General features: G+C 72.4%; 52 protein-coding genes, 5 tRNA genes and 1 pseudogene (2 of these 58 only partly in view). 39 read left to right on the forward strand and 19 right to left on the reverse strand.

Going from position 1 to position 55,676, the window contains the following annotated elements; all coding sequences use genetic code 11:
- The 5 genes from MTF69_RS13910 to MTF69_RS13930 all read left to right on the forward strand — a co-directional run.
- Positions 1-551: the final stretch of an ATP-binding protein gene (locus MTF69_RS13910; protein WP_243334091.1), read on the forward strand. It extends 748 nt beyond the left edge of the window; 551 of the gene's 1,299 nt are visible here — the last part of the coding sequence; its start codon lies beyond the left edge, outside the window; its stop codon occupies positions 549-551.
- A gap of 152 nt (positions 552-703) precedes the next feature.
- Positions 704-1,831, forward strand: a complete 1,128-nt coding sequence (gene pheS / locus MTF69_RS13915; protein ID WP_243334093.1) for a phenylalanine--tRNA ligase subunit alpha — start codon at positions 704-706, stop codon at positions 1,829-1,831.
- The gene (gene pheT / locus MTF69_RS13920; protein WP_243334095.1) at positions 1,831-4,359 is read left to right on the forward strand and encodes a phenylalanine--tRNA ligase subunit beta; all 2,529 of its coding nucleotides are present in this window, start codon (positions 1,831-1,833) and stop codon (positions 4,357-4,359) included. The genes pheS and pheT overlap by 1 nt, the downstream gene beginning before the upstream one ends.
- Positions 4,360-5,006: 647 nt before the next feature.
- A complete protein-coding gene (locus tag MTF69_RS13925; protein ID WP_243334097.1) occupies positions 5,007-6,356 on the forward strand; it encodes a transcriptional regulator in 1,350 nt (449 codons plus the stop codon).
- Positions 6,357-6,456: 100 nt separating this feature from the next.
- Entirely contained in the window at positions 6,457-6,987 is a 531-nt protein-coding gene (locus MTF69_RS13930) for an NUDIX hydrolase (protein WP_243334099.1), read from the forward strand.
- Between the two features lie 24 nt (positions 6,988-7,011).
- On the opposite strand, the gene MTF69_RS13935 is transcribed toward MTF69_RS13930, so the two are convergent.
- Positions 7,012-7,908, reverse strand: coding sequence for a 3-hydroxybutyryl-CoA dehydrogenase (locus MTF69_RS13935; protein WP_243334100.1), 897 nt, complete (start codon positions 7,906-7,908; stop codon positions 7,012-7,014).
- A 151-nt stretch (positions 7,909-8,059) separates the two neighbouring features.
- On the opposite strand from MTF69_RS13935, the gene MTF69_RS13940 reads away from it, so the two are divergent.
- A complete protein-coding gene (locus MTF69_RS13940; RefSeq protein WP_243334102.1) occupies positions 8,060-9,322 on the forward strand; it encodes a glycoside hydrolase family 10 protein in 1,263 nt (420 codons plus the stop codon).
- 72 nt (positions 9,323-9,394) lie between these two features.
- On the opposite strand, the gene MTF69_RS13945 is transcribed toward MTF69_RS13940, so the two are convergent.
- Both MTF69_RS13945 and MTF69_RS13950 read right to left on the reverse strand, forming a co-directional pair.
- Positions 9,395-9,592, reverse strand: coding sequence for a DUF1918 domain-containing protein (locus tag MTF69_RS13945; RefSeq protein ID WP_243334104.1), 198 nt, complete (start codon positions 9,590-9,592; stop codon positions 9,395-9,397).
- Between the two features lie 40 nt (positions 9,593-9,632).
- Positions 9,633-10,583 carry a DMT family transporter gene (locus tag MTF69_RS13950; protein WP_243334107.1) on the reverse strand — a complete coding sequence of 317 codons (951 nt, stop codon included), beginning with the start codon at positions 10,581-10,583 and terminating at the stop codon, positions 9,633-9,635.
- Here MTF69_RS13950 and MTF69_RS13955 point away from each other — a divergent pair.
- The 4 genes from MTF69_RS13955 to MTF69_RS13970 all read left to right on the forward strand — a co-directional run bounded on the left by MTF69_RS13955 (position 10,582) and on the right by MTF69_RS13970 (position 13,856).
- On the forward strand, positions 10,582-12,015 hold the full coding sequence (locus MTF69_RS13955) for a PLP-dependent aminotransferase family protein (protein ID WP_243334108.1): 1,434 nt from the start codon (positions 10,582-10,584) through the stop codon (positions 12,013-12,015). The two genes, MTF69_RS13950 and MTF69_RS13955, sit on opposite strands and share 2 nt — an antisense overlap.
- 31 nt (positions 12,016-12,046) lie before the next feature.
- Positions 12,047-12,622 carry a histidine phosphatase family protein gene (locus MTF69_RS13960; RefSeq protein WP_243334110.1) on the forward strand — a complete coding sequence of 192 codons (576 nt, stop codon included), beginning with the start codon at positions 12,047-12,049 and terminating at the stop codon, positions 12,620-12,622.
- 49 nt (positions 12,623-12,671) lie between these two features.
- A complete protein-coding gene (locus tag MTF69_RS13965; RefSeq protein WP_243334112.1) occupies positions 12,672-13,466 on the forward strand; it encodes an N-acetyltransferase in 795 nt (264 codons plus the stop codon).
- A gap of 87 nt (positions 13,467-13,553) precedes the next feature.
- A complete protein-coding gene (locus tag MTF69_RS13970) occupies positions 13,554-13,856 on the forward strand; it encodes a hypothetical protein (protein WP_243334114.1) in 303 nt (100 codons plus the stop codon).
- Between the two features lie 51 nt (positions 13,857-13,907).
- Here MTF69_RS13970 and MTF69_RS13975 read toward each other — a convergent pair whose 3' ends face one another.
- Positions 13,908-14,690, reverse strand: a complete 783-nt coding sequence (locus tag MTF69_RS13975) for a LysR family substrate-binding domain-containing protein (protein ID WP_243334116.1) — start codon at positions 14,688-14,690, stop codon at positions 13,908-13,910.
- Positions 14,691-14,727: 37 nt separating this feature from the next.
- On the opposite strand from MTF69_RS13975, the gene MTF69_RS13980 reads away from it, so the two are divergent.
- From MTF69_RS13980 to MTF69_RS13990, 3 genes are read left to right on the forward strand one after another with little or no spacing between them, the layout of a single operon-like run.
- Positions 14,728-15,153, forward strand: coding sequence for a DUF5997 family protein (locus MTF69_RS13980; RefSeq protein ID WP_243334117.1), 426 nt, complete (start codon positions 14,728-14,730; stop codon positions 15,151-15,153).
- A 43-nt stretch (positions 15,154-15,196) separates the two neighbouring features.
- Positions 15,197-15,628 carry a helix-turn-helix domain-containing protein gene (locus tag MTF69_RS13985; protein WP_243334119.1) on the forward strand — a complete coding sequence of 144 codons (432 nt, stop codon included), beginning with the start codon at positions 15,197-15,199 and terminating at the stop codon, positions 15,626-15,628.
- A 10-nt stretch (positions 15,629-15,638) separates the two neighbouring features.
- A complete protein-coding gene (locus MTF69_RS13990; protein WP_243334121.1) occupies positions 15,639-16,091 on the forward strand; it encodes a VOC family protein in 453 nt (150 codons plus the stop codon).
- A 6-nt stretch (positions 16,092-16,097) separates the two neighbouring features.
- On the opposite strand, the gene MTF69_RS13995 is transcribed toward MTF69_RS13990, so the two are convergent.
- A complete protein-coding gene (locus MTF69_RS13995) occupies positions 16,098-16,790 on the reverse strand; it encodes a DUF6215 domain-containing protein (protein ID WP_243334123.1) in 693 nt (230 codons plus the stop codon).
- Positions 16,791-16,948: 158 nt separating this feature from the next.
- Here MTF69_RS13995 and argC point away from each other — a divergent pair, with 158 nt between their 5' ends.
- From argC to MTF69_RS14020, 5 genes are read left to right on the forward strand one after another with little or no spacing between them, the layout of a single operon-like run.
- Entirely contained in the window at positions 16,949-17,977 is a 1,029-nt protein-coding gene (argC, locus tag MTF69_RS14000; protein ID WP_243334125.1) for an N-acetyl-gamma-glutamyl-phosphate reductase, read from the forward strand.
- A complete protein-coding gene (gene argJ / locus MTF69_RS14005) occupies positions 17,974-19,140 on the forward strand; it encodes a bifunctional glutamate N-acetyltransferase/amino-acid acetyltransferase ArgJ (RefSeq protein ID WP_243334127.1) in 1,167 nt (388 codons plus the stop codon). Before argC ends, argJ begins: the two co-directional genes overlap by 4 nt.
- A complete protein-coding gene (gene argB / locus MTF69_RS14010) occupies positions 19,137-20,060 on the forward strand; it encodes an acetylglutamate kinase (protein WP_243334128.1) in 924 nt (307 codons plus the stop codon). The genes argJ and argB overlap by 4 nt, the downstream gene beginning before the upstream one ends.
- Entirely contained in the window at positions 20,057-21,256 is a 1,200-nt protein-coding gene (locus MTF69_RS14015; protein WP_243334130.1) for an acetylornithine transaminase, read from the forward strand. Before argB ends, MTF69_RS14015 begins: the two co-directional genes overlap by 4 nt.
- Before the next feature lie 22 nt (positions 21,257-21,278).
- Complete coding sequence (locus tag MTF69_RS14020; protein WP_243334131.1) at positions 21,279-21,842, forward strand: arginine repressor; 564 nt, start codon at positions 21,279-21,281, stop codon at positions 21,840-21,842.
- Between the two features lie 25 nt (positions 21,843-21,867).
- Here MTF69_RS14020 and MTF69_RS14025 read toward each other — a convergent pair whose 3' ends face one another.
- The 3 genes from MTF69_RS14025 to MTF69_RS14035 are packed head-to-tail and all read right to left on the reverse strand — an operon-like array spanning position 21,868 to position 24,854.
- Complete coding sequence (locus MTF69_RS14025) at positions 21,868-22,566, reverse strand: L,D-transpeptidase (RefSeq protein WP_374323004.1); 699 nt, start codon at positions 22,564-22,566, stop codon at positions 21,868-21,870.
- Positions 22,567-22,569: 3 nt separating this feature from the next.
- The gene (locus MTF69_RS14030) at positions 22,570-23,151 is read right to left on the reverse strand and encodes a pyridoxamine 5'-phosphate oxidase family protein (protein ID WP_243334133.1); all 582 of its coding nucleotides are present in this window, start codon (positions 23,149-23,151) and stop codon (positions 22,570-22,572) included.
- A 32-nt stretch (positions 23,152-23,183) separates the two neighbouring features.
- Entirely contained in the window at positions 23,184-24,854 is a 1,671-nt protein-coding gene (locus MTF69_RS14035) for a HEAT repeat domain-containing protein (RefSeq protein ID WP_243334135.1), read from the reverse strand.
- A gap of 185 nt (positions 24,855-25,039) precedes the next feature.
- Between MTF69_RS14035 and MTF69_RS14040 the strand changes: the two genes are divergently transcribed.
- Both MTF69_RS14040 and argH read left to right on the forward strand, forming a co-directional pair.
- Positions 25,040-26,233, forward strand: a complete 1,194-nt coding sequence (locus MTF69_RS14040; RefSeq protein WP_243334137.1) for an argininosuccinate synthase — start codon at positions 25,040-25,042, stop codon at positions 26,231-26,233.
- Positions 26,234-26,357: 124 nt separating this feature from the next.
- Positions 26,358-27,788, forward strand: coding sequence for an argininosuccinate lyase (gene argH / locus MTF69_RS14045; protein WP_243334139.1), 1,431 nt, complete (start codon positions 26,358-26,360; stop codon positions 27,786-27,788).
- A 70-nt stretch (positions 27,789-27,858) separates the two neighbouring features.
- Here the strand turns inward: argH and MTF69_RS14050 are convergent, their stop codons facing one another.
- Both MTF69_RS14050 and MTF69_RS14055 read right to left on the reverse strand, forming a co-directional pair.
- A complete protein-coding gene (locus MTF69_RS14050) occupies positions 27,859-28,284 on the reverse strand; it encodes a hypothetical protein (RefSeq protein WP_243334141.1) in 426 nt (141 codons plus the stop codon).
- Positions 28,285-28,524: 240 nt separating this feature from the next.
- Complete coding sequence (locus MTF69_RS14055) at positions 28,525-29,043, reverse strand: HAD domain-containing protein (RefSeq protein ID WP_243334144.1); 519 nt, start codon at positions 29,041-29,043, stop codon at positions 28,525-28,527.
- A gap of 85 nt (positions 29,044-29,128) precedes the next feature.
- Here MTF69_RS14055 and MTF69_RS14060 point away from each other — a divergent pair, with 85 nt between their 5' ends.
- From MTF69_RS14060 to MTF69_RS14070, 3 genes are all read left to right on the forward strand, one after another.
- On the forward strand, positions 29,129-29,680 hold the full coding sequence (locus tag MTF69_RS14060) for a TetR/AcrR family transcriptional regulator (RefSeq protein ID WP_243334145.1): 552 nt from the start codon (positions 29,129-29,131) through the stop codon (positions 29,678-29,680).
- The gene (locus tag MTF69_RS14065) at positions 29,677-31,221 is read left to right on the forward strand and encodes an MFS transporter (RefSeq protein WP_243334147.1); all 1,545 of its coding nucleotides are present in this window, start codon (positions 29,677-29,679) and stop codon (positions 31,219-31,221) included. The genes MTF69_RS14060 and MTF69_RS14065 overlap by 4 nt, the downstream gene beginning before the upstream one ends.
- Before the next feature lie 79 nt (positions 31,222-31,300).
- A complete protein-coding gene (locus MTF69_RS14070) occupies positions 31,301-32,776 on the forward strand; it encodes a membrane-associated oxidoreductase (RefSeq protein ID WP_243334149.1) in 1,476 nt (491 codons plus the stop codon).
- Between the two features lie 15 nt (positions 32,777-32,791).
- Here the strand turns inward: MTF69_RS14070 and MTF69_RS14075 are convergent, their stop codons facing one another.
- A complete protein-coding gene (locus MTF69_RS14075; RefSeq protein ID WP_243334151.1) occupies positions 32,792-33,412 on the reverse strand; it encodes a 1-acyl-sn-glycerol-3-phosphate acyltransferase in 621 nt (206 codons plus the stop codon).
- 315 nt (positions 33,413-33,727) lie between these two features.
- On the opposite strand from MTF69_RS14075, the gene MTF69_RS14080 reads away from it, so the two are divergent.
- The 3 genes from MTF69_RS14080 (at position 33,728) to MTF69_RS14090 (ending at position 36,156) form a co-directional block, all read left to right on the forward strand.
- Positions 33,728-34,915 carry a glycerophosphodiester phosphodiesterase gene (locus MTF69_RS14080; protein WP_243334153.1) on the forward strand — a complete coding sequence of 396 codons (1,188 nt, stop codon included), beginning with the start codon at positions 33,728-33,730 and terminating at the stop codon, positions 34,913-34,915.
- A gap of 115 nt (positions 34,916-35,030) precedes the next feature.
- The gene (locus tag MTF69_RS14085; RefSeq protein WP_243334535.1) at positions 35,031-35,612 is read left to right on the forward strand and encodes an RNA polymerase sigma factor; all 582 of its coding nucleotides are present in this window, start codon (positions 35,031-35,033) and stop codon (positions 35,610-35,612) included.
- Positions 35,613-35,649: 37 nt separating this feature from the next.
- Positions 35,650-36,156 (forward strand): GNAT family N-acetyltransferase, encoded by a 507-nt coding sequence (locus tag MTF69_RS14090; RefSeq protein ID WP_243334155.1) that lies wholly within the window; start codon positions 35,650-35,652, stop codon positions 36,154-36,156.
- A gap of 17 nt (positions 36,157-36,173) precedes the next feature.
- Here the strand turns inward: MTF69_RS14090 and MTF69_RS14095 are convergent, their stop codons facing one another.
- Together MTF69_RS14095 and MTF69_RS14100 are read right to left on the reverse strand one after the other, a co-directional pair.
- Positions 36,174-36,611, reverse strand: a complete 438-nt coding sequence (locus MTF69_RS14095; RefSeq protein ID WP_243334165.1) for a hypothetical protein — start codon at positions 36,609-36,611, stop codon at positions 36,174-36,176.
- Entirely contained in the window at positions 36,604-36,972 is a 369-nt protein-coding gene (locus MTF69_RS14100) for a hypothetical protein (RefSeq protein ID WP_243334167.1), read from the reverse strand. Before MTF69_RS14100 ends, MTF69_RS14095 begins: the two co-directional genes overlap by 8 nt.
- 68 nt (positions 36,973-37,040) lie before the next feature.
- Between MTF69_RS14100 and MTF69_RS14105 the strand changes: the two genes are divergently transcribed.
- The 9 genes and pseudogenes from MTF69_RS14105 to MTF69_RS14145 all read left to right on the forward strand — a co-directional run bounded on the left by MTF69_RS14105 (position 37,041) and on the right by MTF69_RS14145 (position 49,292).
- Positions 37,041-37,730, forward strand: a complete 690-nt coding sequence (locus MTF69_RS14105; RefSeq protein WP_243334168.1) for an HAD-IA family hydrolase — start codon at positions 37,041-37,043, stop codon at positions 37,728-37,730.
- Positions 37,731-38,104: 374 nt separating this feature from the next.
- The gene (locus MTF69_RS14110; protein WP_243334170.1) at positions 38,105-39,184 is read left to right on the forward strand and encodes a methionine ABC transporter ATP-binding protein; all 1,080 of its coding nucleotides are present in this window, start codon (positions 38,105-38,107) and stop codon (positions 39,182-39,184) included.
- Positions 39,181-39,849 carry a methionine ABC transporter permease gene (locus MTF69_RS14115; RefSeq protein WP_243334173.1) on the forward strand — a complete coding sequence of 223 codons (669 nt, stop codon included), beginning with the start codon at positions 39,181-39,183 and terminating at the stop codon, positions 39,847-39,849. The genes MTF69_RS14110 and MTF69_RS14115 overlap by 4 nt, the downstream gene beginning before the upstream one ends.
- Positions 39,850-39,950: 101 nt before the next feature.
- Positions 39,951-40,814: a MetQ/NlpA family ABC transporter substrate-binding protein gene (locus MTF69_RS14120; RefSeq protein ID WP_243334175.1), complete on the forward strand. Its 864-nt coding sequence runs from the start codon at positions 39,951-39,953 to the stop codon at positions 40,812-40,814.
- Between the two features lie 242 nt (positions 40,815-41,056).
- Positions 41,057-41,668: pseudogene (locus MTF69_RS14125) on the forward strand (GNAT family N-acetyltransferase); the annotation flags it as partial.
- A gap of 280 nt (positions 41,669-41,948) precedes the next feature.
- On the forward strand, positions 41,949-43,166 hold the full coding sequence (gene cbiE, locus MTF69_RS14130) for a precorrin-6y C5,15-methyltransferase (decarboxylating) subunit CbiE (RefSeq protein WP_243334177.1): 1,218 nt from the start codon (positions 41,949-41,951) through the stop codon (positions 43,164-43,166).
- Positions 43,167-43,394: 228 nt separating this feature from the next.
- Entirely contained in the window at positions 43,395-46,631 is a 3,237-nt protein-coding gene (cobT, locus tag MTF69_RS14135; RefSeq protein ID WP_243334179.1) for a nicotinate-nucleotide--dimethylbenzimidazole phosphoribosyltransferase, read from the forward strand.
- Between the two features lie 561 nt (positions 46,632-47,192).
- Entirely contained in the window at positions 47,193-48,413 is a 1,221-nt protein-coding gene (cobA, locus tag MTF69_RS14140; protein ID WP_243334181.1) for a uroporphyrinogen-III C-methyltransferase, read from the forward strand.
- Between the two features lie 66 nt (positions 48,414-48,479).
- Positions 48,480-49,292, forward strand: coding sequence for an RNA methyltransferase (locus MTF69_RS14145; RefSeq protein ID WP_243334183.1), 813 nt, complete (start codon positions 48,480-48,482; stop codon positions 49,290-49,292).
- Positions 49,293-49,483: 191 nt separating this feature from the next.
- Here the strand turns inward: MTF69_RS14145 and MTF69_RS14150 are convergent, their stop codons facing one another.
- On the reverse strand, positions 49,484-50,731 hold the full coding sequence (locus tag MTF69_RS14150) for a serine/threonine-protein kinase (RefSeq protein ID WP_243334193.1): 1,248 nt from the start codon (positions 50,729-50,731) through the stop codon (positions 49,484-49,486).
- A gap of 859 nt (positions 50,732-51,590) precedes the next feature.
- Here MTF69_RS14150 and MTF69_RS14155 point away from each other — a divergent pair.
- The 3 genes from MTF69_RS14155 to MTF69_RS14165 all read left to right on the forward strand — a co-directional run bounded on the left by MTF69_RS14155 (position 51,591) and on the right by MTF69_RS14165 (position 53,895).
- A complete protein-coding gene (locus MTF69_RS14155; RefSeq protein ID WP_215034445.1) occupies positions 51,591-51,776 on the forward strand; it encodes a hypothetical protein in 186 nt (61 codons plus the stop codon).
- Between the two features lie 464 nt (positions 51,777-52,240).
- Entirely contained in the window at positions 52,241-53,521 is a 1,281-nt protein-coding gene (locus MTF69_RS14160; protein ID WP_374323014.1) for a phosphotransferase family protein, read from the forward strand.
- Positions 53,522-53,586: 65 nt separating this feature from the next.
- The gene (locus tag MTF69_RS14165; protein ID WP_243334203.1) at positions 53,587-53,895 is read left to right on the forward strand and encodes a zf-TFIIB domain-containing protein; all 309 of its coding nucleotides are present in this window, start codon (positions 53,587-53,589) and stop codon (positions 53,893-53,895) included.
- 60 nt (positions 53,896-53,955) lie between these two features.
- Here MTF69_RS14165 and MTF69_RS14170 read toward each other — a convergent pair.
- The 5 genes from MTF69_RS14170 to MTF69_RS14190 form a co-directional block, all read right to left on the reverse strand.
- Positions 53,956-54,030, reverse strand: a tRNA-Val gene (locus MTF69_RS14170).
- Positions 54,031-54,084: 54 nt separating this feature from the next.
- Positions 54,085-54,156 (reverse strand) — tRNA-Val (locus tag MTF69_RS14175).
- Between the two features lie 19 nt (positions 54,157-54,175).
- Positions 54,176-54,247 (reverse strand) — tRNA-Val (locus MTF69_RS14180).
- 1 nt (position 54,248) lies between these two features.
- Positions 54,249-54,322 (reverse strand) — tRNA-Cys (locus MTF69_RS14185).
- A gap of 45 nt (positions 54,323-54,367) precedes the next feature.
- Positions 54,368-54,440, reverse strand: a tRNA-Gly gene (locus MTF69_RS14190).
- A gap of 180 nt (positions 54,441-54,620) precedes the next feature.
- On the opposite strand from MTF69_RS14190, the gene MTF69_RS14195 reads away from it, so the two are divergent.
- Positions 54,621-55,676 carry the 5' portion of a chorismate-binding protein gene (locus MTF69_RS14195; protein ID WP_243334205.1) on the forward strand. It continues 84 nt past the right edge of the window, so only the first 1,056 of its 1,140 coding nucleotides appear in the window; its start codon is at positions 54,621-54,623; its stop codon lies off the right edge, out of view.

The raw sequence follows: 55,676 nt of genomic DNA on the forward strand, positions 1-55,676 counted from the left end.
GCGTCACCCGGCTCATCGCCGAGCTCCTGGACATCTCCCGCATCGACTCGGGCCGCCTGGAGGTGCGCCGCCAGCCGGTCGACATCTCCACCGCCGTGGGCCGCCACGTCCAGGCGCTCACCGCGAACGGGCAGGCCCCGGAGCGGTTCCTCGTCAGTGTGAGCCGGCCGCTGCCCGACTTGTGGGCGGACCCGGACAAAATTGACCAGATCCTCGGCAACCTGCTCGAAAATGCGGTGCGGCACGGCGAGGGAACCGTCACCATCGACGTGACGCCGACCAGCTTCGCGAACGCCGCGGGGAAGACCGAGAAGGGAACAGCCGTCACCGTGACCGATGAAGGCCCCGGTATCCCCGAGGAGTCGATGGGCCGCGTCTTCACCCGCTTCTGGCGGGGCAGCAAGCGCGGCGGCACCGGTCTGGGCCTCTACATCGTCAAGGGCATCGTGGAAGCCCACGGCGGCACCATCAAGGTCGGCCGCGGCCCCGGCGGCGGCGCCGAGTTCCGATTTATCCTGCCCGTCGGCGCCCCGGCGTACCTCACGCAGTAGCCCTGCGGAGCGTCTCGCCAGGCGGCCCACGGGCCCCTTCACCCCCAGCGACCTTTAGACTCGACCTTTGGCACCTTTGTGTCCTTGTGCCGAGCGCGTCCTGCGCGTCGCGCGGGGGACCCACCAGCCAGCCATCGGAAGTACGGGAAGAGATGTCGGCACCGAACAAGTCGTACGACCCTGTCGAGGTCGAGGCACTGAAACCGGAAGAGATCGAGCGCATGCGGGACGAGGCGCTCGCCGCCTTCGCCGCCGCCGGCGACCTCGACGAACTTCGCGAGGCGAAGACCGCGCACATGGGCGACCGCTCGCCCCTGGCGCTCGCCAACCGAGAGATCGGCGCGCTGCCCCCGCAGGCCAAGGCCACGGCGGGCAAGCTCGTGGGCCAGGCCCGGGGCGCCGTGAACAAGGCCTTCGGGGCCCGCACGGTCGCGCTCGAAGCCGAGCGCGACGAGCGGGTGCTGGTCGAGGAGGCGGTGGACGTCACGCTGCCCTACGACCGCGTGCCCGCCGGCGCCCGGCACCCCTTGACCACGCTGATGGACCGCATCGCGGACATCTTCGTGGCCATGGGGTACGAGGTCGCGGAGGGCCCCGAGGTCGAGGCGGAGTGGTTCAACTTCGACGCCCTCAACTTCACGCCCGACCACCCCGCGCGCCAGATGCAGGACACCTTCTTCGTCCGGGGGCCGGAAGGCACCGAGGGCGACGAGTCCGGGGTCGTGCTGCGTACTCACACCTCGCCGGTGCAAGCGCGCTCGCTGCTGGAGCGCAAGCCCCCCGTCTACATCGTGTGTCCGGGGCGGGTGTACCGCACCGACGAGCTCGACGCGACGCACACCCCGGTCTTCCACCAGGTCGAGCTGCTCGCCGTGGACGAGGGCCTGACCATGGCGGACCTCAAGGGCACCATGGACCACATGGTGCAGGAGCTGTTCGGCGAGGGCACCACCACGCGCCTGCGCCCGCACTTCTTCCCCTTCACCGAGCCGTCCGCCGAGATGGACATGCAGTGCTACGTGTGCCGCGGCGCCTCGGTGGGCAACCCCGACCGCCCGTGCCGTACCTGTTCCAGCGAGGGCTGGATCGAGCTCGGCGGCTGCGGCATGGTCAACCCGAAGGTGCTCATCGCCTGCGGTGTGGACCCGGAGAAGTACAGCGGGTTCGCCTTCGGCTTCGGCATCGAGCGGATGCTGATGTTCCGCCACAACGTAGAAGACATGCGAGACATGGTCGAGGGTGACGTTCGTTTCACCCGGCCGTTCGGGAGTGAGATCTGATGCGCGTCCCGCTTTCTTGGCTGCGGGAGTACGTCGACCTCCCCGCGGGTGAAACAGGTCGCGACGTGGCCCACAAGCTCGTCGACGCCGGCCTCGAGGTCGAGACCGTCGAGCAGCTCGGCGGTGGGCTGGGGGGCCCGCTCGTCGTCGGCCAGGTGCTGACCATCGAGGAGCTCGAAGGCTTCCGCAAGCCGATCCGCTTCTGCACGGTGGACGTCGGCGCAGCCAACGGCACCGGCCTGCCGCAGGAGATCGTCTGCGGCGCCCGGAACTTCTCCGTCGGCGACAAGGTCGTCGTGGTCCTGCCCGGCGCGGTGCTGCCCGGCGACTTCGCGATCGCCGCCCGCGAGACGTACGGCCGCACCTCGCACGGCATGATCTGCTCCGGCGACGAGCTGGGCATGGGCGACGACGGCACGCACGGCATCATCGTGCTGCCGCACGAGCACGAGGTCGGCAGCGACGCGATCAAGCTCCTGGAGCTCGTCGACGAGGTCCTCGACATCGACATCACCCCGGACCGCGGCTACTGCATGTCCATGCGCGGTGTGGCCCGCGAGGCCGCCACCGCGTACGGCCTGCCGCTGCGCGACCCGGCGCTGCTCGACGTGCCCGCGCCGAACTCGTACGGCTACGCCGTCAAGATCGACGACCCGCAGGGCTGCGACCGCTTCACCGCCCGCACGGTGACCGGCCTCGACCCCGAGGCGCGCTCCCCGATCTGGCTCACGCGCCGCCTCCAGAAGGCGGGCATGCGCCCGATCTCGCTCGCCGTCGACATCACCAACTACGTGATGCTGGAACTCGGCCAGCCGCTGCACGCCTACGACCGCTCGCGGATCGACGGCACCATCGGCGTCCGCCGGGCCGAGCAGGGCGAGAAGTTCACCACCCTGGACGGGGTCAAGCGCACGCTCGACGCCGAGGACCTGGTGATCACCGACAACAGCGGCCCGATCGGGCTCGCCGGTGTCATGGGCGGCGCCAACACCGAGATCGCCGACTCGGTGACCGACCACGAGACCGGAGCCGTCACCGGCACCACGGACGTGGTCGTGGAGGCCGCGCACTTCGACTCCGTGTCGATCTCGCGCACCGCCCGCCGCCTCAAGCTGTCCTCCGAGGCCTCCAAGCGCTTCGAGCGCGGCGTCGACCCGCAGGCCGCCGCCGCTGCCGCGCAGCGCACCGTCGACCTGCTCGTGCTGCTCGCGGGCGGCACCGCCGAGGCCGGCGTCACCGAGCTCACCGCCCCGGGCGCCCCGCGCACCATCGCGATGAGCGCGGACCACCCCGACAAGGTCGCGGGCATGCAGTACGGCCGGGAGACCGTCGTACGCCGCCTGCAGGAGGTCGGCTGCGACGTCTACGGCCAGGACGAGCTCGTCGTCACGGCGCCCTCGTGGCGGCCCGACCTCGCCGAGCCCAACGACCTCGCCGAGGAAGTCATCCGGCTGGAGGGCTACGGGAACCTCCCCTCCACCCTCCCGCAGGTGCCCTCCGGCCGCGGTCTGACCGCCCGGCAGGAGCTGCACCGCCGGGTGGGCCGCGCGCTGGCCGGCGCGGGCTACGTCGAGGCGCTCAGCTACCCCTTCCTGGGCGAGGGCGTCTTCGACCAGCTCCAGCTGCCCGCGCACGACGCCTCCCGCCAGGTCGTCAAGCTGGTCAACCCGATCTCCGACGAGGAGCCGGCGCTGCGCACCACGCTGCTGCCGGGTCTGCTCGGCGCGCTGCGCCGCAACGACAGCCGGGGCAGCCACGACCTCGCGCTCTTCGAGACCGGCTCGGTCTTCCGGGCCGCCGCGCAGCCGGGCGTCGCGGTACGCCTCGGCGTCGACCGGCGTCCCACCGACGAGGAGATCGCCACCCTGGACGCGGCCCTGCCCGCGCAGCCGCGCTACGCCGCGGTCGTGCTGGCCGGGGCCCGCGAGCAGGCCGGCTGGTGGGGCAAGGGCCGTCCGGCCGACTGGGCCGACGCGGTCCAGGCGGCGCGCGCGCTGGCCGTCGAGGCCGGTGCGGAGCTCGTCATCCGCCAGGGCCGGTACGGCCCCTGGCACCCGGGCCGCTGCGCCGAGCTGCTCGTCACCCTGGACGGGGTGGAGACGGTCATCGGCCACGCCGGTGAGCTGCACCCGCGCGTGGTCAAGGCGATGGGCCTGCCGGCCCGCACCAGCGCCATGGAGCTCGACCTGGACCGCCTCGCGGCGGCCGGCGGCGCGGCTCTGCGGGCGCCCCGGATCTCCTCCTTCCCGGTGGCGACCCAGGACGTCGCGCTGATCGTGGACGCGTCGGTGCCGGCTTCGGCCGTCGAGGACGCGCTGCACAAGGGTGCCGGTGAACTGCTGGAGTCCCTGCGGCTGTTCGACGTGTTCGAGGGCGAGCAGGTGGGCGAGGGCAAGAAGTCCCTCGCGTACGCGCTGCGCTTCCGCGCGACCGACCGGACGCTGACCGCCGAGGAGTCGACGGCGGCGCGTGACGCGGCGGTTGCCCTGGCGGGCGAGCGCACGGGTGCGGTGCTGCGCGGCGCGTAGCCGCTGCCGCTTGCTGTGCCGAGGGGGTGCATCCCGATGCCGGGGTGCACCCCCTCACCCGTTCCCCGGGCCGGCCCTGCGGGGCTGGGTCCCCTACCCACCCTTCGCCCGTTCCCCGGGGCTCCGCCCCGGACCCCGCGCCTCAAACGCCGGCGAGGCTGATTTTTCAGCTCGCCCGGCGTTTGAGGGCAACGGGGGGGCTGGGGGCAGCGCCCCCGGTTTCGGGAAGGGGCGGGGTGGGGGAAGCCGCCCGCAGGGCTCGGCGGCTCGGGCCGCGGCGCGGACGTCCGGGCCGGTATCGGGGGACCACGCGGGCCGGGCCCGGTGGGTGGGCCCGGCGCGCGCTCGGTCCGGCCCGGCCGGGGCCCGGCGACCAACCAGGCCCCGGCGGAGCCGAAGCGCGCCGCCCGCCTGCCGTGGAGTGTCGGGCAGACAACAGGACGGGCGGCGCGGTTGACGGGTCGTCGCACTGTACGAGGGGGAGCCGACGACCCGAGCCACCTCTTGGCGAGGTGAGGCCCCTAAGTGAAGCGCCCGCCGGGGGCTTGGCGGCAGGGTGCGTATCGCATTTATGCGCGTACTGCGTTCACACCCCGTGTGAACCCCGCACCCACTAGCCTGGATCCGACGAGCCCTTGGAGCGGCCCATGCAGCCCAATGCCCTGCTCGACGCCCTCCTCGCCGAGGCGGGCATGTCCCACGCAGGACTCGCCGCGTACGTGAACCAGGCGGGACGCTCCCGCGGACTCGCCCTGCGCTACGAACACACCGCCGTGGCACGGTGGTTGAAGGGGCAGCGCCCGCGCGGCCAGGTCCCGGACCTGATCTGCGAGGTGATCGGGGGCCGGCTGCGGCGGCCGCTCACCCTCGACGACGCCGGGTTCGGTCTGCCCGGGCAGCCCGCCGATCCGCACGGCCGTGGCGGCACAGTCCCGCTCAGCGGCTTCGTCGACCGGGCGGCCGCCCTGTGGCGCTGCGACGGCAACGGCCGGCAGCCCCTCGACGCAGGGGCCCTGACCGGTACCCCCGCGGTGATGCCCGTGTGGGAGTGGGAGAACCCGCCGGAGGACGCCGACGTGTCCCGCGAGGGGCCGACCCGCGTCGGACCCGAGCACGTGGAGATCCTGAAGGCCGCCCGCGCGCACTACGAGCTGATGTACCGCCGGGCCGGCGGCGTGGCCACCCGCGACCGGGTCGTCCGCTTCCTCGGCACCGAGACCGCCCCCATGCTGCGCGGCAGTTACTCCGACGGACTCGGCCGCAGCCTGCACCGGGCGGGCGGTTCCCTGGTGGCCGTGGCGGGGATCTGCGCGTACGACTCGGACGCGCACGGGCTGGCCCAGCGCTATTTCCATCAGGCGCTGAGGCTGGCCAAGGCGAGCGGGGACCGCGGGCTCGGGGCCTATGTGATCGCGCTGATCGTCAACCAGTGCCTGCACCTACGGGAGTTCCGCCAGGCCGTGGCCTTCGCCGAGGCCGCCCTGCGCGCGGCCGGCCCGCACACCACCCCGGCCCTGGCCGCGGACCTGTACGCCATGCAGGCCAAGGCGTACGCCCAACTCGGCGATACGACGGCCGCGTTGGCCTGCATCTGCAAGGCGGAGGCGGCTGCGGAGCGGATCCGTCCCGGCACGGAGCCGGACGAGACGGGGTACGTGCAGCCCGGGCTGGTCAACGTACAGGTGGCGGAGGCGCTGCTCGGTCTGGGTGATCTGCGGGCGGCCCGGGAGCAGGCTTCGGCCGCGGTCGGGACCCCCGCGCACGACCGGGGCCGGGTGCACCGGCTCGCGATGCTGTGCGAGATCCAGCTGCGTCAGGGCGAGGCCGATCAGGCGGTGGCTTCGGCGGCCGAAATGGCCGAGCGGGCCAAGGGGATGGAGTCCCTGCGCCTGCGCGACCGGCTGCGCGCGGTCCGGGAGCAGTTGCTGACCAGTGGTTGCTCGGGGGCCGAGGGCGCGGCCGAGCTCATCGACGGGGCGCTGCGCGTTCCGCTGTGACATCCCCGCGGCGTTCTCTGCGCCGCCCTCTGCGCGTTCCCCTGGGCGGGGGTGAACTGCTGCCATGTTGCCACCTACTCGATCGGAAGGTGGCAGAACCGTGCAGTGGACGAACCTGAGTGAGCAAACCGTGTACACGAACCGCTGGTTCGACGTGAATCTCGCCGACGTGGAGCTCCCCGACGGCCGGCACCTGGACCACTTCGTCATCCGGCTGCGCCCGGTCGCCGTCGCCACGGCCGTCAACGAGGCGGGCGAGGTGCTGCTGCTGTGGCGCCACCGCTTCATCACCGACAGCTGGGGCTGGGAACTGCCCGCCGGGGTCGTCGAGGACGGGGAGTCCGTGGAGCGCGCGGCCGCCCGCGAGATGGAGGAGGAGTCGGGCTGGCGGCCCGGCCCCCTGCACCACCTGATGACCGTCGAGCCGTCCAACGGGCTGACCGACGCCCGCCACCACCTCTACTGGGCGGACGGCGCCACCTACACGGGCCACCCCGAGGACGAATTCGAGTCCTCGCGCCGCGAGTGGGTACCGCTCAAGCTGGTTCCCGACATGATCGCGCGAGGCGAGATCCCGGCCGCCAACATGGCGGCCGGGCTGTTGCTGCTGCACCACCTGCGGCTCGGCTGAGCCGCGGGCGGCCGCCCGTACGGGTCAGCCGTACGGGTAGAAGCCCGAGCCGGTCTTGCGGCCGAGGCGGCCGGCGTCGACCATGCGCTGGAGCAGCGGGGGAGCCGCGTACAGGGGCTCCTTGAACTCCGCGTACATCGAGTCGGCCACCGAGGCCACCGTGTCCAGACCGATGAGGTCCGCGAGCTTCAGCGGGCCCATCGGGTGGGCGCAGCCCAGCTCCATGCCGTTGTCGATGTCCTCGCGGCTCGCGATGCCCGACTCGAACATCCGGATCGCGGACAGCAGGTACGGGATCAGGAGCGCGTTGACGACGAAGCCGGAACGGTCCTGGGCGCGGATCGCGTGCTTGCCCAGCGCCTGGCCGACCAGCGCCTCGGCGCGCTTGATGGTCTCGTCGCTCGTCGTCAGCGCCGGGATCAGCTCGACGAGCTGCTGCACCGGGGCCGGGTTGAAGAAGTGGATGCCGATGACCTGGTCGGGCCGCGAGGTCGCGACGGCCAGCTTGACCAGCGGGATCGAGGAGGTGTTGGAGGCGAGGATCGCGTCCGGGCGGGTGACCACCTGGTCGAGGACCTGGAAGATCTCCGTCTTGACCTGCTCGTTCTCGACGACCGCCTCGATGACGAGGTCGCGGTCGGCGAACTCGCCGAGATCGGTGGTGAACGAGAGGCGGGCCAGGGTCGCGTCCCGCTCCTCCTCGCTGATCTTGCCGCGTTCGGCGGCCCTGGTCAGAGAGGTGTGCAGCCGGGTCCGCCCGAGCTCGAGGGCCTCGCCGGTGGTTTCGGCGACCATCACCTCGAGCCCGCTCCGGGCGAACACCTCCGCGATGCCCGCGCCCATCTGGCCACAGCCCACTACGCCGACGCGTGCGATGTCGTCTGGGAGGTCCGTCACATCGTGCCTTTCGCTGCTCTCCATCGCGGGTCCCCCGTACTCGTGCAGTGGTAACTGCGTTCCGGCGCCCGCCACGCCCCCCGACGTTACCCCCGTCCTTGCCCGGCGTGGCGGGCCGGGGCGGGCATGCTGGGCGGACACGAGGCAATGTCACGGAGCGGAACGGAGTCGTCACATGGCGTCCATCGGAAGGCGGAGCATGCTGGCAGGCGCGGCCGGGGTGCTGGCGGCGGTGGCGACGGCGGCCCCGGCGAGAGCGGGCAGGCCGTCACGGGCGGGAGAGGGGGAGCGGGTGCGCGGGGCGGGCGAGGCCGAGTTCCGCGGGATGTGGGTCGCCTCCGTGCAGAACGTGGACTGGCCGTCGCGCAGCGGGCTCTCCGCGCGGGAGCAGCGCGCCGAACTGCTGGCGCTCCTCGACACCGCCGTCGCCCGCCGCCTCAACGCGGTGATCCTCCAGGTCCGGCCCACCGCCGACGCGATGTGGCCCTCGGCGCGCGAGCCCTGGTCGCAGTGGCTGACCGGGGAGCAGGGGGTCGACCCCGGCTGGGACCCGCTCGGCACGGCGGTCGCCGAAGCGCACGCCCGGGGGCTGGAACTGCACGCCTGGTTCAACCCGTACCGGGTGGCCAACCACACCGACCGGAGCCTGCTGGCACCCGGGCACCCGGCCCGCCGCAACCGGGGCTGGACCGTGCCCTACGGCGGCAAGCTGTACTACAACCCCGGACTTCCGGAAGTCCGCCGCTTCGTGCAGGACGCCATGCTCGACGCCGTCGCCCGCTACCCCCTCGACGGGGTCCACTGGGACGACTACTTCTACCCGTACCCCGTCGAGGGCCGCGATTTCGACGACGACGCCGCCTACGAGCAGTACGGACGGGACTTCGCGACCCGCGCCGACTGGCGCCGCCACAACACCGACACCCTGGTCCGCGAGATGTCCGAGCGGCTGCGGGCGCTGCGCCCCCGGGCGCGCTTCGGCATCAGCCCCTTCGCCGTCTGGCGCAACTCCGACCGTGATCCGCTCGGTTCGCCGACGCGGGCGGGCGTCGCCACGTACGACGACCTGTACGCGGACACCCGCAAGTGGGTGCGCGAGGGCTGGATCGACTACATCGTGCCGCAGGCGTACTGGCAGCTCGGGCATCCGGCCGCCGACTACGCCGCCATCGTCCCCTGGTGGGCGCGCACGGTCGCCGGCACCCGCGTCCAGCTCTACGTGGGGGAGGCGCTGTACCGCTGCGACGCGCAGAGCTCCACGGCCGCCTGGCGCGACCCGCGTGAGCTGTCCCGGCACCTGCGGTTCGCCGCCGGATACCCCGAGGTCCGCGGCCACGTCTACTTCTCCGCGAAGCAGGTGGTCGCGGACCCCAACGGGGCGTTGGCCCAGGTGGTCGCCGATCACTACCCGACGCCGGTGGCGGTGCCGCCGCGCTGATCCGGTGCGCTGATCCGGTGCGCTCGTCCGGTGCGCTGCGGCGGTCCTCCCCGGCGCTCCGGCCGCCGCTCCTCAGCGGTCGTGCTCGGCCGGGTGCTTCACGACGCAGTCGGGGCCGGGGGACATGATGGCCTCGTGTCCGTCCGTGAAGCGGACCCGGTAGGGAGGGGTTCCGTTCTCTCCCAGGACCTGGGTGATCTCACCGACCTTGTCGTGCTGGCCCACGATCCTGCCGTGCTGAACCAGCTGGTCGCCCTCGGTCGCGCGCATGCTGACCTCCTCGGTGGCGGTCCGATCCGGTGCTAGCAGTTTAGGTCGTCCGGCCCCTTTTTGGCCCATCGGGCCGCTGAGTCACCGCGATGCAGACGAGCACCGCGCAGGCGGCGACGGGCGCGGCCGGGGACAGGCGTTCGCCGAGCAGCAGCACCGACCACAGCAGGGTCAGCAGCGGCTGCGCGAGCTGGAGCTGGCTGGCGCGGGCCGCGCCGATCTCGGCCATGCCCCGGTACCAGACGAAGAGGCCGAGGAACGAGGAGCCGACCGCCACCCAGACGAGCCCGGCCACCCCGCGGCCGGTCGGATCGGCCGGTTCGTACGCGAGCCCGAGCGCGGAGCCGGCCACGCCGATGGGCAGGCACAGCACCAGCGCCCAGGCGATCACCTGCCAGCCGGGCAGCAGCCGGGCCAGGCGCCCGCCCTCGGTGTACCCGGCGGCGCACACCAGCAGCGCGGCGAAGAGGAAGGCGTCGCCGGCCGAGAGGGCGCCGCCGCTCTGGGCCACGGTGAAGCCGAGGACGACGACCGCGCCGGCGACGGCCGCGGCCCAGAACCGCCGGGAGGGCCGGGCTCCGGTGCGCAGCGAGGAGACGACCGCGGTGGTGAGCGGCAGCAGGCCGACCACCACGGCGGCGTGCGAGGTGGTGGAGGTCTGCAGGGCGAGGGTGGTCAGCAGGGGGAAGCCGACGACCACACCGCCCGCGACGACCGCCAGCCCCGCCCAGTGGGCGCGGGCGGGCACCGGGACGCGCAGGGCCAGCAGGAAGGCTCCGGCCGTCAGGCCCGCGAGCAGACAGCGCAGGCCGAAGAGCGACCACGGGCCGAAGCTCTCCAGGCCCCACGCGGTGCCGGGGAAGGTCAGAGAGAAGGTGACGACTCCGGCCGCCGCGAGAGTGGTGCCCCCGAGGGCGGGCCGGGGCCGACGTGCCGCGGTACCTCGAACTGCTATCGCGTTCGGGAGAGTAGCGCTATTCTGTGCTGTCATGTACGAGCGTAGCAGTGTGGCGGAACTGGCGGAATCCCTTCGAGTCGAGCTCGACCGCTACTCGGTGGGTGGAAAGCTCCCGTCGAGCCGGGCCCTGGTCGAGCAGTACCGGGTCAGCCCCGTCACCGTCTCCCGGGCCCTCGCCCAGCTCGCCGCCGAAGGCCTGGTGGTCACCCGCCCCGGCGCCGGCGTCTACCGCGCGCAGCCCCGTACGCAGGCCCCCGCGCCCGGCGACACCTCCTGGCAGGCCGTCGCCCTGAGCGCCGAGGACTCCGGCGAGGTGGTGCCGCGCTCCGTGGACGCCTCCGGGGTGCTGGTCACCCTGGCCGCCCCGCCCGCCGGGGTCATCGAACTGCACAGCGGCTACCTGCACTCGGTGCTCCAGCCCGAGCGGGCCATGGCGGCGGCCCTCGCCCGGGCCGGCCGGCGGCCCGGAGTGTGGGGGCGGCCGCCCGTGGAGGGCCTGGCGGAACTGCGGGACTGGTTCGCCCGCGAGATCGGTGGCGCGGTCGCGGCCGGGGACGTCCTGGTGACCGCGGGCGGCCAGAGCGCGCTCGCCACCGCACTGCGGGCGCTCGCACCGCCCGGGGCGCCGATCCTCGTCGAATCCCCGACCTATCCGGGACTGCTGGCCATCGCGCGGGCCGCCGGCTGCCGGCCGGTGCCCGTCCCGGTGGACGCGGACGGGGTCCGGCCGGAGCTGCTGGCCGCCGCCTTCGAAGCGACCGGGGCGCGGGTGTTCGTATGCCAGCCGCTGTTCCAGAACCCGACCGGGGCCGTCCTGTCCGGCGAGCGGCGGGGAGAGGTGCTGCGGATCGCGCGCGCCGCCGGGGCGTTCGTGCTGGAGGACGACTACGCGCGGTCCCTGGCCCACGAGGACTCGGGCCCGCTGCCCGCGCCGCTCGCCGCCGAGGACCCGGACGGGGTGGTCGTCCACGTGCGGTCGCTGACCAAGGTCACCTCGCCCAGCCTGCGGGTGGGCGCCCTGGCGGCCCGGGGCCCGGTCTTCGACCGGCTGCGCGCCATCCAGGTCGTGGACAGCTTCTTCGTGCCCCGGCCGCTCCAGGAAGCCGCCCTGGAACTGGTCGGCGCGCCCGCCTGGCCGCGCCACCTCAAGGCCGTCGCCGCCGAGCTGCGCCACCGCCGGGACGTGCTCACGGGGGCGCTGCGGCGGGAGCTGCCGGAGCTGGAGGTGCCCCATCCGCCGCGCGGCGGCTACCAGTTGTGGGCGCGGCCCGGCGGGGGCGGCGACGACGCGGCCTTCGTGGCGGCCGCCCTGCGGGCCGGGGTCGCGGTCGCGCCGGGACGGCCGTACTTCTGCGCGGAACCGCCCGGTCCGTTCGTCCGGCTGAGCTTCGCCGGGGTGTCCGGCGCGGGCGAGCTGACCGAGGCCGTCCGGCGGCTGCGGTCCGGGCTTCGTCTCGACGCTTGACCCCGTGCGGCACACGGCTCACCATCGCCGCATGCATGTTCGGGTTTCGCTAGTCGCAGCAGCCCGTGGTACCTCGCTGCTCGCCGAGCGCTTCGACGACGACCGCCCTCTCGACGTGGACGGCTGGCGCGCGGTGGAATCCGCCGCGCGCGGGCTCGTGCCGCTGGGCTCGGCCGAGCTCCGCTACTGTTCGCCGACCTCGCGCAGCCGGGCCACCGGGACCGCCCTCGGCTACGCCCCGATGGCACAGCCCGCGCTGCGGGAGTGCGACATGGGCTACTGGCGCGGACTCACCCTGGCCGAGGTGGCGGCCCGGGACCCCGCGGCCGTGGACCTCTGGCTCACCGATCCGCACGCAGCGCCGCACGGCGGGGAGTCCCTCCTCGCCTTCATCGCCCGGATCGGCGGCTGGCTCGACACCCGGCCGGCCGACGACGGCGGAGCGATCGTGGCGGTGGCGGAGCCGTCGGTGGTCCGGGCGGCCCTCGTGTACGCCCTGAACGCCCCGCCGCTGACGTACTGGAACGTGGACGTCCGCCCCCTGTCCACGCTCACCCTCGCCGGACGGCCGCGGAGCTGGCACCTCTCCCTCCAGGCGCCCGTCTGAACCGGCTAAATCGGTTGAGGCGCAGGTGGGGCGTGCCTAGCCTGCGGGCATGGACGACATCACCGACACGTGCGCCGCGGGCATCCGGATCACCACGCTCGCGGAGCGGCCCGAACTGGCGGCCCGGCTCTGGGACATGAAGGACTCGTGGCCCGAGTTCGCCCAGCACGACGCGCTGGCCTGGCTGCTGTATCCGCGGATGGTGGCCGAGTTCCCGGAGTACGTCCTGATCGCCACGGACGGCGACGTGGTGGTCGCCCGGGGCTTCGGCGTGCCCTTCGCGCAGCACGCGCCGGGCCGCGACGGGACGCTGCCCGCACAGGGCTGGGACCGGATCCTGATGTGGGCCTTCTCCGACCAGCGGCGCGGGGTCGAGGCCGACACCGTGAGCGCGATCGAGATCAGCGTCGCCACCGACCGGCAGGGCCAGGGCCTGTCCGGCCGGATGCTCGCCGCGATGCGGGAGAACGCCCGGGCGCGCGGTTTCGCCGAGGTGGTGGCGCCGGTCCGGCCCAGCGGAAAGCCGGCCGAGCCGGACACCTCCATCCACGAGTACGCGTACCGCACCCGCGAGGACGGCCTCCCGCACGATCCGTGGCTACGGGTCCACGTGCGCGCGGGTGGCGTCATCGACTCGGTGGCCCCGCTGTCGATGACGATCACCGGCTCCCTCGCGCAGTGGCGCGAGTGGACCGGCCTCCCCTTCGACGCGTCCGGCCCGGTCCGCGTTCCGGGCGCCCTGTCCCCGGTCCACTGCGAACCGGAGCAGGGCTTCGCGGTCTACGTGGAGCCCAACGTCTGGGTCCGGCACGCGCTGGGGGCGGTGGCGGAGGAGGGGAGGTAGATCCCTCCGATGCCCGCGTAGGTGGCCCGGTAGCCGCGCAGGAGTTCGTCCAGCGGGATCGTCAGCCGGGCCGGGCTGTCGCCGCTCGTGCTGATCGCCCCGGTCCTCCTGCTCGCGGCGCCGCCCCTCCTGCGCGCGAACCGGGCCCGGTTCATGACCTCGTGCACGGCCGTAGCGGTCGTGCTGCTCGGGTGGTCGCTCTTCGGCGTGCTGGAGGGGGGCTGGGTCTTCCTGCCCTCGTCGCTGCTCCTGCTGTGCGCGAACTTCGCAGACCCCCGCGCGTACGCGAATCCGGCCCCGGCCACGGTCTCCACGTTCGCCGCCGTGGTCGTCGCAGTGCTGCCCGCCGTCGGCTCACTGGCCGCCGCCGTCAAGCTGCTCGACGGCTGAACCGAGCAGCCGGTCACCCCGACGGGCCGGGCGGGAGCCGAAAGGGACGGCCTAGCGACCGCGGGGCTTACCGCGCTTGCCGGTGGACTTCGCCGTGGCCTTGCCGCCCTTGGGGGCGCCGGAGCGCGGGTTCTTGGCGGCCGGCTTGCCGCCCGACCGGGGGGCCGGCTTCCGGGCCGCCGGCTTCGCTTTCTTCTGCTCGGGCTCGGGCTGCGTACGGCCGCGCCCGCGCGAGCTGTTGACGGTCCGCCCGCGCACGATCCCGATGAACTCCTCGATCAGGTCGGGAGTGACGTCCGCCTCGGGCCACGACAGCGCCACACGCGACTCGGGGGCGTCCAGCAGGGTCCGGTACGTGAGGTCCTTGCGGTGGTGCAGCCGCGCGAGCGACTGGGGCACGACCAGGAGCCCGATGCCCGCCGCCACCAGCTCGATCGCGTCGGCCGTGGTCTCCGGGCGCTGGAGCGCGGCCTTGCCCGGCAGTTGCTCCCACTCGAGGGTGTCGTCCAGCGGGTGGAGCACGATGTCGTCGGCCAGCTCCGCGAGGGAGAGCTCCTCGACGGCGGCCATGAGGTGGTCCTTGGGGATCACGACGACCGTGGTCTCGGTGTAGAGCGGGATCGCGCTGAGGCCCGTACGGTCGATCGGCAGCCGGACGAACCCGGCGTCGGCGCCGCCGCCGCGCAGCAGGGCGGGGGCTTCGGCCGGAGCGACCTGGACGAGGGTCAGCGGAACGTCGGGCAGCCGCTCCTTCCAGATCCGGACCCACTTCGTGGGAGTCACCCCGGGGACGTATGCGAGCTGGAACGACGGGGGTGTCCGGGAGTCTGTCACCCGGCCAGATTACCGGCCGTGGTCGGAGGTGGCGCACATGCTCGATACCCTTGACCCCATGACGTCGCACCAGACCACCCAGACCATGAAGCCCGCTACTGCGGCGAAGAAGCTGGGTGTGTACCTCGAGGCCACCCCCGCAGAGTTCCAGGAGGGTGTCGTCTCGCGCACCGAGCTGACCGCCCTCCAGGCCGAGCCGCCCCAGTGGCTGCAGGACCTCCGGAACAACGGCCCGCACCCCCGTCCGGTGGTCGCGGCGAAGCTCGGCGTCTCCATCGCCGGTCTGGCGCGCGGCGGTGTCACCGAGGCGCTCACCACGGAGCAGATCGAGGCCCTCAAGCAGGAGATGCCGGAGTGGCTCGCGAAGGAGCGCGCCACCCAGGCCGACGTCCGCAAGGAGACCGTCCGCATCAAGCAGATGCAGGCGGAGAAGGCCGCGAAGACCGCGAAGACCGAGAAGTAGCCCGCAGGCAGGCAGCCGGGCGGCAGCCGGGAGGCCGACGCACATGACGATCGAGGACCTGGTGCGGCTGCGTCGCGCCCGGGACGTGATGGACCGGGACTACGCCGAGCCGCTGGACGTACCGGCCCTGGCGGGCGTCGCCCTCATGTCGCCCGGACACTTCTCCCGCAGCTTCCGGGCGGCCTTCGGCGAGACCCCGTACAGCTATCTGATGACCCGCCGCGTCGAGCGGGCCAAGGCGCTGCTGCGCCGGGGCGACCTGAGCGTGACCGAGGTCTGCTTCGCGGTCGGATGCACCTCGCTGGGGTCGTTCAGCTCGCGCTTCACGGAGCTGGTCGGTGAGACCCCCAGCGCCTACCGGGCCCGGCGGCACGAGGCCGGCGCCGCCATCCCGGCGTGTGTCGCCAAGGTCTTCACCCGGCCCGTCCGGAACTCCGCCGGCTCCGGGAGAGCGGGATCCACGACCGCGTCGTAGCGTTCGAGACATGGCCCTCAAGCTCTCGCAGTGCTTCATCGCCGTCGACGACCACGACAAGGCCCTCGCCTTCTACCGCGACGCCCTCGGCATGGAAGTCCGCAACGACGTCGCGTTCGAGGGGATGCGCTGGGTGACCGTCGGCTCGCCCGAGCAGCCCGACGTGGAGATCGTCCTCGAACCGCCGCTCGCCGATCCCGGCGCCTCGCCGGCCGACCGGCAGGCGGTGGCGGAACTGCTGGCCAAGGGAATGCTCCGCGGGGTGATCTTCTCGACGGACGACGTGGACGCCACCTTCGAGCGGATCCGGGCCGCGGGCGCCGAGGTGCTCCAGGAGCCCGTCGACCAGCCGTACGGGGTCCGCGACTGCGCCTTCCGAGATCCGGCCGGCAACATGCTCCGCTTCAACCAGCCCCGTACCCCAGGTACCGCAGGTACCCCACGCACCCCGCGAAACGGCTGACCGCGCTCAGCCGGCGGCGGCCCACCCGGGGACCGTCGGCAGCACCTGCTCGGCCACGCGCAGCACCACCGCGTCGTCGGGCACCGCGCCGTCGGAGCGCCACAGGTGCAGCTCGTAGGCGCCGCCGCCGTCCTTCGTGTCCCGGGCCACCACCAGGGTGCGGGTCGGGACGCCGGAGCCGCTGCTGGCATCGCTGCCGTCCAGGCGGAAGCTGATGCTGAGGGTGCGGTCCGAGTAGAAGGTGGCCGGGCGGCCCAGAACCGTCTGCGGCGGCGTGCCGTCCCCCAGGAGCCTGGCCAGCGTGGCGACCGTCAGCGGCCCGTCGGAGACCCTCAGGTGCACGGTGTAGGTCTCGAACTCGATCGTGGCCGTGGGGGTGTGGATCTCTTTGTCGCTGCCGAAGGGCTTGGAAGTGCTGCCGCCCCCGTTGGCGTTCTTCACGGCCTCCCCCGGAGTGCCCAGCAGATCGGCGAGATCGGGACGGTGCAGCGCCGCGCACAGCTGGGCCCCGGAGATCTGCGCCGACTCGCCCTTCTCGGGCTCCCCGTTCGAGCAGGTGACGGGCTTGCGCTCACCGCTCGAATTCACCGACTGCCCGGCCCCCCAGAGGCCGGCCCCCATGGCCCCGATCAAGGCCACGGCCAGGATGCCCTGGCCCATCGCCGCGCGCGCCGTGATCGTGCCGACCTGTTCGGTCATGTCCCCCACCTGCTGTGATCCCCCGGTATGTGCCCGGGGACACTAACCCGGTGATCATCTGGCGGACAAGGGAGTAACACTGGGGGAGTGAGGCCGGGGACTGCTTTGCATAAACGTGCGGTCGTACGTATAGTCATGCCATCGAGGAGGAGGGTCCGATGGTGGTACGTGTAGCGGTGGCCGGTGCGAGCGGATACGCGGGCGGGGAAGTGCTGCGCCTGCTGCTGGCCCACCCCGAGGTCGAGATCGGCGCGCTGACCGCGAACTCCAACGCCGGGCAGCCGCTCGGGGCGCTCCAGCCGCATTTGGTGCCGCTGGCCGGACGCATCCTGGAGCCGACCACGCCCGAGGTGCTCTCCGGTCATGATGTCGTCTTCCTGGCCCTTCCGCACGGGCAGTCCGCCGCCGTGGCCGCCCAGCTCGGCGAGGAGGTCCTCGTCGTCGACATGGGCGCCGACCATCGGCTGCGGGACTCCGCCGACTGGGACAAGTTCTACGGCGCCCCGCACGCCGGGACCTGGCCCTACGGCCTCCCCGAGCTGCCCGGCGCCCGAGCCGCCCTGGCAGGCACCAAGCGCATCGCCGTCCCCGGCTGCTACCCGACCGCCGTCTCGCTCGCGCTGTTCCCGGCCTACGCCGCTCAGCTCGCCGAGCCCGAAGCCGTGATCGTCGCCGCCTCCGGCACCTCCGGCGCCGGCAAGGCCCTCAAGCCGAACCTGCTCGGCTCCGAGGTCATGGGCTCCATGAGCCCGTACGGGGTCGGCGGCGGCCACCGCCACACGCCCGAGATGGTGCAAAACCTCAGCCCCGTCGCCGGGCAGCGGGTCTCCGTCTCCTTCACGCCCACGCTGGCGCCGATGCCCCGCGGCATCCTGGCCACCTGCACCGCCAAGGCGCTGCCGGGCACCACGGCCGACGCGGTCCGCGCCGCGTACGAGAAGGCGTACGCGGACGAGCCCTTCGTGCACCTGCTGCCCGAGGGCCAGTGGCCCGCGACGGCGTCCGTCTACGGTTCCAACGCCGTTCAGATCCAGGTCGCGTACGACGAGGCCGCGCAGCGGATCATCGCGATCAGCGCCATCGACAACCTCACCAAGGGCACCGCCGGCGGCGCGGTCCAGAGCATGAACATCGCCCTCGGCCTCCCCGAGGCGCTGGGTCTTTCCACGATCGGAGTCGCACCGTGAGCGTCACGGCAGCACAGGGGTTCACGGCGGCGGGCATCGCCGCCGGGATCAAGGCGAACGGCAATCCCGACCTGGCCCTCGTGGTCAACAACGGGCCGCGCCTGGCCGTGGCGGGCGTCTTCACCTCCAACCGGGTCAAGGCCGCACCCGTCCACTGGTCCGAGCAGGTCCTGCGCGGCGCCACCGTCAGCGCGGTCGTCCTCAACTCCGGCGGCGCCAACGCGTGCACCGGCCCCAAGGGCTTCCAGGACACCCACGCCACGGCCGAGAAGGTCGCCGAGGCCCTGAACGGGCACGGCGGCGAGGTCAACGCCGGCGAGGTCGCCGTCGCGTCCACCGGCCTGATCGGCGTCCTGCTCCCGATGGACAAGCTGCTCCCCGGCATCGATACCGCGGTCGCCGCGCTCTCCGCCGACGGCGGCGAGGCCGCCGCGATCGCCATCAAGACCACCGACACCGTCCACAAGACGGCCACCGTCTCCCAGGCCGGCTGGACGGTCGGCGGCATGGCCAAGGGCGCGGGCATGCTCGCCCCGGGCCTGGCCACCATGCTCGTCGTCCTCACCACCGACGCCGACGTGGACAGCGCCACCCTCGACAAGGCGCTGCGCGCCGCGACCCGCACCACCTTCGACCGGGTCGACTCCGACGGGTGCATGTCCACCAACGACACGGTGCTGCTGCTCGCCTCGGGCGCGTCCGGCCAGGTGCCGGCGTACGAGGCGTTCGCGGAAGCCGTACGCACGGTCTGCGACGACCTGGCCCGCCAGCTCATCGGAGACGCCGAGGGCGCCAGCAAGGACATCCGCATCGAGGTCATCGGCGCGGCCACCGAGGAGGACGCGGTCGAGGTCGGCCGGTCCATCGCCCGGAACAACCTGCTCAAGTGCGCCATCCACGGCGAGGACCCGAACTGGGGCCGCGTCCTGTCCGCGATCGGCACCACGAAGGCCGCCTTCGACCCGGACCGGCTGAACGTCGCCATCAACGACGTCTGGGTCTGCAAGAACGGCTCGGTCGGCGAGAGCCGCGACCTGGTGAGCATGAAGGGCCGCGAGGTCCGCATCACCGCCGACCTGTCCACCGGTTCCGAGTCCGCGGTCATCTGGGCCAACGACCTGACCGCCGAGTACGTCCACGAGAACAGCGCGTACTCCTCATGAGCATTGCACGCAAGCACACCGCCCTGCCCAAGGCCGAGATCCTCATCGAGGCCCTGCCCTGGCTGACGCGGCACAACGGCAAGGTCGTCGTGATCAAGTTCGGCGGCAACGCCATGATCGACGAGGACCTGAAGGCCGCCTTCGCCCAGGACGTCGTCTTCCTGCGCCAGGCCGGCCTGAAGCCGGTCGTCGTGCACGGCGGCGGCCCGCAGATCAACGCCCAGCTCGACAAGCAGGGCCTGGTCAGCGAGTTCAAGGCGGGCCTGCGCGTCACCACGCCCGAGGCCATGGACGTCGTACGGATGGTCCTGGCCGGGCAGGTCCAGCGCGAGCTGGTCGGGCTGCTCAACCAGCACGGGCCGCTGGCCGTCGGCATGACCGGCGAGGACGCCCACACGATCACCGCCGTCAAGCACACCCCCGAGATCGACGGCGAGAGCGTCGACATCGGGCGGGTCGGCGAGATCACCGCCATCGACACCGGCGCGATCGAAGCGCTGCTGGCGGACGGCCGGATCCCGGTCATCTCCTCCATCGCGCGCAGCGCCGACGACCACCACGTGTACAACGTGAACGCCGACACGGCCGCCGCGGCGCTCGCCGCCGCGCTCGGCGCCGAGACGCTGATGGTCCTCACCGACGTGGAGGGGCTCTACGCGGACTGGCCCAACAGCGACGAGGTCATCAGCAGGCTCACCGTCAGCCAGCTCGAGAAGCTGCTGCCCGAGCTGTCCAGCGGCATGGTCCCGAAGATGGAGGGCTGCCTGCACGCCGTCCGCAACGGGGTGACCACCGCCCGCGTGATCGACGGGCGGGTCCAGCACTCGATCCTGCTGGAGATCTTCACCGACGAGGGAATCGGCACGATGGTCGTGCTCGACGACCAAGGACTCAATACACAGGGAGGGGACCCCGCATGACCGGCAACCAGGAGTTCGCCGCCCGCTGGCAGGGCGCGCTGACCAATAATTACGGCACCCCCGCGCTGGCCCTCGTACGCGGCGAAGGCGCCCAGGTCTGGGACGCGGACGGCAAGCAGTACACCGACTTCGTCGGCGGTATCGCGGTCAACGCCCTCGGCCACGCGCACCCGGCCATCGTCGCCGCGGTGACCGAGCAGGTCTCCACCCTGGGCCACGTCTCCAACCTCTACGCCTCCGAGCCGGTCCTCGCGCTCGGCGAGCGGCTGCTCCAGCTCTTCGGACGCCCCGGCAAGGTTTTCTTCTGCAACTCCGGCGCCGAGGCCGTCGAGGCCGCCTTCAAGATCGGCCGGCTGACCGGGCGGACCCATATGGTCGCCACCGACGGCGGGTTCCACGGCCGCACCATGGGCGCCCTGGCGCTCACGGGCCAGCCCAAGAAGCAGGGCCCGTTCCTGCCGCTGCCGGGAGACGTCACCCACGTTCCGTACGGCGATGTGGAGGCCCTGCGGGCCGCTGTCACCGAAGAGACCGCGTTCGTGATCATCGAGCCGATCCAGGGCGAGAACGGCGTGGTCGTTCCTCCGGCCGGATACCTGACGGCGGCCCGCGAGATCACCCGGGCGACCGGCACCCTGCTCGTCCTCGACGAGGTGCAGACCGGCATCGGGCGCTGCGGCCAGTGGTTCGAGCACCAGGCCCACGAGGGCGTGGAGCCCGATGTCGTCACACTCGCGAAGGGTCTCGGCGGGGGTCTGCCGATCGGCGCCGTCGCCGCCTTCGGACCCGTGGCCGACCTGCTCCAGCCCGGCCAGCACGGCACCACCTTCGGCGGCAACCCGGTCGCGTGCGCCGCCGGCCTCGCGGTGATCGACACCATCGCCGCCGACGGACTCCTCGACCAGGTCAAGGAGCGCGGCGAGCGCTTGCGGGGCGGAATCGAAGGATTCGCACACCCGCTCGTCTCGCACGTCCGCGGCGCGGGCCTTCTGCTGGGTATCGTGCTGACCGAGCCGCTCGCACCGCAGGTGCAGCGCGCGGCTCAGGACGCCGGCTTCCTGGTCAACGCGCCCGCCCCCGACGTCGTACGGCTCATGCCTCCGTACGTGCTCTCCGAGGCCGAGGTGGACGCGTTCCTGCAGGCCCTGCCCGGCGTGCTGGACGCAGCGAAGTCCGCCGCGGACGTGGACGGATGATCAATCGGGGAATGGGACGACGATGAGTCAGGCGCAGGAACACGAGCCCTGGGGGTCCCCTCAGACGGAGTCCGGGGGTGGCCAGTCCGTCCCGCAGACCCGCACCGCCCGCCACCGCCGGATCGTGGACATCCTCAACCGGCAGCCGGTCCGCTCGCAGAGCCAGCTGGCCAAGCTGCTCGCCGACGACGGGCTGAGCGTCACCCAGGCGACGCTCAGCCGCGACCTCGACGAGCTCGGCGCGGTGAAGATCCGCAACACCGGCGGCGAGCTGATCTACGCGGTCCCCAGCGAGGGCGGCTTCCGCACCCCGCAGGCGCCGCTCGGCGAGTCGGCGAAGGAGGAGCGCATGCGGCGCCTCTCCGGCGAACTGCTGATCTCGGCGGAGGCCTCCGCGAACCTCGTGGTCCTGCGCACCCCGCCGGGTGCGGCCCAGTTCCTCGCCTCCGCGATCGACCAGGCCGAACTCCAGGCCATCCTCGGCACCATCGCGGGCGACGACACCCTGATGCTGATCAGCCGCGACCCGGCGGGCGGCCAGGCCCTCGCCGACCACCTGCTGAGGCTGGCCCAGAAGGAGGGCTGACCCCCGGGTCGCCGCCGGCGCCCGGTCAGTACCGGGTGACGGCCAGGTCGCCCGACTCCGTGCCGATCGCGATGTGCGGGCTCCTGCGCGGGTTCGCCCAGCGCAGCAACGCGCGCATCGCCTCCTCGGGGACCGAGACGCAGCCGGCCGTCGCGCCCTTGCCGTTCACGTGCAGGAAGATGCCCGCGCCCCGGCCCCGTACCGGATGCTCGTAGTTGAAGGCGATGACCAGGGCGTGGGCGTACTGCTTCTCGTACGTGGTCAGGTGCTCCGCCTCGCCCGGCGCGCAGTCCGCGGGCAGCGGCTCCACCCAGCGGTTGTAGCTCTCCGAGGCATTGTCCTGGCACCACCAGGAGTCGGGGGTCACCCGCCGGTAGCGGTACGCCGTACCGGCCGGGGCGTGCGCGATGCCGAAGGCGTAGGGGAGCGCGTACAGGCCGGCCGGGGTGGTGTCCGTGCCCTGGATCCGGGTCGCGCCGTCGGCCAGCCCGTTCGCGCCGAACCGGGCCGGAGCGCTCCCCGCCGCGTGCCAGCGCCCCGCCCATCTGCCCCACCAGGTCAGGCGCCCGGTCGTCGAGCCGGGAGCCGGAGCGACGGCGGTGATCAGCTGACTGCCTCCGCCGGTGTCGGCGAGCAGCGCGGGGAGCGGCGGGTCACCGTGGGGGCCCTGTACCAGCAGGCTGGTGACGATCAGTGAGGCGGCGAGGAGCGTGGTACGCAGCACATGTCAGACGGTACGGGGCGGAAGGGGCAGCGGCAGCGCAGGCAGGCCGTCGACGCTCACCCCGACGAACTCCTTCTTCTCGCAGTACTCGTTGAACTCCTCGTCCGTCTTGCGGCCGAAGTACTCCGCGTGCAGCGTGCGCTCGCCCTGGTAGTCCATCAAGGGGACGGCGAACCCGCAGACGGTGGCGATGCGCCGGGTCTTCACGAGGATGACGGCGCGCGCCGAGGGCCCGTCGGCGTCTGCGAACCGCTCGAGCAGCCCGTCCCAGCGAGGGTCGTCGCGGAAGACGGCCTCGCCGTCGCCGTGGATGCGCACGATGTTGGGCGGTCCGCTGAACGCGCACCACATCAGCGTGATGCGGCCGTTCTCGCGGACGTGCGCGATGGTCTCGGCGCCGCTGCCGCCGAAGTCCAGGTAGGCGAGGGTCGTTTCGTCGATGACGACGAGCGTCCCGGCGCGGCCCTTGGGCGAGAGGTTGACATGGCCGTCACCGGAGAGCGGGGCCGTGGCGGTGAAGAAGACCGGCTGCTCCTCGATGAAGGTGCGCATGCGGCTGTCAATGCGGTCGTAGAGCTTTCCCATGATCCGATTATCTGCCTGTGGTCAGGGGTCGGTCACCGGATTTCAACGGGTGAGACCGGGCCGGGACCGGCGCAGTCACAGCCGCAGCCACAGGCCGTACAGCCGGTGAGACCGAGCCGGGAGCGGCGCAGCCACAGGTCGTACGGCCGGAACACCTGCTCCGAGTGTGTGAGCAGCGCGTTCAGCTCGGGCAGCTCCGCCTTCCTCGTGCGGAGCGTGAACTCCCAGTCCCAGTCGAGCACGATCGCCCGCGCCGCGTGGCGCAATACGGGGTCGGGGTCCTTCGAGACGGTCACCGCGGCCCGCAGTTCGCGGATCCCGCCCGGGACGCACAGCAGCCGGAAGGCGGCCCGGCGTACGTGCAGGGGGCGTTCGGGCGCGATCCGCTCGGCGAGGTGGCCCTCGTCCAGCCGCAGTACTGCCGGGATCAGGCTCCGCGCCGCCTCGCGGGACACCGAGGCCGACGGGTCGTCCAGCAGGGGGAGCAGCAGCGCGTCGTCGGTGGCGTCGTCCAGCCGGCGCAACCCGGCCACGGCGGCGGCCCGCACCCCGGCGGAGGGGTGGCCCAGCAGGGGCCGCAGCAGCGGCGCGTCCGCCCGCTCCGCGCATTCGGAGAAGCCGGTCACCGCGTACCGGGACACCTGCCCGGCGTCCGTGACCAGAGCGGTGTAGTGCGCGGACGGGTCCCCGCCGTCCTGGGAGACGAGCCAGCGCGCGCAGGCCCGTACGAGTCCGCTGCGATCGGCCAGGTACCACGGGGCCTCGGCGGCCCGACCGGCCCGGCGCAGGGCGGTGACCCCGGCGGCCCGGACCGTCGGGCTGTTCGCATCGAGCAGGGCGTCGATCGCCGCGTGGTCCGGCCCGTCGTCGGCCATGGCCCGCAGCGCGGCATCGGTCCACAGCCGCGCCGCGGCCGGGTCCGGCTCCGAGGCGGCCCGCCACGCCAGCTCCCGTACGCCGATCCCGCCGATCCCGCCGACCCCGCCGACCCCGCCGATCCCGCCGATCTCCAGGGCGAGGCGGGCGGCGAAGCGCCGGGTCAGCGGGTCGGCCGAGCGGTGCAGCCGGTCCAGGATCAGGCCGCGCTGCGCGGCGGTCAGGGCGTTCCAGCTCCACGTGGTCGAGGGCCGCCCGGGGTGCCACCAGGCGGCGAGCAGGGAGTACCGGCCGCTGAGGGCGGCCTCCAGCTGCTCCAGGGCCCAGGCGCCGTGCTCGCGCCGGCTCAGCCGCAGGATGAGCGGGGTGAGCCGGACCAGCCATCCGGCGGGATCCTTGGCCACGGCCCGGCCCAGCACCCGCCGGGCGCGCCCCCGGACCGGCGGGGCCCAGTCGGCGCAGCGGAGCACGACGAGCTCGAGGGGCGGGCCCGCGGCCCAGCGGAGCTCCTGGCGGACCCGCCGGCGCAGCAGCGGGACCCAGGAGACGTGCCAGAGCAGGAAGACCTTGAGCGGCGGGAGCCCCCACGCGACGAGTGCGGACGCGCGGACCCGCCCGTCGGGGTCGCAGAGCCGGGCCTCGATCCGTTTGCTGCGCAGGGGCTCGTAGGAGCGGCGGCCGATCCGGCGCACCTCCTCGTCGAAGGCGGTCCAGGCGTCGGGTCCGTTCGATGCGAGCACGCCGCCGACCGGGGCGCGCTTCCCCCGGAGGAGCTCCACCGCGGCTTCCTGCCCCATGGATATGTCCCGCCGTGTACCGGCCCTCATGCGCCCTCCCCGAGTCGTTCGCCGATGGTAGACGGCCGCTCGGGTGCAGGGCCTCCGGATATCCATGCTGGTCAGGCCCCTCGCGCCCCCCGCACCCCGGGCTCAATTGACGAAACATACGGAGCAGTGCATAGTTATGCCTAGCTGTTGGATGCAACGGCGGATGCACCTGTAAGGAGAACCCCGTGGCCGAGCGCGTCGTACTCGCCTATTCAGGCGGTCTGGACACCTCCGTCGCCATCGGCTGGATCGCCGAGGAGACGGGCGCCGAGGTCATCGCCGTCGCGGTGGACGTCGGTCAGGGCGGCGAGGACCTGGACGTCATCCGCAAGCGGGCGCTCGCCTGCGGTGCGGTCGAGGCCGAGGTCGCCGACGCCCGGGACGAGTTCGCCGACGAGTACTGCCTCCCGGCGATCAAGGCGAACGCCCTCTACATGGACCGCTACCCGCTGGTCTCCGCCCTCTCGCGGCCGGCCATCGTGAAGCACCTCGTCGCCGCCGCCCGCAAGCACGGCGCGAGCACCGTCGCCCACGGCTGCACCGGCAAGGGCAACGACCAGGTCCGCTTCGAGGCCGGCATCGCCGCCCTCGGCCCCGACCTCACGTGCATCGCCCCGGTCCGCGACTACGCGATGACCCGCGACAAGGCCATCGCCTTCGCCGAGAAGGCGGACCTGCCGATCGCGACCACCAAGAAGTCCCCGTACTCCATCGACCAGAACGTCTTCGGGCGCGCCGTCGAGACGGGCTTCCTGGAGGACATCTGGAACGCGCCGATCGAGGACATCTACGAGTACACCGCGGACCCGGCCCTCCCGCGCGAGGCCGACGAGGTCGTCATCTCCTTCAAGGAGGGCGTCCCGGTCGCCATCGACGGCAAGCCCGTCACCGTGCTCCAGGCCATCCAGCAGCTCAACGAGCGCGCCGGGGCCCAGGGCATCGGCCGGATCGACATCGTCGAGGACCGGCTCGTGGGCATCAAGTCCCGCGAGGTGTACGAGGCCCCGGGCGCGATCGCGCTGATCACCGCCCACCAGGAGCTGGAGAACGTCACCGTCGAGCGCGAACTGGCCCGCTACAAGCGGCAGGTCGAGCAGCGCTGGGGCGAGATGGTCTACGACGGCCTGTGGTTCTCCCCGCTGAAGCGGGCGCTGGACGGCTTCATCAACGAGGCCAACCAGCACGTCAGCGGCGACATCCGGATGACCCTGCACGGCGGCCGCGCGGTCGTCACCGGCCGGAAGTCGGACGAGTCGCTGTACGACTTCAACCTCGCGACCTACGACTCGGGCGACACCTTCGACCAGTCGAAGGCCCAGGGCTTCATCGAGATCTTCGGTCTGTCCTCGAAGATCGCCGCCCGTCGCGACCTCGCCTGATCCGGCTGGTCCCGTCCGGATGTTCCCGTCCGGACCCCGTAGTACGAACCACCTCCCCGTTACCTCCGCGGCGGGGAGGCGGTTGCACATCCGAAGCCATGCACGTTCTTGAGGAGCAGTAGCTGTGAGCAGCAACAACGGTGGTGACGTCCGGCTCTGGGGCGCCCGGTTCGCCGACGGTCCCGCCGAGGCCCTCGCGAAGCTGTCCGCGTCGGTCCACTTCGACTGGCGCCTGGCCCCGTACGACATCGCGGGCTCCAAGGCCCACGCCCGCGTGCTCGCCAAGGCGGGCCTGCTCACGGCCGACGAGCTCGGCCGCATGATCGCAGGCCTGGACCAGCTCGCGATCGACGTGGAGAACGGCTCCTTCACCGGCACCATCGCCGACGAGGACGTCCACACCGCGCTGGAGCGCGGCCTGCTGGAGCGGCTCGGCGCCGACCTCGGCGGCAAGCTGCGCGCCGGCCGGTCGCGCAACGACCAGATCGCCACCCTCTTCCGCATGTACCTGCGCGACCACGCCCGGATCATCGGCGGCCTGATCGCCGAGCTCCAGGACGCGCTGGTCGGCCTCGCCGAGGCGCACGCCGACGTGGCCATGCCGGGGCGGACCCACCTGCAGCACGCGCAGCCGGTGCTCTTCGCCCACCACGTACTGGCCCACGTGCAGTCCCTGTCCCGGGACGCGGAGCGGCTGCGCCAGTGGGACACCCGGACCGCGGTGTCCCCGTACGGCTCGGGCGCCCTGGCGGGCTCCTCACTCGGCCTGGACCCGGAGGCGGTCGCCGCCGACCTGGGCTTCGAGCGGGGTTCGGTCGGCAACTCCATCGACGGCACGGCCTCGCGCGACTTCGTCGCCGAGTTCGCCTTCGTCACCGCGATGATCGGGATCAACCTGTCGCGGATCGCGGAGGAGATCATCATCTGGAACACGAAGGAGTTCTCCTTCGTGACCCTGCACGACGCCTTCTCCACGGGCTCGTCGATCATGCCGCAGAAGAAGAACCCGGACATCGCCGAGCTGGCGCGCGGCAAGTCGGGCCGCCTCATCGGCAACCTGACGGGCCTGCTCGCCACCCTGAAGGCCCTTCCCCTGGCCTACAACCGGGACCTCCAGGAGGACAAGGAGCCGGTCTTCGACTCCTGCGACACCCTCGAAGTCCTGCTGCCGGCCTTCACCGGGATGATGGCCACCCTCACGATCAACCGGGAGCGGATGGAGGAGCTGGCTCCGGCCGGCTTCTCGCTGGCCACCGACATCGCGGAGTGGCTGGTCAAGCAGGGCGTGCCGTTCCGGGTGGCGCACGAGGTGGCCGGCAGCTGCGTCAAGGAGTGCGAGGGGCTCGGCATCGAGCTCGACGAGCTGACGGACGAGCAGTTCGCGAAGATCTCGGAGCACCTGACGCCGGAGGTCCGTACGGTCCTCAACGTCAAGGGCGCGCTGGCCTCCCGCGACGGCCGCGGCGGCACCGCCCCGTCGGCGGTCGCGATCCAGCTCACGGAGCTGAAGGCCGACCTGGTCATCCAGCACGCCTGGGCGGCGCACAAGAACTGACCGGGATCCGGGCCCCGAAGGGGCGGTGACGGCCGAACGGCCGTCACCGCCCCTTCGGCGTTGCCGAGGATCAGGCGCCGCAGATGATGGTGACCGAGAACGGCCGGTCACTGTCCACGGCGGCGGTGCCGCCGGCGGACGGTGTCGCGGTGCGGATGTAGAGGGTGTGCGCACCCACCTTGCCGACCAGGATGGACGAGCTGCCCGGACCGGGGTCGTTCACGTCGTTCGTGTTGATCGTGCCCAGCAGGGCGCAGTTGCTCAGATCAGCGTAGGTGTCGATGTTGTAGCGGCCGATGCCGAACTTCCGGACCGCACTGACGCCCGAGGAGCCCAGCACCTGACCGTTCGCGTTGACCTTGGCCCAGGCGGAGGTGGTCACCGCGGCGCGGGCCGCCTCCCTCGGCTCGGCCGACGCGGAGGACACGGCTAGGCCGGCGCCGACCGTGAGTGCCAGCACTACGGCCCCGAAGGCCAGCTTCTTCGATCCGTTCATGGTTCTCTCCCTGCTCAAGACGGACTAGTGGCAGGTGAACCCGCCCCGGGTAAGGGCCCACTGGAGAGGAGGCTCCTCCTTCCCCGGCCGGTCGGGGAAGATCTTGAGGGCCCAGTCACTCCAAATGATCAAACCGTGCGGCGTGAGCGCGTTCGTTCGATGGGGATTTCCTCGTGGGGCCCGTTGACGGGTCAGCATGATCGCGACGAATGCGGGCAGTAATGATCGAATCACCCTTCGTCACTGGTCGGCCCAGTCCGCCAGCGCGTCGAAGTCGGCCCGGACCAGCCCGATCCGTTCGTCGATCCGCAGCAGCAGCGCGTGCGCGGGGTGGCGCTGCTCCACGTACGCGCGGTCCATGTCCGTGATGTCGTCGTCGATCCAGGCGAAGGGCCGCCCGCCCGCGCACTCCAGGATGTACTGGGTCTTCCAGAACGTCCCGCGCGGTGCGCGCCCGTGCATCTGCGGCCAGTCGATCCAGGGAAGCTCCGGCAGTCCCAGGTGCGGGCCTATCCACTCGTTCGCCTCGCCCTTCCACGTGGTCGCCCAGACCAGCTCGTACGCGTCCGCGAGCGCGAGCAGTTCCGCCCCGTGGTCCGGATTCAGCCAGACCCGCAGCGGCTTCGCACTCTCCGCCCCGGTCCAGCCCGTGGGGCGCATCCGGTGGGTGCGGTAGCCCTCGGGGCGCCGCTGGGGCTTGGCCGCGTAGGGGTTCAGGGGGCCGTCCACGTCGATCAGCAGCAGGGGCTTCGGGTTCATCTCGGCATGCTTCCTTCCGGCGCCCGAAGGGGCACCTCATTTATTCGATGAGACATCGACGTCTCATTCGGGTTATGGTTGTCTCATGGCCATGGATCGTGATCAGGCGCTCCGCGCCGCCGCCGCCCTGCTCTCCCGCAAATCGACCGCCACGATGGACGAGGTCGCGAGGGCCGCAGGCATCGGCCGCGCGACCCTCCACCGGCACTTCGCCGGGCGCGACGCCCTCGTACGGGCGCTCGAAGAGCTCGGGATCCGGGAGTTCGAGGTGGCCTTCGACAACGCCCGCCTCGGCGAGGGCACGGCGATCGACGCGCTCCGCAGGCTCGTCGCCGAAGCGGAGCCCAATGCCGAGCTGCTGGCCTTCCTCGTCACCGAGAACCAGCTCTTCGAGGGGGACCAGGTCAACGAGGGCTGGGCCCGCCTCGACGCCCGCGTCGGCGCGCTCTTCCGGCGCGGCCAGCACGAGGGCGACATCCGGATCGACCTGAGCCCCGCCTGGCTCACCGAGGCCCTTTACAGCCTCATCGGCGCCTGCGCCTGGGCCGTCATGGACGGCCGGGTCGCGGCCAAGGACTTTCAGTACATGATCATCGAGCTGCTGCTCGGTGGCGCCCGACGGAGTGTGGAGAAATGAGCCGTACCGAACAGCTGACCCAGACGAAGGGGGCCGAGGGCCGGAGCCCCGGGCGCTGGCTCGCGCTCTCCGTGCTCGTCCTGGCCGTCCTGCTGGTCGCCGTCGACGCCACCGTGCTCGGTCTCGCCACGCCCGCCCTCAGCGAGGACCTGAAGCCGTCGGGCACCCAGCTCCTGTGGATCGGCGACATCTACTCCTTCGTCATCGCCGGCCTGCTCGTCTCCATGGGCTCCCTCGGCGACCGGATCGGCCGCAAGAAGCTCCTCCTCGTCGGCGCGACCGCCTTCGGCGCCGTCTCGGTCCTCAACGCCTACGCCACCAGCCCCGAGATGATGATCGTCGCCCGGGCCCTGCTCGGCGTGGCCGGCGCGACCCTGATGCCCTCCACCCTCGCCCTGATCCGCAACATCTTCCACGACCCCAAGGAGCGCAGCCTCGCCATCGGCATCTGGGGCGCCACCGCCTCGGCCGGCGCGGCCGTCGGCCCGGTGGTCGGCGGAGCCCTGCTCCAGCACTTCTGGTGGGGCTCGGTCTTCCTCATCAACGTCCCCGTGATGGTCGTCCTGGTCATCGTCGGCATCAAGCTGCTGCCCGAGTCCAAGAACCCGGTCGCCGGACCCTGGGACCTGTTCAGCGTGGGCCTGTCCCTCGTCGGCATCATCGGCGTGGTCTACGCCGTCAAGCAGGTCGCCACCCACGGCATGGGCTGGGAGGTGTGGGCGGCCGCCGTCATCGGAGCGGGCGCGCTCCACACCTTCGTACGCCGCCAATTCACGCTGCCGGCCCCGCTCCTCGACATGCGGCTCTTCAAGCACCGCGGGTTCTCCGGCGCGGTCCTCGCCGACCTCCTCACCGTCTTCGGCCTGTCCGGACTTGTCTTCTTCCTCTCCCAGTTCCTCCAGCTCGTCCAGGGCCGCGACCCGCTCGAAGCGGGCCTCGCCGAACTGCCCGCCGCCGTCGGCGCGGTGGTCACCGGCCTGGTCGCGGGCAAGTACGCCCGCAAGTACGGGGTACGGGCCATCGTGACCGGAGGCCTCGCCGCCATCGGCATCGCGCTGGCCGCGCTGACCGTGATCCACAAGGAGACCGGCTACCCGCTGCTCGGCGCGGCCCTGCTCATCGTCGGCCTCGGCGCCGGCTTCTCCTTCACCGTCACCGCCGACGTGATCCTCTCCAGCGTGCCCAAGGAGCAGGCCGGTTCCGCCTCGGCCGTCTCCGAGACCGCCTACGAACTGGGCGCGGCCCTCGGCATCGCCCTGCTCGGCTCGGTCGTCACCGGCGTCTACCAGGGCTTCACCGCCCCGGCCTCCGTCACCGGACCCGTCGCCGACGCCGCCCACGAATCGCTCGGCGGCGCCGTCGAAGCGGCCAGGTCACTGGACCCGCAGACCGCCCAGCAGATGGTCGGCGCAGCCCAGGAAGCCTTCGTGGACGGCCTGCGGCTGGCCTCCGGCGTGGGCGCGGCCGTCCTGCTGGCCACCGCCGTGGCCGCCTGGTTCCTGCTCAAGGGGCAGGAGCTCCAGGACGGCATCGAGCACTGACGCCACGTGGCGGCTCGTCAGGGGGCGGTGTCCTGCACGGAGTTGACAGTCCGTGGAACCACGGGACACCATCCCGGCGATGGAGATCAACGACTTGACCCCGGCGGAGCGCCGCGTATGGGACGCCTTCCCGAGCGGGGAGCGCGTCGACTTCCTTGAGGAACCCGGGGAAACCGGCTCCGGCGGCGCCGACTGGGGGCCGGAACGGACCGTGCGCGCCGAGGTCCTCACCGCGCTCCTGCTGGGTGGCCCCACCGCCGAAGGGCAGGTCGCCGGACTCAACGTCCGGGGTGCGCGGATCACCGGCAAGCTGAACCTCAAGTACGCCGTCGTGGAGCACCCGATCCGGCTGCGGGCCTGCTGGTTCGAACGCAAACCCCTGCTCTACGGAGCCCAGTTGCGGGTCTTCGTGGCCAACGACTCCACCCTTCCCGGCCTCACCGCGAACACCGTCCGCGTCGACCTCGCGCTCCGGCTGTCCTGCTGCCGCATCACCGGGCCGGTACGCCTCGCGGGTGCCCGGATAGCCGGCGGACTCTTCCTCCGGAAGGCGGTCATCGGCACCGCGGGCCCGGCCGAGGAGGGCCAGGAGGCGGCGCTCCAGTTCAACCACGCCGACATCGGAACCGACGTCATCGCCATGGAACTCACCGTCCACGGCCAGACCCGCATCAACGGCGCCACCGTCGGCGGCCAGATCAACTTCGACGACGCCCGGCTCCTCGCCCCCGGCGGGACCGCCCTGCACGCCGAGATCCTGGGCGTCGGCACCGACCTGCGCGCCATGCGCCTGGAGGCCCGCGGCCGGGTCAACCTCACCGGCTCCCGGATACCGGGCCAGCTGAACCTCGCCTACGCCCGCCTCATCAACCCCGGCGGGGTCGCCCTGCGCGCCTCCAGCTGTGTCGCCGGCGAAGTGTGGCTGCGCAACTGCCCGACCGTCCAGGGCGGCGTGAACCTGCGCCGCTCCCAGTTCGACCTGCTCCACATCACCCCCGAGACCTGGCCGCCGCAGGTCCGCATCGCGGGACTCACCTACCGCGCCCTCAGCCCGCACGTTCCCGCCGAGCAGAGACTGCCCGTCCTGGAGCGCGAGGAGTCGGGCTACCTCCCGCACGCCTACGAACAGCTCGCCACGTCCTACCGGACGGCAGGCGACGAGGCGGGGGCGCGGACCGTCCTGCTCGCCAAACTGCGGCGGCACCGCCGCACCCTGCCCCGGGCCGCCAGGTTCTGGGGACTGCTCCAGGACACCACGGTGGGCTACGGCTTCCGGCCGCTGCGCGCCGCGGGCTGGCTGCTGGCGCTGCTGATCACGGGAACGGTCGCGTACGGGTTCCACCCGCCCCGGGAGCTGAAGCCGGGGGAGGCGCCGGAGTTCAACCCGGTCTTCTACACGATCGACCTGATGCTGCCGATCATCGGCTTCGGCCAGGAGGCGCCGTTCGCGCCGGACGGCTGGTACCAGTGGCTGTCGTACCTGCTGATCGTGACCGGCTGGGTCCTCGCCACGACGACCGCGGCGGGCGTCAGCCGGTCACTGCAACGGCAGTAGCCGGCGGCAGGAGAGCTACGCGGCCTTCGCCTTGGTCGCGTACATGTCCACGTACTCCTGGCCGGAGAGCCGCATGACCTCGGCCATCACCGAGTCGGTGACGGCGCGCAGCACGTAGCGGTCGCGGTCCATGCCCTCGTACCGGGAGAACTCCATCGCCTCGCCGAACCGGACGGTGACCCGGCCCGGTCGCGGCATGCCGGCGCCGCCGGGCTGGAGCTTGTCGGTTCCGATCATCGCGAAGGGGACGACGGGCGCGCCGGTCATCAGGGTCAGGCGGGCGATGCCGGTGCGGCCGCGGTAGAGGCGGCCGTCGGGGGAGCGGGTGCCCTCGGGGTAGATGCCGAAGATCTTGCCCTCTTCGAGGATCCGGCGGCCGGTCATCAGGGCGGCGACGCCGCCGTTGGCCCCGTCGCGGTCCACGGGGATCATGCCGGCGCCGGTGAAGAACCAGGCCATGGCCCGGCCCTTGATGCCCTTGCCGGTGACGTACTCGTCCTTGCCGATGAAGTGGACCGTGCGGTCGCACACCAGCGGCAGGATCATCGAGTCGATGAAGGTGAGGTGGTTGCCCGCGAGGATCACCGGCCCGGTGCCCGGAATGTTCTCGATGCCCTCGACGCGGGTGCGGAACATCAGGCGCATGACAGGTCCGACAGTGGCTTTGATCAGGCGCGTACGGAACAACGTGGGCCCTCCGGCATCGAAAAGCAAGGTTCTCGCACCCACCACACGCGGCGGTAGTGCAGGTGAGGACGATACTCGCGGGTCCGCTCTGATCGCACATCGGGTTCACGAGGTGGATACGCAGTGTTGACGCACGTTTCCGCCGTGTTCCGCCCGCGCACCCCCGCCCGCCACCGACGCTTGCCTACCATCGGCACGCGGATTCGGGCCGAAGGCCCCGGAGATCCCGGGACGCCCGGCCCTGTCCGGTGGGGAGTGGCACTGATGACACAGGGTGGGGCAGCGCGGCGCACGGTACTGGGCGCGGCCGTCGTCGCGGCGGGCGGAGCCTTCGGCGGACTGGTGGCGGGCGGCGGTCAGGCCGCGGCGGCGGAGAGCGGCCACGGGGGAGTCGCGGGAAGCGGCCGGGGCGGTGGTTACCGGGACCTGCCGGTGCCCACGGTCATCGGGCACCGGGGGGCCAGCGGCTACCGGCCCGAGCACACGCTCGCGTCCTACCAGCTCGCGCTGGACCTCGGCGCCGACGTCGTCGAACAGGACCTCGTGCCCACCAAGGACGGCCACCTGGTCTGCCGCCACGAGAACGAGATCGGCGGCACGACGGACGTCGCAGACCACCCCGGGTTCGCGTCCCGCAAGACGACCAAGACGATCGACGGCGTCACCGTCACGGGCTGGTTCACCGAGGACTTCACCCTCGCCGAGCTGAAGACCCTGCGCGCGAAGGAACGCATCCCCGCCCTCCGGCAGCGCAACACGCTCTACGACGGCCGCTGGGACGTTCCCACCTTCGAAGAGGTGCTCCGCTGGGCCGACCGCGAGGGCCGGCGGCGCGGGAAGCGCGTGTGGCTGCACGTGGAGACCAAGCACCCCAGCTACTTCCGCGGCCTGGGCCTCGGCCTGGAGGAGCCCCTCGCCAAACTGCTGCGCCGCTACGGGCGCGACGGCCGGGGCGCCCCGGTCTTCCTGCAGTCCTTCGAACCCTCCAGCATCCAGCGGCTCTCCCGGCTGGTCTCCAGCCCGCGCGTGGTGCTCCTCTCGGCGGCGGGCACCCGCCCGTGGGACTTCGAGCTGGCCAAGGATCCCCGGACGGTCGCCGATCTGGTCAAGCCCGAGGGTCTGCGGTGGATCGCCGGCTTCGCCCAGGGCATCGGGCCGACCATGGACCTGATCCTGCCGCGCGACGCCTCCGGCAAGCTCGGCGCCCCCACCACCCTGGTCGCGGACGCCCACGCGCGGGGCCTGATCCTGCACCCCTACACCGCGCGGAACGAGAACAACTTCCTGCCGGCCGACTACCGCAAGGGCACCGACCCGACGGCCTACGGGGACGCCTTCGGGGCCTTCAAGGCCTACTTCGAACAGGGCATCGACGGCATCTTCACCGACCACCCCGACACCGGACTGCTCGCGGCGGAGGCCTTCCGCCCGGGCCGCGGCGTCGAGGGCTAGACGTCGAGGGCTGGACGTCGACGGCTGACCGTCAACGGCCGGCCGCAGCTTCTCGTACGAGTGGGCCGTGCCCGGCGGGGAAACCGCCCGGCACGGCCTTCGCGTCCCGCCCGGCATGGACCTGCTGAAGGCTGACCTCCCCGACCTGTACGAAACGCTCGGCCCGCTGCTCTCCGCGGAAGCGGCCGCCGAGACCGCGGGCACCGGGGTGGACGCCGCCGACCTGGAACAAGCCGTCTGGGTCAGGCTGCTGGAGCACCGCCGCATCCCCGCCGAACCCGCCGACTGGCTGCGCCGGGCGGTCCGCGGCGAGGCCCGCCGGGCGCGGCGCCGGGCCCGGCGCGAAGTTCCGTATGACTACCGTCATCACTCCGTGGACGGCCACCGCCAGCACTCGGTGCACGGCGGGCCCGGCGCGGGGAGCCGTACCAGTACGGGTGCGGAACCGGAAGACGCCCTCCTGCACGGAGAGGAGAACCGGGCCCTCCGATCGGCGGTCGCCCGATTGCCCGGAAGGTGTCCGGAGCTCATGAGGGCACTTCTTTCGCCCAGGGACCTCACCTACCGTGAAATCGCAGGAGAGTTGGGTATCTCACAAGGAAGTTTGGGGCCCGTCCGTTCCCGTTGCCTGGGATGTCTGCGCAGAATGCTGGCCGTAGAGGTTGCGGCTCCCGCCCTGCGGGGAATGGAGCGGTAGACCAACAGGCCACCAGGTGAGCGGGAGGCATGCGCACATGGGTATGAGCGTGACCATTTCGGCGGCAGACGCCGAGGATGCCGAGCAGATCATCAAGCTGCAGTATCTGGCGTTCCAGACCGAGGCCGAGCTGTACGGCAACTACCGCATCCAGCCGCTCACCCAGTCCCTGGACTCCCTCAAGGCCGAGCTGGCCTCGGACACCGTCCTGGTGGCCCGGCTCGGCGAGGAGATCGTCGGAGCCGTTCGCGGCACCGTCGACGAGGCGGGCACCGGCAAGATCACCAAGCTCTGCGTGCACCCCCGGCTCCAGGGCCACGGCCTCGGCGCCCGGCTGCTGAGCGCGGTCGAGGCGGCCCTGTCGGGCAACGACGCGACCACCCGCTTCCGGCTGTTCACCGGACACAAGAGCGAGTCGAACCTGCGGCTCTACCGCAAGGCCGGCTACACCCAGGTCGGCGGGCGCACCGCGTCCGACGGCGTCCGCCTGGTGATCCTGGAGAAGGAGGCCAAGGAGGCCACCGACTTCGCGGTCAGCGCCTGACGGCTAGCGCCTGATGGCTAGCGCTTCGCGCGGAGCCAGAGCATCCCGGTGATCGGCAGGATCACCGGGATGAACAGGTAACCCATCCCGAAGTCCGACCACACGGTCGCGTCGGGGAAGGCGTCGGGCCGCGCCAGGGTCCAGGCGCCCACGACGAGTACGCCGGTCAGCTCGGCGGCGCAGCAGATCAGCGCCGCCTTGCGGGCCGCCTCACCGCCGCGCACCAGCGAGTACGTGATGAAGGCGTAGACCAGCGCGGCCGCGGCCGACAGCGAGTACGCGAGCGGCGCCCGGTCGAACTCGGTGGAGATCTGGTAGATCGAGCGCGAGACCGCGCCGACGGTGATCACCCCGTAGAACCAGACGAGCAGCACCCCGGGCCCGGTCACCAGTCGCTTGCGCCCGGCCGGCGGCGGGGTCGCGGTGGCCGTGGCGTCCGTGTCGGTATCAGGCACCGGTGTTTCCCCAGATGTCGTAGAGCCGTACTTCGAGCACGGCGAGGACGAACGCTCCCGCGGCCACCGTCACCGAACCCCATTTGGTCCGCTCGCTCAGCGAGAGCAGCCCCGCGGCCGGGATGGTCGCGAAGGCTCCCACCAGGTAGGCCAGGAAGAGCACCGTGCCCTGGCCGGGCTCCTCGCCGCGGGCGAGCTGGACCAGGCCGATCACCAGCTGGGCCAGGACCAGTACGGTCACCACGGCCATGCCGATGAAGTGCCAGTCCTTGGTCGGCTGGTCCCGCGAGGCGGCGAAACCGCACCAGGCGGCGAGGGCGAGTGCGGCCACGCCGATGGCGAGCGTCAGGGCGTCGAGCATGCAGCGAGGGTATTACGGGCCGAAAGACCCGATGCGCTCACCCCTGCCCCGGGGCTTTCCTTGAAGACATGAAGCTGCTGCACGGGAAGCTCGGCCCGCAATTCGACGCGCTGCTGTTCGACAACGACGGCACGCTCATCTCCTCGATGGAGTCGGTGCACCGCTGCTGGACCCGCTGGGCCCGGGAGTACGGGATCACCGAGGAGGCCTTCGCCGCGGTGGAACTCCACGGCCGCCCGGCCGCGGAGATCATCGCCGACCTCTTGCCCGAGGCCGTACGGGCCGCGGCGCTCGCCCGGATCGAGGTGCTGGAGACCGAGGACGTGGCGGGCGGGGTGGTCCTGCTCCCCGGCACCAAGGAGCTGCTCTCGGCCCTTCCCGCCGGGCGCTGGGCCGTGGTCACCTCCGCGACCCGCCCGCTGGCCGAGGCCCGGCTGCGGGAAGTCGGCATCGCCGTCTGGGAGGAGGGGGGCCCGGAGATGGTGGCCGCCGACGACATCACCCGCGGCAAGCCCGACCCGGAGCCCTTCCTGCTGGCGGCCGCCCGGCTCGGCGTCGACCCGGCCCGCTGCGCCGTCTTCGAGGACGCCCCCGCCGGCCTGGCCGCGGGCCGCGCCGCCGGGATGACCACCGTGGCCTTGACCACAACGCACCCGGCCGCCGAACTCGACGCGGACGTGGTCGTACGGGATCTCTCGGCCGTGTCCGTGCTGGTCGGAGCCGATGGTGTGACGATCGAGACGGACGATCGGCCCTGACCGGTGTTGTCCGGTATGCGGCCGAAATCCGTCCGCTATTCGGACGGCTTTGATCGGTGACGGGGAACGTCTGGTTTACTGGGGCCCATGACCACGACGAGCAGCCGCACCCTTGCGACCGAGGCGACGATGACGCCCGGTGCTCGTTGTATGTGTCGAATGCGCGCCTTCTGAGGGCCCCTGCCCCAGGTCTCACGCCCCGAAGCGAGACCGGCCGAGCCGCTCCCGGCACCTCCGTGTGAACCAGGACCGCTCCTGCCCCGCGCATGCGCCGAAGCCGTCGTTTTCCGATGGTTCGCCCCGTATCGCGTCCCAGATGTTTGCCCCGTGCCCGGCACCCGCTGCGCCGCGCACTCGACAGCGACGGAAATCCTGTGATCACCACATCGGGCCTCACGAAGGTCTACCAGTCCCGTGGCCGCGAGGTCACCGCCCTGGACGGCGTCGACCTGCACGTCCGCCAGGGCGAGGTCTACGGAGTCATCGGCCAGAGCGGCGCCGGAAAGTCCTCCCTGATCCGCTGCGTGAACCTGCTGGAGCGCCCCACCACCGGCACCGTGTCCGTGGACGGGGTCGACCTCACCGCCCTCGCCGGCCGGGGCCGCCGCGCCGGCAAGGAACTCCGCGAGGCCCGCAGCCGCATCGGCATGGTCTTCCAGCACTTCAACCTGCTGTCCTCGCGCACCGTCCAGGGCAACATCGAACTGCCCCTGGAGATCCTCGGGGTCTCCGGCCGCGAGCGCTCCCGCAAGGCCGCCGAACTGCTCGACCTCGTCGGCCTCGCCGACAAGGCCAAGTCCTACCCCGGCCAGCTCTCCGGCGGCCAGAAGCAGCGCGTCGGCATCGCCCGCGCCCTGGCCGGCGACCCCAAGGTGCTGCTCTCCGACGAGGCCACCAGCGCCCTGGACCCCGAGACCACCCGCCAGATCCTCCAGCTGCTGCGCGACCTCAACCGCCAGCTGGGCCTGACCGTCCTGCTCATCACGCACGAGATGGACGTGGTCAAGTCCGTCTGCGACTCGGCCGCCCTCATGCGCCGCGGCCGGATCGTGGAGGCCGGCAAGGTCACCGAGCTGCTGGCCACCCCCGGCTCCGAGCTCGCCCACGAACTGTTCCCGCTGACCGGGTCCGCGACCACCGCGGAGCACACGGTCATCGACGTCACCTTCCACGGCGAGACCGCGACCCAGCCGGTGATCTCCCAGCTGGCCCGCACCTACAACATCGACATATCGATCCTCGGTGCCGCGATGGACACCGTCGCCGGACGGCAGATCGGCCGTATGCGCATCGAGTTCCCCGGCCGCTACGAGGACAACGTCGTACCCGTCGGCTTCCTGCGCGAGCAGGGCCTGCAGGTGGACGTCGTGGAAGCGGATACGGATACGGAAGCGGACGTCGAGGCCGACCTCGACGGCGAACTGGCCGAGCTGGTCAAGGACGGTGCGAAGTGACCTGGTCCGAAATGCAGCCGCTGCTCACGCAAGGCACCTTCGACACCCTCTACATGGTGTTGTGGTCCGCCCTGGTGACGATCCTGGGCGGACTGCCCATCGGCATCCTGCTCGTCCTCACCGACAAGGGCGGCATGCTCCAGAACCGAGCGGTCAACAAGATCCTCGGCGTGATCGTGAACATGGGCCGCTCGCTCCCGTTCATCATCCTGCTGATCTTCCTGATCCCGGTCACCACGGCGATCGTCGGCACCTTCATCGGCCCCACCGCCATGATCGTGCCCCTCGCCATCGGCGCCATCCCCTTCTTCGCCCGGCTCGTCGAGACCGCCGTCCGCGAGGTGGACCACGGCCTGATCGAAGCCGTCGAGTCCATGGGCGGCGGCATCCCGACCCTGGTCGGCAAGGTGCTCCTCCCGCAGGCGCTGCCCTCCCTGATCGCGGCCGTCACCACCACCGTGATCACCCTGATCGGCTACTCGGCCATGGCCGGCGCGGTCGGCGGTGAGGGCCTCGGCTCCAAGGCCATCACGTACGGCTTCCAGCGCTTCGAGACGGGCTTCATGTTCGCCACCGTCGTGGTGCTGATCGTGCTCGTCACGGTGATCCAGCTCATCGGCGACGGCGTGGTACGCCTCCTCGCCCGGCGCGGCCGGACAGCCTGAACCCGCCCGAGCGGGACATTCATCTACTTTTCCCAAGAAAGCCCGCACTTGTCGTGCTTGGGCCGTCATCCACACAGCAAGACGCAAGAAAGGCACTCTTCGTGCGCAAGAACATCAAGCTCACCGCCCTCGCCGCCACCGTCTCGGCGCTCGCCCTCGGCCTCAGCGCCTGCGGCAGCTCCTCGGACCCGTCCTCCACCAAGGCCGACGGCGGCAAGACCGACGAGAGCAAGCCCCTGGTCGTCGCGGCGTCCCCGTCCCCGCACGCCGACATCCTGAACTTCGTGAAGGACAACCTCGCGGCCAAGGACGGCCTCAAGCTGGAGGTGAAGGAGTTCACGGACTACGTCCTGCCGAACACCGCCACCCAGCAGGGCCAGGTCGGCGCCAACTACTTCCAGCACAAGCCGTACCTCGACGACTTCAACAAGAAGAACGGCACCGACATCGTGCCCGTCGTGAACGTGCACCTGGAGCCCCTGGGCCTGTACTCCAAGAAGAACAAGGCCCTCACGGACATCAAGGCCGGCCAGACCATCGCCGTCCCCAACGACCCCACCAACGAGGGCCGCGCGCTCCAGCTGCTCGCCGCGAACAACCTCATCACCCTCAAGGAGGGTGTCGGCACCAGCGCCAAGCTGTCCGACATCACCGACAAGAAGGGCCTGGAGTTCAAGGAGCTGGAGGCCGCCACGGTCCCGCGCGCCCTGAACGACGTGGACGCCGCCGTCATCAACGGCAACTACGCCATCGAGGCCAAGCTCGTTCCGGCCAAGGACGCGCTCGTCCTGGAGAAGGCCGAAGGCAACCCGTACGCCAACATCCTGGCCGTCAAGAACGGCAACCAGGACGACCCGCGGATCCAGAAGCTCGCCAAGCTCCTGAACTCCGACGAGGTCAAGAAGTTCATCGACGACAAGTACGAGGGCTCGGTCATCCCGGCCTTCGGCAAGCCGGTCGCCTAGATCCGGCCCGCGGCACCGGGCCGGCCCGATCCGGCAGGCCCGACCGGCCCCGTACGCCCCACCGGTGTACGGGGCCCCGGGCTGCCCGCTTCCGGGCAGCCCGGCCCTGCACATCCCCAGGCCGATGCTGCATGCTGTGGCCTACGACCCGCGGCTGCGGACCGTATGCCCCGTGTATACCGTCCCGCGCCACGGTCGCCTCGCATCACGGTCGCACCACGGTCTCAGGCTTGGAGCTGCGCATGACTACCACCTTCCCGGACGTCACCATCAGCACGGACCGGCTGGTGCTGCGCCCCTTCGAGGAAGAAGACGTCACCGCGCTCGCCGAGATGATGAACGACGAACACGTCACCGCCTGGACCTCCGTCCCGCACCCCTACACCTACGCCGACGCGGTCACCTGGGCCACGAAGACCGCCCACACGGAGCGCACCGAGGGCCGCGGCATCGTCTTCGCCGTCACCGAGTTCCTCACCCAACGGCTCGTCGGCATCGTGCACCTGCAGGACACCGACTGGCGCACCCGCACCACCGAGGTCGGCTACGTCACCGCCCCCTGGGCCCGCGGCGAGGGCTACGCCAGCGAGTCCGTCCGCGCCGTGGCCCGCTGGCTCTTCACCGACCAGCGCTTCGAACGCCTCGAACTGCGCACCGCCGCCGACAATACGGCCTCGCAGCAAGTGGCCCAGAAGACCGGTTGCATCAGTGAAGGCGTGCTGCGCAACGCCTGCATAGTGCGCACCCAGAACCCCGACGGCTCCTGGGCCGACACGCGCAGCGACCTCATCGTCTGGGGCCTGGTCCCCGAGGACCTCGACGAGGACGCCGACGGCTACTCCGGCTACTCCGACGAGTACTCCGGCGACTACGGCGACGGGTACTCGGACGGCTACTCCGTGGGCTACGCGGACCCCCGCGACGAGGCACGAGACGGGGCACGCGACGACGCACGCGACGACCACCGGATCCAGCCCGTCCACGCGAACGACGCGAACGGCTACGCCCTCTTCTCGGACCGGAACTGACCGGAAGACCGGGTAGTCTCACCAAGCCCGCCCCCTCGACGAAGCTTCGCCCTGCCCCCGGCCACCGCCGGGAAGGGCCCCCTCCCACATCAGGAGACTGACGACGATGGCCGACCGGGTCACGGTGATCGGCTGGGACGGCTCCCCCCTGACCGCGGCAGCCCGGTCCGCGCTCTCCGCCGCCACGCTGGTGGCCGGCGCCGCCCACCACCTCGCACTCCCCGAAGTCCCGCCCACCGCCGAACGCGTGCGCCTGGGCAGCCTGTCCCTCGCCGCCCGCCGGATCGCCGGCCACCGCGGCACCGCCGTCGTCCTCGCCGACGGGGACCCCGGCTTCTTCGGCGTCGTACGGGCCCTGCGCGCCCCGGAGCACGGCCTGGAGGTGGAGGTCGTACCGGCCGTCTCCGCCGTCGCCGCCGCCTTCGCCCGCGCCGGGATGCCCTGGGACGACGCCCAGGTCGTCGTCGCCCACCGCCGCACCCTGCGCCGGGCCGTCAACGTCTGCCGCGCCCACTCCAAGGTCGCCGTCATCACCTCGCCCGGCGCCGGCCCCGCCGAACTCGCCCTGCTGCTCGAAGGCGTCCACCGCACCTTCGTCATCTGCGAGGAACTCGGCACCGACAAGGAACAGGTCACGGTCCTCACCTCCGACAAGGCCGCCGACCACAGCTGGCGCGACCCCAACGTGGTCATCGTCATCGGCGGCACCGGACCCGCCGCGGCCGCCGCCGAACCGGCCTGGCTGCTCGGCCGGAGCGCGACCCCGGCCGCCGGACGCGGCTGGGCCCGCCCGCAGATCGACGTAGGAGAAGGAGAGGCCACGCAGCTGCGCGCGGCCCAGCTCGCCCGGCTCGGCCCGCGCACCGGGGACCTCGTCTGGGACATCGGCTCCGGCTCCGGAGCCCTCGCCGTGGACGCCGCCGCGCTCGGCGCCGCCGTCATCGCCGTCGACGCCGACCGACTCGCTTGCGAACGCACAACAGCCGCCGCCCGCGCCCGGGGTGTGCAGCTCCAGGTCGTGGGCGGCCGCGCCCCGCACGTCCTGGAAACCCTGCCCGAACCCGACGTCGTCCGCGTCGGCGGCGGCGGGGCCGCGGTGGTCGCCGCCGTCGCCGACCGGCGCCCCGAACGGATCGTCAGCCACGCCTCCACGCGCGACGAGGCGGAGGCCATCGGCCGGGTCCTGACCGAGGGCGGCTACGCCGTCGAGTGCGCGCTGCTCCAGTCCGTCGGCCTGGACACCCGTACCTGGACCGAACAACAGCGCTCCGTGGTGTTCCTGCTGGCCGCCGAACGCCCCGTTAACCGCCCGGACCGTACCTAGCCACGAGCCCGGGGTAGGCTGGCCGATCGTCGCACCGCCCGGACGATTCGGGCACGCGGCTCCGGCCGGACGCGCGACGTGGCGCAGTCCACAGAGGACCGTGCCGGTTATGGCCGACACGGTGGCGAACGGGCAGGACAATACTTACTGGTTGTCGTGCGGGCGTACGTGAGGCCTCGTGGGCGACCGGGCAGTCGAAGAGGCAACACCGATGGGCGAGGGGTACGCATGACTGACACCGGCCAGGTTCCGGGCGAGGGTCTCCCGGACAGCACGGGCATGGTGGATCAGCAGGGCGTCCCCGCCCCGGTTCCCCCCTCGTCCCCGGCGACCGGGAGCTACGCCTTCCAGGACCTCGTGGACAACCCGGCCGAGCCGGAGGACGAGGAACTGCTGCTGATGCCGAGCAGCCAGGGCGCGTGGAGCGACCCCCAGGTCGTCCCGCCCGTGCCGGCCTTCCCCGACTTCCCCGAGCCCTCCGCGTACGCGGACGCCCCGTACGCCGATTTCGGCGGGGCCCCCGAGTACCAGCAGTCCCACCCGGCCCAGCTTCCGGTCCCCGGGGCGCCGCTCGGCTACGAGTCCGCCGGTTACCCGCAGCAGTCCTTCGAGGGGCAGCCGTTCGCGGAGCAGCCGTCCTTCGCCGACGCCTCCTACGCCGACGCCTCTTACGGCGCCGGTGCGCACGAGGCCGGCGGCCGGGATTCCGGCGCGCTGGACCTCGGCGGCCTCGTGGCCCCGCCGTCCATGTCCCAGCCCCAGCCCCCGGTGGCCCCCGTCGCGGCGGCCCCGGTGCGGCGGCCGCTGCACATGGGCCCGCCCGTGCCCGAGGCCACCGGCGGAGTCGTACGCTCCCTCGCGGACCGCGGCCCGGCCGCGGCGCCGGCGCCCGCCGCCACTCCCGTGCAGGCCCAGGCCCAGGCTCCGCTGACGCCGGCCGGGCCCGTTCCCGTCCCGGTCGCCTCCGTCCCGGTCGCCTCCGTTCCCTCCGTCTCCGAGCCCGTGGCCCCGGATCTGAGCACCCCGGCGGTGCCCGTCCCGGTGCGCCAGTCCGGGCCGCCGACCACGGGCCCCGAGTACCTGGACTACACGGAGGCCGAGGCCGCGGCCGACGCCGGGCACGTGCCGGGCCCGGCGCAGCAGCCGGTCGAGATCCCGGTCCAGGCAGGGACGCCGTGGACCGTGGAGCCGGCTCCGGAAGCCTCGGCGGAACCCGTCGTGGAGGCCGTGGCCGAGCCGGTCGCGGAACCGGTCGCCGGGCCCGTCGCGGAGCCGGTCGCGGCCCCCGTCGTCTTCGCCGGGCCCGAGCCGGTCCTCGTGGCCGAGCCGGAGTCCGTGCCGGTGGCGCAGCCGGTGCCGGTCGCCGTCGCCGTGGCCGAGCCGGTCCTCGTGGAGCCCGTCGCCGAACCCGTTGCCGAACCCGTCGTCTTCGCGGAGCCCGAGGCCGCCGTCGTACCGGCGCCCGAGCCCGTCGCGGTTCCCGAAGCCGAAGCCGAGGCCGCGGCTGTCGTTGCCGCCACCGTCGAGCCGGAGGCCGAGCCGGTCGTGGAAACGGTGGTTCAGGCCGAGGAGCCGCAGCCCCTGCCCGAGCCCGCCGCCGTCGTGGTACCCGAGCCCGAGCCCGAGCCGGTCGCCGTCGCGCAGGCCGACGTACCGCTGGCGGCCGGACCGGCCCCCGAGGCCGGAACCGAGCCGCAGCCCGAGCCGGAAGCCGAGCCCGAGGTCCCCGTCACCGAGGCGGCCCCGGGATACGCCGACGCCGAGCGCGAGGCCGTCCTGCGCGTCATGCGCGAGCGCCGTGACATCCGCAAGGGCTTCCGCCGCGACCCCATCCCGCACGAGGTGCTGCTGCGCGTCCTGGAGGCGGCCCACACCGCGCCCAGCGTCGGCCACTCCCAGCCGTGGGACTTCGTCGTCATCAAGTCCGCCGAAACCCGCCGGACGATGCACGAGCTCGCCGAGCGCCAGCGCGAGGCCTATGCGAAGTCGCTGCCCAAGGGCCGGGCCAAGCAGTTCAAGGAACTCAAGATCGAGGCCATCCTCGACACCCCGGTGAACATCGTGGTCACCGCCGACCCGACCCGGGGCGGACGCCACACCCTGGGCCGGCACACCCAGCCGCAGATGGCCCCGTACTCCTCGGCCCTCGCCGTGGAGAACCTCTGGCTCGCGGCGCGTGCCGAAGGCCTCGGGGTCGGCTGGGTCAGCTTCTTCGACGAGCGCGAGATGGTCCGTGCGCTCGGTCTTCCGGAGCACCTGGAGGTCGTCGCGTACCTGTGCGTCGGGTACGTGGACGAGTTCCCCGACGAGCCCGAGCTCGCGCAGGCCGGCTGGTCGCAGCGCCGTCCGCTGGCGTGGGTCGTGCACGAGGAGACGTACGGGCGCCGCGCGCTGCCCGGCGAGGAGCCGCACGACCTGCTCTCCGAGACGGTCGCCAGCATCCGGCCGCTCGACGCGAAGGCGCTCGGCGAGGCCTGGGAGCGGCAGAAGCGCATGACCAAGCCCGCCGGGGCCCTGGGCATGCTCGAAATCATCTCGGCCCAGCTGTCCGGCCTCTCGCGGGTCTGCCCGCCGCCGATCCCGGAGCCCGCCGCGGTGGCGATCTTCGCGGGTGACCACGGCGTGCACGCCCAGGGGGTCACCCCGTGGCCCCAGGAGGTCACCATGCAGATGGTGGCCAACTTCCTGGGTGGCGGCGCGGTGTGCAACGCGTTCGCCAACCAGGTGGGCGCCGAGGTCTGCGTGATCGACGTGGGCGTCGCCGGCGACCTCCCGGCCACGCCCGGCCTGCTGCCCCGCAAGGTCCGCCCGGGTACGGCCGACCTGTCGGTCGGCCCGGCGATGACCCGCGAGGAGGCCGTCGCGGCCATCGAAGTGGGCATCGAGACGGCCCGCGACCTGGTCGCGGCGGGCAACAAGGCTCTCCTCACGGGAGAGATGGGCATCGCGAACACCACGGTGTCGGCGGCGCTGATCTCGGTCTTCACCGGGGTCGACCCGGGCGAGGTCACCGGGCGGGGTACGGGCATCAACGACGAGACGCACGCCCGCAAGGTCGAGGTCGTGCGCCGCGCGCTGGAGCTCCACCAGCCCGACCCGGCGGACCCGATCGGCGTCCTGGCGGCCATCGGCGGCCTGGAGCACGCGGCGATCGTGGGCCTCCTCCTCGGCGGAGCCTCCCTGCGCACCCCGGTGATCCTGGACGGCGTCAGCGCCGGCGCGGCCGCGCTGGTGGCCCGTGCGATCGCTCCGGAGTCGCTGTCCGCTTGCATTGCCGGACACCGCAGTGCGGAGCCGGGCCACGTGGCGGCGCTGAACAAGCTCGGGCTGCGGCCGCTGGTCGACCTGGACCTGCGCCTCGGCGAGGGCACGGGCGCGCTGCTGGCGCTGCCGCTGGTGCAGAGCGCTGCGCGGGCCATGCACGAGGTGGCTACGTTCGACTCGGCGGGTGTCACCGAGAAGTAGCCGGGGCTGCGGGGGCCGGTGCCGGGGACGGGGTGGGGTGTCGTCCGGGACTCATGATTTATGGCGCCCCGTGCCCGCTGCGCCCGGATGGCCTTGTTTTCGCGCCAACACATCACGTTTTACGTCCCGGACGACACCCCACCCCGTCCCCGTCCCCGGCGCGCATCCCGCGTCACCGAATCCAGCCCCTCCGGGCCGAATCCAGCCCCTCCGGCGTTTGAGGAGCGGGGTCCGGGGCGGAGCCCCGGTTTCGGGAAGGGGCGGGGTGGGGAGAGCCCCGCAGGGCCCGGATGAGCCGCGTCGGCCTCGCGGCCGCGCAGCCGACCCCGGGCGGGAGCCCGCGTACCGGCCGGGGATCATGGGGCGGGAGCCCCGTGGCCTGGGGCGGAGCCAGGGATGGGTCGGGTCACCGCCCGGCCAGGGCAATGGCCCCCGAGGCGACCACCGCGCAGGTGGGTCGTATCGTGGACCCCGGACGGGCCACCGCACGTCACCGCCCGATCAGCCGCTCCAGCGACGCAGCGGCCCGCCGTCACCGCCGCATCAGGAGCCGCAACCGCCATGGGACACCCGGCACACCCCGCCTACCCCGTCGGACTCCGCCTCACGGGCCGCCGCGTCGTCGTGATCGGCGGTGGCCAGGTCGCCCAGCGCAGGCTGCCCGCGCTCATCGCGGCCGGCGCCGACATCGTCCTGATCTCGCCCTCCGCGACGCCCTCCGTGGACGCCATGGCGGAGACCGGCGAGATCCGCTGGGAGCGCCGCCGCTACGAGGACGGCGACCTGGCCGGCGCCTGGTACGCACTGGTCGCCACCCGGGACCGCGCCGCCAATGACACCGCCTCCGCCGAAGCCGAGCGCGAGCGGATCTGGTGCGTCCGCGCCGACGACGCCGAGGCCGCGAGCGCCTGGACCCCGGCCACCGGCCGGGTGGAGGGCGTCACCGTCGCCGTACTGAGCGGCAACGACCCCCGCCGCTCCGCCGCCGTCCGCGACGCGGTCGTCGAGGGGCTGCGGGACGGCTCCCTGACCGCCGCCCGCCCGCACACTCCCGGCGTGTCCCTCGTCGGCGGCGGTCCCGGCGACCCGGACCTGATCACGGTCCGCGGCCGCCGCCTGCTCGCCGAGGCCGATGTGGTCATCGCCGACCGGCTGGGCCCCCGCGACCTCCTCGACGAGCTCCCGCCGCACGTCGAGGTCATCGACGCCGCGAAGATCCCGTACGGCCGTTTCATGGCCCAGGAGGCCATCAACGACGCCCTCATCACGCACGCCAAGGCCGGCAAGGCCGTGGTCCGGCTCAAGGGCGGGGACCCGTACGTCTTCGGCCGCGGCATGGAGGAGCTCCAGGCCCTCGCCGAGGCGGGCATCCCCTGCACGGTCGTGCCCGGCATCTCCAGCTCCATCTCGGTGCCCGGCGCGGCCGGCATCCCGGTCACCCATCGGGGCGTGGCCCACGAGTTCACCGTGGTCAGCGGCCACGTCGGCCCCGACGACCCGCGTTCGCTGGTGGACTGGGCCTCGCTGGCCAAGCTCACCGGCACCCTGGTCATCCTGATGGGCGTCGACAAGATCGGTCTGATCGCCGAGGCGCTGGTGCGCCACGGCCGCCCCGCCGACACCGCCGTCGCCGTCATCCAGGAGGGCACCACCGCCTCCCAGCGCCGCGTGGACGCCACCCTGGCCACAGTCGGGGAGACCGTCAAGGCCCAGGAGGTCAGGCCGCCCGCCGTCATCGTGATCGGCGACGTGGTGAAGGTGCACCGGCCCGCGGCCGAGTGACACCCCGCAATCCCGCAACCCCGCAGAGCCGTTGGCACCGCACCCAGGACAAGGCAGTATCACCCTGTGGCTGATCTCATCACCGTCGAGGACCCCGACGACCCGCGCCTGCGCGACTACACGGGCCTGACCGACGTAGAACTCCGGCGCAGGCGCGAGCCCGCGGAAGGTCTCTTCATCGCCGAAGGCGAGAAGGTGATCAGACGCGCCAAGGACGCCGGGTACGAGATGCGCTCGATGCTGCTCTCCGCCAAGTGGGTCGACGTCATGCGCGACGTCATCGACGAGCTCCCGGCCCCGGTCTACGCCGTCAGCCCGGAGCTCGCCGAGCGCGTCACCGGCTACCACGTGCACCGCGGCGCCCTCGCCTCCATGCAGCGCAAGCCGCTGCCCACGGCCGAGGAACTGCTCGCCACCACCCGGCGCGTGGTCATCATGGAAGCGGTGAACGACCACACCAACATCGGCGCCATCTTCCGCAGCGCGGCCGCCCTCGGCATGGACGCCGTACTGCTCTCGCCCGACTGCGCGGACCCGCTGTACCGGCGCTCCGTCAAAGTCTCCATGGGCGCGGTGTTCTCCGTCCCGTACGCCCGGCTGGAGGCCTGGCCCAAGGGCCTGGACTCGGTGCGCGAGGCGGGCTTCAAGCTGCTCGCCCTCACCCCGCACCAGAAGGCCTCGCCGATCGACGTGGCCGCCCCGCAGACGCTGGAGCGGGTCGCACTGATGCTGGGCGCGGAGGGGGACGGGCTCTCGACGCAGGCACTGGTCGCGGCCGACGAGTGGGTGCGGATCCCGATGGCGCACGGCGTGGACTCGCTGAACGTGGGCGCGGCCGCGGCCGTCGCCTTCTACGCGGTGGCCGGCGGCCGCCCGTAGGCCCCTGGGGCCTGTCGTCAAACTCCCGTCGTCGCCCGAAGGGCGGCCTCGCGGGGTCTGGTGCGTGCTCTCGGCGTGCCGGGCGGAAGCCCGCGTACTGGACGTACTTGGCTTTCGCCCGGTGCGGCGAGAGCGCGTGCCAGGCGTCGCGAGGCAGACGGGAGTTTGACGACAGGCCCTAGGCCCGGGGGCTAGAGCTTCTGGGCCAGCGCGATGCCCAGCGCCACGAGCAACGTCACCACGACGAAGACGATCAGGCGCTGGCGCATCAGCTTGGGGTCCGGCCGTGACGGCCGCCGCCCCGTGCCCGTCGTACGGGGAGCCGGGCGGCCGCCCGTACGCCCGGCGGTGGAGCCGGTGCCCCGCGAGCCGGTGCTCCGGGTCGAGGAGGGCCGGGAGTCCGGCCCGCCGCGCGGTCCCTGACCCTTGGCCGGCGTCTTCCCCTGGCCCGCTCCTGTTCCCGTCCCCGGACGTCCCGGAACGGGAGTGCCGGCGCTACGGCGCTCCGTGCGCTGCTCGGCGTACCCATCGATGTCCTCGACGTAGCCCTCGGGCAGACGGCCCGTCGGCCGCTCGGTCCGCGCGCGCTGCGCCGGCGGGCGGCTGTCGCCCATCCCGTGCGCCTCGCGGGCCGCGATCTCCTTGAGCCGCATCGACAGCTGGAGCGTGCTCGGGCGCTCCTCGGGATCCTTCGCCAGGCAGGCCCGTACGAGGGGCGCGAGCGCGTCCGGAACACCCTGGAGGTGGGGCTCCTCGTGCACCACGCGGTAGAGCATGACCTCGGAACTGCCGTGCCCGAAGGGCGAGTCGGCGGTGGCCGCGTAGGCGAGGGTGGCGCCCAGCGAGAAGACGTCGGTGGCGGGGGTGACGGCGGCTCCGCGCACCTGCTCGGGCGCCAGGAAGCCGGGGGAGCCGACGGCCGTTCCCACGTGGGTGAGGGTGCTGGCGCCGGTGGCCCAGGCGATGCCGAAGTCGATGATGCGCGGGCCCTTGGGCGACAGCAGGATGTTCGAGGGCTTGAGGTCGCGGTGGACCACCCCGGCCTCGTGTACGGCGACCAGTCCCTCGGAGAGCGCGGCGCCGATGGCGGCGATGGCCGCGGCCGTCAGGGGGCCTTCCTCGGCCACCTTGTCGTGCAGGGAGGGGCCGGGCACGTACTGCGTGGCGAACCAGGGGCGCTCCGCCTCCAGGTCCGCGGCGACCAGGCGCGCGGTGCACCCGCCGCGGATCCGCCGGGCGGCGGAGACCTCGCGCGCGAAGCGCGAGCGGAACTCCTGGTCCTCGGCCAGGTCCGGCCGGATCACCTTGAGCGCGACGCGCTGTCCGCGCCGGTCGGAGCCCAGATAGACGACGCCCATGCCGCCGGCGCCGAGGCGCCGGTGCAGCCTGAACGAGCCGACGACACGCGGGTCCTCGCGCCGGAGCCGCATCATCGCCATGTCCACCCCGCTGACCGGTCGTCCTGTTGACGTGGCACAGCTTACGGACCATCCGGCATGCGCGCTCAGAGGCCGCGCCCTCGCCGGGGGATTCGATTGTCAGTACGGGGCAGTCCACTTGGGGAATCACCGGACCACCGGTAGGACGCATGTACGGAGCGGGGCGGTCCGGTCAAGCCGGGCCGCGACCAAGGGAATTGGGGTCACGGACGGGGAATCGGGGTAAAGGCGCCCGGCGAGGGGGCCGGTTCGGTCCGGTTGATCTTGGGGTGGCCTGGTCGGCAGCGGGTCGTGTGAGGGCAGTGACAGAAGTGAGGGAAGTCACCGAGAACCTCCGGGAACGCTCGCTCCTCGGCGCAGGCGGAAGCCTGACTCCTGCGAAGCGGGACGGCGGCCAGTGGCTTTGTCCCCAGGCCACGCACTGCTGAGTAAGGTCCGTGTCGTGCGTTGTGAGAACCAAGCGCGTGCAAGGTGCCGAGCGAGAACCAGGCTGGCACGGCACGGTCTGACAACTTCATGCATCCGGGCTGGTTTCAACCCGGCTGGTGTTGATCGCGGAAGCCTTGGTCGCTTGCTGAGCGTCCGAGCGGTGTGAGCCAGGAATCCCCTTGCTTCGGCCGGGGGAGGATTCAATACGCTCCGGTGTCCCCTCCGGGAAGACCCTTAGAGCGGGGGGTCGGTCTCCACCCAGGGGAGTACGTGCGAGGTGGACGCCTCATCCTCCTGGAGGCCAGGCAATGGGTACGAAGGCATGAGGCCAGAAGCCTTTCCCGCGCCTAGTGTTGAAGACAAGCGGCGGGTCGATCACTCGTCCCCCGAGGTCACAAACCCGCCGCTGCCAAACGACAGGGAGAGGACCATGGCGGACATCGCACGGCAGGGACGCAAGGCATTCGCGTTCAACAGCCATGAGTCCGGCCGTCGCCACCCACTGGTGGCCGCGGCCATGGTGCTCCCCCTGGCCGCCCTCCTGCTCTTCCTCTTCGGAGGCTTCGACCAGGTGGCGGCACAGGCGTCGTCCGTAAGCGTGATGCTGGGGCGCTGAGCGGCGCCCCGGGCCCAGGAGAGCGGCCTGGGCCGGGACTGTCACCGGCCGAACCCCGTGGGGACGGGGGAGCGGTCGACGGACGGCAGGTGAAGGGTGCTGCGCGTACGGCTGGGGAGCCGGACGCGCAGCACCCTTTTTCATGCCCGCGCGCAACCCTTTTCGACGCGCCGCTCGCGCGGTGCGGCCCTGGCGGGCCTTACCGGCCTCGCGCCGCCGCGCCGGACTCCGTCCGGCGGTGGCCGGGCAGCGGTGGTGCTTCTGCCGTCCGGCCCGCGGGACCGGCGGGTGGGTGCAGCCGGTCCGGCCTGCGGGGGAACCCTTCCGCCGCGGGACGGCGCGGGCCCGGCCCGGCCCGAGAGGCGCACCCCAAGGAGTCCCTGCGCTGCGTACCCTCGTCCCGAGGAGCACCCGCCCGGGGTGCGGAGCACGGGGAGAGCCGAGGCGTGGTTCCGCTGGAGCGAGTGAGCGCGGCCGAGCTCGCCGCGTACGCGGGCGCGGCGGAGTACGTACTCCTCGCGGACCGCGACGACGGCACCGTGGTCCGCTGCGGGGACGTCGTGGCCAAGGCGCACGCGGGCGACAGTGATCCCGACGCCCTGGCGCTACGGATCCGCGTGGCCGGGGACCCGGCACTGGCCGGGGTTCTGCTGCCCCCGCTGCGCACCGGGCTCGGCCTGGTCGGATCGCGGCCCGTCTCCCTGTGGCCCTACGGCGCTCCGGTCGCTCCGGACCGCCCCGAGGAGGCCCCCTGGGAGCCGGCCGCCGAACTCCTGGCCGCCCTCCACCGGACCCCGCTCCACCACCTCCCGTACCCGCTCCCCCCGATGCGCGGCCCGGCGAAGCTCGCCCGCGCCCTCCACCGCCTCGACGCGGCGCACCCGCCCGCGGCCCCGCTCGCCGCGGGGCGCGCCGTGCCGGGACGGCCCGCGCCTGCGGGCACGGAAGCAGACGACCCGAGCGGCGTGCCGCGGGGGCGCCCGGTCGGGGAACACCCTGCCGGCCAGGGCCAGGGCCAGGGCCAGGGCCAGGGCCCCGACCGCGGCTCCGACCGCGGCTCCGGGGGCGGGCCGACCCGGGCCGGGGCGGCTGCCACCCTCCCCGCGGCGCCGTCCTCCGACCGAGCCGACCAAGCCGACCGAGCCGACCAAGCCGGCCGAGCCCGCCGCGCCGTTCTGTCCATCCCCGCCGGGCAGGCATTCCCGGCCGGGCAGGCATTCCCGGCCGGGCCGGCAGGCGAGGACGCCGACGCCGACGCCGCGGAGTTGGCGCGGCTCGTACGGGCCGCCGCGGCCACGCTCCCCGGGTGGGCCCGGGGGGAGGGGCCGGCGCCGTCCGGCGGGGCGCTCTGCCACGGCGACCTGCACCTCGGGCAGCTGGTCCGGAGCCCGGCCGGGGGCTGGCGGCTGATCGACGTGGACGACCTGGGACTCGGCATGCCCGCGTGGGACCTCGCCCGGCCCGCGGCCTGGTACGCCGCCGGGCTGCTGGACACGGAGACCTGGCTGCGCTTCCTCGACGCCTACCGCGCCGCGGGCGGCCCCGCGGCCGGTGCGCCCGGCAGCGATCCCTGGCCGGAACTCGACCTCGCCGCCCGCGCCCTCACCGTGCAGACGGCCGCGCTGGCCCTCGCCAAGGCCGCCCGCGAACGGCGCCGACTCGACGACGTGGAGCGGCTGATGGTCGAAGCCTGTGCCCGAATCGCCTCCCTCCCGCCCGACTTGGAGCCGAAGGGCCCGTCGTAGGGTGAGCCTCACACCACCGGGTACGCATCCGGTGTCGACGCGAACGGCGAGGAGTTGATCCGGTCATGCAGTGTCCGAAGTGTCACGCGATGATGCACACCTACAACCGCAACGGTGTCCAGATAGAGCAGTGCAGCGGCTGCCGCGGCATCTTCCTCGACTACGGCGAGCTCGAGGCGCTGACCCGCCTGGAGTCCCAGTACACCGCCCAGTACGGCCAGGTCCCGCCCCAGGCCGCCCCGCCGGCCCCGGCCCCTGCCGCGTACCCGCAGCAGCACGCCGCCCCCGCGCCCGCCTGGGGCGCCCCGCAGCACGGCGGCCACGGCCACGGCCACCGCAAGGGCGGCTTCGGCCGGATGCTCTTCTCCTCCTGAGCCAGAGGGCCACACACGCGAAAGCCCCGGCCGTAGGAACGGCCGGGGCTTCCGGACAACTGGTGCGCGATACTGGGATTGAACCAGTGACCTCTTCCGTGTCAGGGAAGCGCTCTCCCGCTGAGCTAATCGCGCGGGACCACGTTCACGGTGCGAACACCGCAGGCGGCAAGTGTGAAGCATACTGCGTGCGCGATACTGGGATTGAACCAGTGACCTCTTCCGTGTCAGGGAAGCGCTCTCCCGCTGAGCTAATCGCGCGGGGATCCTTGCGGACCAGTGGACGATACTGGGATTGAACCAGTGACCTCTTCCGTGTCAGGGAAGCGCTCTCCCGCTGAGCTAATCGTCCTTGGAGGTGGAGACGGGATTTGAACCCGTGTAGACGGCTTTGCAGGCCGTTGCCTCGCCTCTCGGCCACTCCACCATGGAGCAAGCAGGGGGTCCTCGGGAAGATGATCCCCCACCTTAGAGCGGACGACGAGACTCGAACTCGCGACATCCACCTTGGCAAGGTGGTGCTCTACCAACTGAGCTACGTCCGCAGGTCGCCGTGTTCGCTCCGGGGTTTTCCCCCTTCGCTCCCTGGCGACGTGTTGAACTCTAGCGGATTCCCGGGCCAGCTCAAAAACGCGTTTCCGCAGCGTGCTGCCGCCCGATCACCGCCGGTCACCCGGCGGACGCCTCACCGGCGCCCGGGCGTCACCGGTCATAGACTCGCAGCCGTGCACGACCTGCCTCCCCTCGCCCGCTTCGGCGGCCTTCTCGCGACCGATCTCCGAGATGTCACCAGTGATCCCGCCGCCCTGGACTCCACCGGCTTCTGGGCGGTGACGGCCGATTTCGAAGGCCGTCTCGTCTGCGCGCGCTTCGGGGACATACGCCCCGACCCGGTGCCGGCCCCCGTTCCCGGAGCCTGGCGCGGCCCCGACGCCGACGAGTGGACCTCCTCCCTCGACCGCGCCGCGTACATCGCCGGTGTGCGCCGCATCCGCGAGCACATCGAGGCGGGCGAGGTCTACCAGGCCAACCTCTGCCGCGTGATGTCCGCGCCGCTTCCCGATCCGGCGGGCGCCGATGTGGACGCCCTGACCGCGCTGCTCGCGCGCGGCAACCCGGCCCCGTATGCAGGAACGATTCGGCTGCCGGCCCACGGCGTCGAGATCGCCACCGCGTCCCCCGAGCTCTACCTGCGCCGCAGCGGCCGCCACGTCGAGTCCGGCCCGATCAAGGGCACCGGCCGCACCGCCGCCGATCTGCTGCCCAAGGACCACGCCGAGAACGTGATGATCGTGGACCTCGTACGCAACGACCTCGGCCGGGTCTGCGCCACGGGCTCCGTGACCGTCCCCGAACTGTGCGCGCTCGAAGAGCACCCGGGCCTCGTCCACCTCGTGTCCACCGTCGCCGGGGACCTCGCCGACGGCGCCGGCTGGCCCGAGCTGTTCGCCGCCACCTTCCCGCCCGGCTCCGTCACCGGAGCCCCCAAGTCCTCGGCCCTGCGGATCATCGAGGCCCTGGAGACCGCCCCCCGCGGCCCCTACTGCGGGGGCATCGGCTGGGTCGACGCCGACCGGGGCACGGCCGAGCTCGCCGTCGGCATCCGGACGTTCTGGATCGACCGCACGGCCCCCGGCGGGCCCCGGCTGCTCTTCGGAACCGGCGCCGGGATCACCTGGGGCTCCGACCCCGACCGCGAGTGGGCGGAGACCGAGCTGAAGGCCGCCCGGCTGCTGCGGGTAGCGTCGGGGGCTATCGAAGCGAACGCGCCCGGCGCGAGC

It is taken from the genome of Streptomyces sp. AP-93 (genome assembly GCF_022808175.1).
Taxonomy (GTDB): domain Bacteria; phylum Actinomycetota; class Actinomycetes; order Streptomycetales; family Streptomycetaceae; genus Streptomyces.

Excerpts from the sequence above, each read along its gene's own strand:
- pheS (WP_243334093.1), top strand. The coding sequence starts at position 704 with ATGTCGGCACCGAACAAGTCGTACGACCCTGTCGAGGTCGAGGCACTG.
- pheT (WP_243334095.1), top strand. The coding sequence starts at position 1,831 with ATGCGCGTCCCGCTTTCTTGGCTGCGGGAGTACGTCGACCTCCCCGCG.
- MTF69_RS13925 (WP_243334097.1), top strand. The coding sequence starts at position 5,007 with ATGCAGCCCAATGCCCTGCTCGACGCCCTCCTCGCCGAGGCGGGCATG.
- MTF69_RS13935 (WP_243334100.1), bottom strand. The coding sequence starts at position 7,908 with ATGGAGAGCAGCGAAAGGCACGATGTGACGGACCTCCCAGACGACATC.
- MTF69_RS13940 (WP_243334102.1), top strand. The coding sequence starts at position 8,060 with ATGGCGTCCATCGGAAGGCGGAGCATGCTGGCAGGCGCGGCCGGGGTG.
- MTF69_RS13945 (WP_243334104.1), bottom strand. The coding sequence starts at position 9,592 with ATGCGCGCGACCGAGGGCGACCAGCTGGTTCAGCACGGCAGGATCGTG.
- MTF69_RS13955 (WP_243334108.1), top strand. The coding sequence starts at position 10,582 with ATGTACGAGCGTAGCAGTGTGGCGGAACTGGCGGAATCCCTTCGAGTC.
- MTF69_RS13950 (WP_243334107.1), bottom strand. The coding sequence starts at position 10,583 with ATGACAGCACAGAATAGCGCTACTCTCCCGAACGCGATAGCAGTTCGA.
- MTF69_RS13960 (WP_243334110.1), top strand. The coding sequence starts at position 12,047 with ATGCATGTTCGGGTTTCGCTAGTCGCAGCAGCCCGTGGTACCTCGCTG.
- MTF69_RS13965 (WP_243334112.1), top strand. The coding sequence starts at position 12,672 with ATGGACGACATCACCGACACGTGCGCCGCGGGCATCCGGATCACCACG.
- MTF69_RS13980 (WP_243334117.1), top strand. The coding sequence starts at position 14,728 with ATGCTCGATACCCTTGACCCCATGACGTCGCACCAGACCACCCAGACC.
- MTF69_RS13985 (WP_243334119.1), top strand. The coding sequence starts at position 15,197 with ATGACGATCGAGGACCTGGTGCGGCTGCGTCGCGCCCGGGACGTGATG.
- MTF69_RS13990 (WP_243334121.1), top strand. The coding sequence starts at position 15,639 with ATGGCCCTCAAGCTCTCGCAGTGCTTCATCGCCGTCGACGACCACGAC.
- MTF69_RS13995 (WP_243334123.1), bottom strand. The coding sequence starts at position 16,790 with ATGACCGAACAGGTCGGCACGATCACGGCGCGCGCGGCGATGGGCCAG.
- argC (WP_243334125.1), top strand. The coding sequence starts at position 16,949 with ATGGTGGTACGTGTAGCGGTGGCCGGTGCGAGCGGATACGCGGGCGGG.
- argB (WP_243334128.1), top strand. The coding sequence starts at position 19,137 with ATGAGCATTGCACGCAAGCACACCGCCCTGCCCAAGGCCGAGATCCTC.
- MTF69_RS14015 (WP_243334130.1), top strand. The coding sequence starts at position 20,057 with ATGACCGGCAACCAGGAGTTCGCCGCCCGCTGGCAGGGCGCGCTGACC.
- MTF69_RS14020 (WP_243334131.1), top strand. The coding sequence starts at position 21,279 with ATGAGTCAGGCGCAGGAACACGAGCCCTGGGGGTCCCCTCAGACGGAG.
- MTF69_RS14030 (WP_243334133.1), bottom strand. The coding sequence starts at position 23,151 with ATGGGAAAGCTCTACGACCGCATTGACAGCCGCATGCGCACCTTCATC.
- MTF69_RS14035 (WP_243334135.1), bottom strand. The coding sequence starts at position 24,854 with ATGAGGGCCGGTACACGGCGGGACATATCCATGGGGCAGGAAGCCGCG.
- MTF69_RS14050 (WP_243334141.1), bottom strand. The coding sequence starts at position 28,284 with ATGAACGGATCGAAGAAGCTGGCCTTCGGGGCCGTAGTGCTGGCACTC.
- MTF69_RS14055 (WP_243334144.1), bottom strand. The coding sequence starts at position 29,043 with ATGAACCCGAAGCCCCTGCTGCTGATCGACGTGGACGGCCCCCTGAAC.
- MTF69_RS14060 (WP_243334145.1), top strand. The coding sequence starts at position 29,129 with ATGGCCATGGATCGTGATCAGGCGCTCCGCGCCGCCGCCGCCCTGCTC.
- MTF69_RS14065 (WP_243334147.1), top strand. The coding sequence starts at position 29,677 with ATGAGCCGTACCGAACAGCTGACCCAGACGAAGGGGGCCGAGGGCCGG.
- MTF69_RS14070 (WP_243334149.1), top strand. The coding sequence starts at position 31,301 with ATGGAGATCAACGACTTGACCCCGGCGGAGCGCCGCGTATGGGACGCC.
- MTF69_RS14075 (WP_243334151.1), bottom strand. The coding sequence starts at position 33,412 with ATGTTCCGCACCCGCGTCGAGGGCATCGAGAACATTCCGGGCACCGGG.
- MTF69_RS14080 (WP_243334153.1), top strand. The coding sequence starts at position 33,728 with ATGACACAGGGTGGGGCAGCGCGGCGCACGGTACTGGGCGCGGCCGTC.
- MTF69_RS14085 (WP_243334535.1), top strand. The coding sequence starts at position 35,031 with ATGGACCTGCTGAAGGCTGACCTCCCCGACCTGTACGAAACGCTCGGC.
- MTF69_RS14090 (WP_243334155.1), top strand. The coding sequence starts at position 35,650 with ATGGGTATGAGCGTGACCATTTCGGCGGCAGACGCCGAGGATGCCGAG.
- MTF69_RS14100 (WP_243334167.1), bottom strand. The coding sequence starts at position 36,972 with ATGCTCGACGCCCTGACGCTCGCCATCGGCGTGGCCGCACTCGCCCTC.
- MTF69_RS14105 (WP_243334168.1), top strand. The coding sequence starts at position 37,041 with ATGAAGCTGCTGCACGGGAAGCTCGGCCCGCAATTCGACGCGCTGCTG.
- cbiE (WP_243334177.1), top strand. The coding sequence starts at position 41,949 with ATGGCCGACCGGGTCACGGTGATCGGCTGGGACGGCTCCCCCCTGACC.
- cobT (WP_243334179.1), top strand. The coding sequence starts at position 43,395 with ATGACTGACACCGGCCAGGTTCCGGGCGAGGGTCTCCCGGACAGCACG.
- cobA (WP_243334181.1), top strand. The coding sequence starts at position 47,193 with ATGGGACACCCGGCACACCCCGCCTACCCCGTCGGACTCCGCCTCACG.
- MTF69_RS14150 (WP_243334193.1), bottom strand. The coding sequence starts at position 50,731 with ATGGCGATGATGCGGCTCCGGCGCGAGGACCCGCGTGTCGTCGGCTCG.
- MTF69_RS14155 (WP_215034445.1), top strand. The coding sequence starts at position 51,591 with ATGGCGGACATCGCACGGCAGGGACGCAAGGCATTCGCGTTCAACAGC.
- MTF69_RS14165 (WP_243334203.1), top strand. The coding sequence starts at position 53,587 with ATGCAGTGTCCGAAGTGTCACGCGATGATGCACACCTACAACCGCAAC.